Origin of the sequence: Peribacillus alkalitolerans, assembly GCF_010882125.1 — a bacterium.
Classification (GTDB): domain Bacteria; phylum Bacillota; class Bacilli; order Bacillales; family DSM-1321; genus Bacillus_BN; species Bacillus_BN alkalitolerans.
Map to the genome: position 1 here is coordinate 57672 of NZ_JAAGVZ010000011.1, position 57671 is coordinate 115342.

Genomic DNA, 57671 nt, shown 5'->3' on the forward strand with positions numbered 1-57671 from the left:
GAGTTGCTTCATTTTTAATGACTTCCAGAATACCTTCATCTTTTAAAATTATACCTTCTGAAATCATTTTCTGCTTACTAGGTCTAGCTCTTTTATAATCACTTTCAAAAAATACTTTGTAAGAATGTAGATTATGGACGAAGACTTCGATTGGCCAACCAAATTCTATCAAAGCCTCTCTGTATGAAGAGGCTATACTCTTATCAAAAATAATGATATCAAGGTCTGACGTAACAGTCGCTTCTCCTCTTACAACACTTCCGGCTAGCAATGCTCCTTGACAATTAGGGAAATATTTATTGATAAATGCGAGTGCGGCATCCTTCGGCTCCAATTTGATCATATTATCACTCCTAATCCGTAATTTAAGCAGAAACCTGTTTTGGATGTTTTCGTGTAGAAGAGAAACGGAACTGTGGAATGACGATGCCGATTACAATCAAACCAATACCAAACCATTGCAGTGCTGAAACATGCTCATGTAAAAATATCATCGCACAAATGATGGATGCAGGTAGCTCTGCTGATCCAATGATGGATGCATGGCTTGCCTCCACTTTAGGTGCTGCTATAGCAAACAAAGCTACTGGGAAGACTACACCAAAAAGTCCAGTTAAAAAGGAGTATTTCCATAGGCTTGTTTCAAAAAGGGTACCGTCGTATATAAATGCGGGACTAAAAGCAAGGAGGACTAAAATGGTTCCTCCCATAGTCAAGAAAACACTACGTTCTAAACTAGGAATTCTTTTAGCGACTTTTCCGCCTGCAAATAGATACAAAGAAAAACAGACTGCTGATAATAAACCATATATAAGACCGTCAATAGATACATCGCTTATATCTTCTGTGAATAATTGTCCTGCAAATCCTGTTCCTATCAACAAGAAGAGGATCGCAACGACTTTTTCGATCGAAGGGAGCTTTTTTTCTGAAATGGATTCAAGTAAAATCCCAATCCATGAAAATTGGAAAAGCAAAATGATGGATAATGATGCTGAATTTCTTTCCAAACTGAGTGCATACAGGATACCAGTCATGCTTAAAAAAGTTCCCACAAGCATGAGCATACCTAACTCTTTTTTTGTAGGCTTGATTCTCTTGAAAAATGGCAACATGAGTAGGAGCATGATCAGACCAAATAAATATTGATTTCCTGTCACATGTTGAATAGAGAAACCTTCATCTAATGCAAGTTTAACCATGGAAGCATGGACTCCATAGCTCGAGGCACCAAGAAGTAATAAAAATGGGAAAAGCATCTTTTTCATATGTAGGACTCCTTATGTGAATATGCTTCTTTCATTATAGTATAAGACTGTTTCGGATAGCGAAAAAAGTTTGTAAGTCCTAGGATTAAGTTCAGACACCCTTCTTAACAAAATAATCTGAAATTAGATGAAAAAAATTCCAGAATACTGTATAGTACATTTGGGTCAACGTCTTAGGAAGTTCATTTGTCTGGAACAGTGTAATAAGGGGAGATTTTATGGAATATAAAGGATCATCTGTTTATGATAATGAAGAATTTTTCGAAAGTTATTTGGCAAGAAGAAACAGAGAGGAAAGTCCAAATAATATCATTGAGAAGCCTGTTTTATTAGAGCTAATTGGAGATGTGAAAGGGAAAAAGGTGCTTGATTTAGGATGCGGGGAAGCAAGGTTTGGCTTAGAACTATTCGACCTTGGCTGTTCATATTATGAAGGGGTAGAAGGCTCAGATAAGATGGTTGGCAATGCCTTAAAGGTGCTAGAGGGGACACCAAGCAAAATATATCATTCTACCATGGAAACTTGGGTTTATCCAGTTAATCAATATGATCTTGTCGTATCAAGAATGGCACTTCATTATTTAGAGGACTTATCCCCAGTATTTAATCAGGTTTTTAAATCATTAGGTAAGAGCGGCCATTTCATATTTAGCGTTCAACACCCACTCTTAACTTCTTCGTTAGAGAAAGCTACTGATTCGTCAAAAAGAACCAACTGGATAGTTGACGATTACTTCAATTCTGGTGAACGGATAGAACCGTGGATTGATAAAGAAGTTGTTAAATACCATAGAACCATTGAAGACTACTACCGATTATTAAAAAATGCAGGGTTCCAGATAGAAGACCTTAGAGAATGCAGCCCAATTAAAACGCATTTCAAAAGTGAAGATGAATATTTAAGACGCAAAAGAATTCCTTTATTCCTTATTTTCTCATGTAGTAAATAAATCTGTTTGACTTTATAAACAACCGTTAGTAAACTATCGGTTGTTTTTTGCGTTTTTAAGTGAGTTCATTATATATACTAATTATTTAGCTTTTCTATTTTGTAATTAAATAAATGATTCCCTCAATTCCAAAGGAAAGAACGGCGATCCCTCCGCTCCATAAGCCGACTCTTGTCCGAAAATCACGATCATGTTCCGTTTCTGAATTGAAATTGGCACGCTGTTGATCACCCGATGTCCATGCTCCTAAAAAAATAGCTGAAACAACCAAGGCCAATCCTCCTATTGATAATGCATACACCATCCAATTCCTCCTCCCTTAACCCTTAATACGGTTAGGAAAGGGTAAAAGTTTCATTTCACCAAAATTGGGTTTGTGTCATACACATAAAGAGAACATTTGAAGTGAGGTGTATAAAATGCAAGATGATCGACAGATGTTTCCGCCATTTGGAGGAGGGGGTTTCCCATCACAGCCACCATTTGGAGGAGGAGGTTTTCCATCACAGCCACCATTTGGAGGGGGAGGATTCCCGTCTCAACCACCATTCGGAGGGGGAGGGCAAGGGCAAGGTCAAGCACCCCAAGGGCCGCCACCATCGTTCGTTCCAAGCCAAAGTACTGCCATGTCAGGGCCAAGTGCCTTTGCAGTCGATCCTGGGGCAATGAGGCGTTGCCTTTTCCGATTTACGTATGTCTGGCTAAATAACGGAAGCTCATTCTGGTTTTACCCAACCTTTATTGGCAGGAATTCCGTTGCAGGATTTCGTTGGAGAAGAAGGCAAAACAGATGGGTATACTTCGGAATTGATACTAGGCAAATTAGTAGCTTTCAGTGTTTCTGAAACAAAACAAGGAACCCACAAAGCAGGGTTCCTTGTTTTACTTATACCACTCAGGATAGTCTGTAGCGATTCCATCAACATTCATTTTTTGAATGATTTCCTTTATCCTTTTGGATCGCACTGTCCAAACAAAACATTTCATACCGTGTTTATGGATAATCTTAATGAATCCTGGGGTAACGACTGTATATTTTGGATTAAGGTAAGAAATGTGGGTACTGAAATGTTCTACTTCCTTTAAACTTAGCTGTTTTCTAATCAATAACCCTAATTGGATGTTGGACATCATTTTATTGAAATCTCTTAAAAAAGCATCATCGAAGGATTGTACTATTAAAGGGTGATTTCCTTCCTTTGTTTCTAAAAAATTCTGTAAGGTTGTCCTCAATTTCGTTCCTATTCCAGGTTGATCCTGTGGATATTTTACCTCAATTAAAAAACCTATTTTTCCATTGTATCTCTCTAAAACTTCTTGTAAGACAGGTATTTTTTCTTCGGAAAATTTTGCATCAAACCATGCCCCAGCATCTAGTTGCAAGAGTTCATCCCGGGTATAATCAGCAACATTCCCCTGTCCATTCGTTGTGCGATCCAGTAAACGATCGTGTATGACCATTAATTCTCCATCCTTTGAAAGCTGAATGTCGAGCTCTATCATTTCCGCTCCTGCTTCAACAGCTTGATCGAAAGCTGAATAAGTGTTTTCCGGACAAGCCCCACTTGAACCACGATGGGCAATCACTATAGGTGAATTAATTAATGGAACATTTTTATCGGTCCTCTTTTTTGCAAATATATAGAGGACTAGTAATGCAGCTAGTCCAATCAAAAACCAATCCATATAAATTCCATTCCTTCCTTACCATTCTATTTTAACCTTATCTACTGCCTTTTTACCTCTCTATGAAAAAAAGAAACAAATTTTTTCTCTCACGCCCCTTTTTGCCCTTGAAAGTATATAACAAGTGCGAAGGAGGTGATACAAATGGCAACGAAAACAATCGTTTCAAATTCACTACGATTAACGTTTGACGGCGGAGTGGACGGAAAAGGAAATCAAATCTTCAAGAGAAAAAGCTTTTCGAACATTGACGTAACAGCAACACCTGACCAGCTTTATGCAACAGGAAATGCAATAGCTTTACTTCAAGAGTATCCGTTGTTATCCATCGATAGCCAGGAATTACATCAATTAATGGTGTAAGAGGAAAGGCTTATATTCTAGTAGAAAGGAGGAGATATTGAATGGCTAAAACACTAGAATTATTGTTTGTTTCTGAACAAGGTAAAAACCTAACCATTTCTATCGATAACCCGAAGGAACCGATTGATGTTGAAACTGTAAAAAGTTCCATGGATACCATCATCGCACAGCAAGTCTTTACATCGGCAGTAGGTAAACCAGCCTCGAAAAAAGGGGTAAGGGTTGTAGAACGAAATGTGAATGATCTAGAAATGTAATTTGTCAAAAGGTGGTCCAAGTTGTATGACTTGGATCACCTTTTTTAAAAAAGAAAGGAGGGGAAGGGGATGGAGCAGTTATTTCCGTTCATCAGCGAGGTGGGATTTCCTATCGTAGTGACACTTTATTTGCTTCATAGAATTGAAGGAAAGTTAAATGTCCTCATTGAAACGATGCAAATCTTGCCAAGTAAAATGAAAGAAGAACTCTCTAGTCGGGATTCTTGATCGTCCTTTAGTGCTGGTTGAATAAATAATTTTTAATCGGTACCAAAAACTTCTTTTTATCAAAGAACATAATCTTATAACACCAATATTCAATCATTATCGACCAATCGAAGTAATTTAACGAAAAATCATCCCCCGATGGCAACTCGCTATTGGGGTTTATGGTTAATGGAATGTTAAATTTAAAAATCAGAAAAGGATTTTTCGGGCATTGAACTGAATACATATATCGTAATAAAAGAAAGGAAGTGAATTATGGAAATCAGCCCGAAACCCAATAATGCGAAGCCGAGGAATAACCTTGGCCTCTATTTATCATTACCGGTATTATCTTGGGCATTATACGATTTTGCTAATACGATTTTTTCTTCAAACATTAATACCATTTTCTTTCCCTTTTATTTAGAAGAGACGATTGGAAAGAATGAAGTTCTCGATCAAATAGCGAGCACCTTCATATCGTACTCGAATGCATTGGCGAGCTTTTTTCTTGTTCTGTTTTCCCCCTTATTTGGAGTTTTGATTGATCGGACAGGGAAGAAGAACAAATACATTAGGATTTTCACTTTAATCACTGTAGCCTGCACTTTATCGATGGGACTTGTGGCTGCCTCTTCCATGCAAGGAGAGATATTTGGCATACCCATTGTATTGGCATTAGTTATCCTATTATTTGTTATTGCGAAATTCTTTTACCATTCTAGTTTAGTTTTTTATGACACTATGATTTCTGACCTAGCAAACAAAGAAACACTCCCGTTAATCTCAGGATTCGGGGTAGCGGTGGGGTATGTAGGTACTCTAGTAGGATTAACGGTATATCCATTTATAGGGGATCATGGCTCTCATGTAGCTTTTATTCCAACTGCTATATTATTCTTGATTTTTTCTCTTCCACTATTCTTTTTTGTAAAAGAGCCGAAGGTGGTTCCAAAGAAAAAAGAATCGTTCCTATCTGGGTATAAAGAAATTTACGCGACCTTCAAGGAAATGAAGAGTCATCGTAAAGTATTTATTTTTATGATTTCTTATTTTTTTATCAATGATGCCATATCAACTGCGATTGCGATGATGGCCATTTACGCGAAAACAGTTGTTGGTTTTTCAAGCGGCGCATTTATATTGTTATATCTGGTTTCTACTGTTTCAAGTATTATCGGTTCCTTTATTTTCGGCCATGTCACAAAGGCAAAAGGGGCGACGAAGTCATTTTCTTATGTGGGGATCCTATTACTGGTTGCTTTGGCGGTTGCAACCTTTGCCTTCCATCCAGGCTTATTCTGGATTGCGGGAAGCTTATTTGGGGTAGCCCTCGGGTCTATGTGGGTCACTTCTAGAACATTGATTGTCGAATCAACTCCAGAAGACAAAAGAGGACAATTTTTCGGTTTATTTGCTTTTTCTGGTAAGGTCTCTGCAATTATTGGACCATTAGTTTATGGAACAGTAACGTACCTATTCGCAGATTACGGAACCTTGGCAAGTAGAATGGCACTTGGTTCATTGATGATTATGACGATGATCGGATTGATGGTTCATAGAAAAATCAATGTTAAAACGTTTTGATAGTGTTAGTTAGCTCCAGCTTGTCGTGCTGGGGCTTTAACTAATAAAATAGTAATTTATTTCTTTAGCATTCAAAGATCCTACAAGGGGTATATACAAACAAAAAGGTGTTACCGGTAAACGGTAACACCTTGATCATTTGTATGGTTAGAATCGAGAATTAAAGTTTTACCACGTTTTTAGCTTGTGGTCCACGGTTGCCTTCTTCGATTTCGAACTCAACTTCTTGACCTTCGTCAAGAGTTTTGTAGCCTTCACCTTGGATAGCAGAGAAGTGTACGAATACATCGTTGCCACCTGGTACTTCGATGAAACCGAAACCTTTTTCGCCGTTAAACCATTTTACTTTACCTGTAACTGTCATACTGTGAATCCTCCTAAAAGTTAAACAAAAATTAATATGTAATTTATTTCCTACATGGAAAATAAAATTCACACATTATCAAGCATCAGAGTTTTACATATTATCCTTTGGTGATTGATAATATGTGAATTTAAATTAATTAATTTTGTTCTTATATTTTAATATAACTGATTATATCGTACAAATCGAAAAATAACAAGATTCTAAATGAAAATTTTCCAAAATGATGCATAGTTTTTTATATATTGTATAGTGTGAATTTGATGAAAATTTTGTAGGAAAGAATACGGAAAAAAGGTGTAAAAATAAGGAAAATGGACAAACTTCTAACTAGTTGAACTACATAAAAGGAGAATGTCTTTACTATGAAAAAATATATTTTGGCTTTGATGATCCTATCATTAACTAGTGGATGCATGGTAAATGATAGAGAGGTAGAAAAAGAGGCAATTGAAGCCTCACTAACAAGTATGGTCGATGTTCAGGCAACCTTGGCAGAGATATTGACATTGTTAAATCAGTTTGAAAAAGATCTTGAAAAGAAACCCAACAAAGAGACCATCCATGAATATGGGCAACGAATCGAAGACAAGTGGGATACCATTGAGAAAAAAGTCGAATCGAAGTTCCCTGAAGATTATGTAATAGTAGAAAAAAGTCTCTATCCTCTTATTGGAGAGGCAAAATCACCTGTCTATAATCTAGATAAAGTGAAGAGCAATTTAAAAGAATCTCAAACAAAATTAAGTAACCTTCAAAAAAAATGGCAAGCACAATAAAATATCTGGGAAATTTTGAGTCCGTTACCAAGTATTATTACTTGAGCGGGCTTTTTATTTCGTTTAATATAAATCTCGTATTCAAGATAATTAAATTAAAAGTATATCTCTAACATTTTATTTACAAGGAGCGAATCATCATGACAAAGGTTTTATACGTAAAAGCTAATCCGAAAGAAGATCACCAATCATTTTCAGCTCGAGTTGCGAATGATTTTCTTGATGCTTATAAAACAGAACATCCAGAAGACATGGTTGAGGTTTTGGATTTATACAATAGTTTTATTCCATTAATAGATGGAGACGTGTTACAAGCTTGGGGTAAACTTGCAAATGGCCACGAATTAACGGATGATGAAGCATCCAAAGTAAGCCGACTTGGATATTTGGTTGATCAATTTCTTGCTGCAGACAAAGTCGTATTTTCCGCTCCAATGTGGAATTTTGGTTTCCCTCCATTAATGAAGGCTTACTTGGATGCAGTTTGTGTGGCTGGAAAAACGTTCAAGTATACAGCGGAAGGTCCAGTTGGATTAGTCGAAGGTAAAGAGGTTCTTATGATTGAAGCACGTGGTGGAATTTATTCTGAAGGACCAATGAGGCAAGTTGAACACACTGAAAGCTATTTTAAAACGGTTATGAATTTCATCGGAATTTCACAAGTGCAAACAATCATCGTCGAAGGAGTTGCTCTTGACCCGTCAAAGGCTGAGGATATCTATCACGCAGCAGCTTCAAAAGCTAAGGAATTAGCTTCACAATTCTAATATCTTACTTTACTAGGGCCATCTGCGGGGATGGCCTTTTTTATTTAGAAAAAAACCAACTATGGTTTATTCAAAAACTTTCTTGTTCAAATCGTTAATGTATAATACAATTATTGGTAACTGGATTGAACGGAGGAATGTAGTGAAATGGAGAATTAATCTTATCTTATAGAGGCAGAGCATAAGGACCGAATGCAAAAGATAGGATAAGACTGTCCATTTTCATACATTCAAGTATTCTATATGGAATAGGATTATTGCTTTGCCCATTTATCTGAAGATTTAAATGGGGAGGTATTTTCTTGAAAAATACTAAATTAATTATGGTTGAAGGAATTTGGGGGTCAGGTAAAACAATCACGGCTCAAATTATTCAAAAAAAGCTTTTGAATAGAAGGAAGAAACATGAATTATTTCTTGAAGGAAATTTAAAGCACCCAGCTGATTATGATGGGGTCGGGTATTTGAATATAGATGAGTACGAGGAATTAACAAGAAAGTACCAGGATTTTGGGACCATCATACGAAATTACACGGAAGAAAGAGAAGGTAATAGATTGGTTTATTATAAAAGGATGGTACAAGAAAACCATGATGTGCCACCGGAGGTTACTTCTTTCGTCTCCCAATTTGATGTGTATGATGGGAATTTGCCCATAGAGACACATATGAATCTTGTACTTTCAAAATGGAAAGAGTTTGCTGAAATTGCGAAAGAAACGGATAAAATTTGGACTTTTGAGTGTTGCTTCTTGCAAAATCCAATGACTGCCATGTTGGCAAAGTACAATGCAACGGATGAGGTAATAAAAATATATATGCAAGCTTTGGCAGAAATCATTGCGCCTTTGGATCCAGCTTTAATATATCTTTATCAAGATGATATAAAAAAAACTTTTGAAAAAGCCTGCCATGAAAGGCCGATTGAATGGGTCAATGGCGTAACTCATTATGTCACAAGCCAAGGGTATGGAAAAGCAGAAGGATTGGAAGGTTCACTTGGAACCATAGCATGGTTAGAGAAGCGGAAACAGTTGGAATTGGAGGTTCTTTCCATTCTTCCATTTGAATCATTGATCATGGATAATAGCGATCAAAATTGGAATCGGATCAATAAAGAAATTGATCAATTATTAAACTTATAATTAAGTAGAGGATGGGCTCATCTGGCCCATCCTCTTTATTTATATCCTTTTTTCAAAGCATTCGACAACGGTATGCTTGAACGGTTTATCCATGTAATAGTTAAAGCCCAGACGCTCCCAAAATTTTCTTGCAGGAACATTTTCTTTTAGAACCGCCAATCGAAGGATCTCAACCCCTCTTTCCTTCATTTGTTGCTCATAGAGTAGGTATGCACTTGTTCCGTATCCATAGCCTTTGTAGTCTTCGTGAATCATCAATAATCCAAGCCAAGGATACCGATCCTTCTCATTACACATCATGTAATCAATCAGTCCTATATAGGTATCATCTGCTTTGATGAAAAAGGGCTCAGATTTTCCATTAATCAAATCTTCTTTAACCTCTACTGTTGACCTAGTTTCATGTCCATTTTCCATTTTGTTATAGGCTCTGTTAGAATTGACAATTTCCTCGGCAATGTAAATGTTTTCTTCTGTTAGATTTTCAAACGTAACCATGTTAAACTCCTTTCGCTTACTCAAATTCAATTGTACACAGAATCAAAGATAGTGAAAAGCAGTTTTCCTGAAAATTGGAAGATTATACCTGAGTTTGGTAAGGTTTTTAGTAACAATAAAAGGGTATATATATGGTAGACCAAATATAAAGGAAGTGATCGGAATGAAAAGAAGATTGTTAAAAAGAGTTGCGGTCGCAGTCATGCCTTTCGTAATTAAAGGTGCAACGGATTACTGGAGAAAACGAAGGATGACAAAAACTTTAATGAAATAAAAAACGAGCCAATTAATTGGCTCGTTTCAGTTTGTCGAAAAAAGGTATCGAGAGTACGCTCTCTCGATACCTTTTGACATTTTTGATATGCATGGTAGGCGAAAAGGTTGATTTCCGCTCCAGCCGCTTGCTTTCCGGGGGGCGTTCGCCGAGCCTCCTCGTCGCTACCGCTCCTGCGGGGTCTCGCCTGTATCGCTAATCCCCCAGGAGTCAAACGCCTTCCGCTCCAATCAACTTCTCTAGTTCTTAGTTAACTTCTTTCATTGTAAAAGAAAAAAGACTGTAGGCAAAAATGAAAGTGGATGAAGGAGACAAAATTGGGGAGAGGTTTTATGTAGGTACGCCTAACTATGCTATAAAGATTTGAAGCATTAAACGGTTAAAAAACAGAATAAAGGAAATAATTATGGAACAAACAAGTAATGAGGTATCCATACCATGAATGAAAATCATACAGATTCAAATTTAATTAAAGGTTTATTATGGGGAACAGCTTTAAGTATTCCACTTTGGTTGTCCTTTTTCGGATGGATTCAAATATTATTTAATGTTATCAAATAAGGATTCATATTAAACTTTTCAAAAACTATCCTCTTACCTCTAATTCTCCCTCTGTTTTTTTCCATATACTCCATGGACATTGTCATCATTAACAAGGCTCGTTTTTTCTGCTTTATCAAATGTTCTTTTTTATTGATCCAAATTGGCATAGCCCGAACAGGGTTTGTGTGATCGAATACAAGGTTCATTCTCCGTTCTAGTTTGACATTCAGTAGCCAATGCATTAGTGGATGTGATATATTTTTTAAGTTAGTAATGAATCAGAACAACCAGATTACTATTTATTTTATATGATAAAGGATGTTAAGAATGAAGTCTTCTATAAAGGATGAAGTACAATCCAGAAAAACGTTTGCGATCATTTCCCACCCGGATGCAGGGAAAACTACGCTTACAGAAAAACTACTGTTATTCGGTGGGGCCATTCGTGATGCCGGTACAGTAAAAGCCAGAAAAACAGGGAAATACGCAACCTCCGATTGGATGGAAATTGAAAAGCAAAGGGGAATTTCCGTTACATCCTCTGTGATGCAGTTTGATTATGACGGGTTCCGTGTCAATATCTTGGATACCCCAGGTCACCAAGATTTCAGTGAAGACACCTACCGTACGTTGATGGCAGTGGACAGTGCTGTCATGATTGTTGATTCTGCTAAGGGGATTGAGGATCAAACGATTAAACTATTTAAAGTTTGTCGCATGCGTGGCATTCCTATTTTTACATTCATTAATAAAATGGACCGTCAAGGTAGAAATCCTCTTGATATTCTAGCTGAGTTAGAAGAAGTATTAGGAATTGAATCGTATCCAATGAACTGGCCAATCGGTATGGGGAAAGATTTCTTAGGTATTTACGATCGTTTCAACAACAGAATTGAACAATTCAAAGAAGAAGACAATCGTTTTATTCCTTTAAATGAAGAAGGGGAAATCGATGGAGAACATCCGATTAAGCATTCTCAGCTTTATGAGCAAACATTAGAAGAAATTCTATTGTTAAGCGAAGCAGGAAACGAGTTTTCTGAGGAAAGAATTGCTAACGGTTTGTTGACTCCGGTATTTTTCGGGAGCGCATTAACTACCTTTGGTGTTCAGACCTTCCTTGATGCTTACTTGAAATTCGCTCCGTCACCACAACCTAGAAATGCGTCTACTGGAGAAATTGACCCGCTTTCAGAGGATTTCTCTGGATTCATCTTTAAAATTCAAGCAAATATGAATCCAAAGCACCGTGACCGAATCGCGTTCCTCCGAATTTGTTCAGGGAAATTTGAACGTGGAATGACCGTTAACTTGAGCCGTACAGGAAAAACTGTCAATCTATCATCATCCACTCAATTCATGGCTGATGACCGTAATACAGTAAATGAAGCGGTGAGCGGTGATATCATTGGCTTATATGATACTGGGAATTACCAAATTGGAGACACGTTGACCACTAGTAGAGACATGTATCAATTTGAACGTTTGCCTCAGTTCACACCTGAATTATTCGTTAAGGTATCTGCAAAGAACGTATTGAAACAAAAGCACTTCCATAAAGGAATCCACCAACTCGTGCAAGAGGGTGCAATACAGCTGTTTAAGACTGTCACGATGGAAGAGTATTTATTAGGCGCAGTTGGTCAACTTCAATTTGAAGTATTTGAACACCGTATGCGGAACGAATATAACACTGAAGTCATCATGGAACGTGTTGGCTCCAAGATCGCCCGGTGGGTTGAAGATGAAAAGGTCGACGAAAGACTGACAAACTCTAGAAGTATTCTGGTTAAAGATCGTTTTGAACAGTATGTATTCTTGTTTGAAAATGATTTTGCTCTTAGATGGTTCTCTGAGAAGAACCCTGATGTAAAGCTGTATAATCCAATGGATTCAAAATAAGAAGAAATCCCCTCAACAGTTATATAGCTGGAGGGGATTTTTGTTATCATGAATAAATGTTTAGGCTGTTTTCGTATTAGGTGCAAGCATAAATCCATATATGTATAAAGGGACCACTGTTATGATGCTGATACATAATCTTGGATATCCAGTAACTCCATATGTAGTACCGCATTTTTTACATTGGATTGATTTATAAGCTAAAAGTATGGACCGAAAAATATCATCCAATTAAATGGATGATTACACTTTTGCATGCTAAACTTTCCTCCATCGCACTAAAAAATAGAATAAAATCCCTTATCCATCAAACACTATAATGACTTTATCATGGGAGGTTAATTGGATGGATGTTATGCGTGTAAAACAAATTCTATCTTCTTCAGCTGATATCGATGTAAGATATCATGGCACTTCAGTTTGGATCGATCAACTGCATGAAGATGGAAGAACGGCAACCGTACACTTAAGAGGTCCTTTAGAAGAAAGAACCCAAGTAAATATTGCTGAGCTTGAAGAAGCATAATTTTTGTTCCACCCTTATTTCAAGGGTGGATTTATTTTATTTACGGAAGACTATGTTTGTTTAACAGAGACATTCATGTAAAAAAAATTCACAAATTGGCGCATGAAAATACATGTAATGCCTTAATATAGAAGTTGTTTTTAGGCTAAGCCTTTGAATCTATTTCTGATGAGTGGCTTATTTGCTTGATGTTCATTTTCTTCATGTTGAGGGTGTGGGCAATAATTCCAATTATGATAAAAAGTATGCCTAGGTTTGCAAGACCAGATGGTAAAGGACTTGCTAAGAAAGAAGCCTCTCCTGCAATAACGAATAGAATTTGGGTAGATTGAGTAGCCTCCACAGAAGCTAGCTTAGCTTGATGATTCCTCACTCGATTAGTAGCTATAAAGAATAATGTCGTAGCGATTACACCTGAGCAGATTGCCACAACCAAAGATTGAATCACTTGGCTGGAGCTAGGGGCACCTACTTTTATGTAAGCGAAACTACCGATAATCAACCAGAAGGGAAGACTTGCTAAAGTCATACCAAAAACTCGCTGAAACGTATCTAGCCTACCATCGCATAGTTCCATCATTTTTCGATTTCCAAGTGGATATGCAAATGCAGCGATTACAACTGGTAAAATTCCTAATGCAATCTCAGATACGGATAATTTACTTGCATTTTGTTGTTGAATGAACAGAACGCCAATCAAAATAATAGAGGATATTGCAAGAGCTTTTTTTTCTATAGAATGTCTTTGTTTGATTGTTCCTGAAGAAGTTTGAACGACAGTATAAAAAATGGGGGCTACTAATAGGCCTGCTACTATAGTAAATTGCCATGTTCCTGCAATTAACCAGCCTGGTCCATAGGTTGCGGCATAAGTGATCGGTGCGTAAAAAAGGACAAAGCCTACAAAGCTCCATCCTAACCATTCTAATGGAGCTTTTTTTAGCTCTTTAAAAACTTGGCTTCCATTTTTTCTTATTAAAACAATCATTAATAAGAAAGGTAGCATGAAAAGAAATCTTAAGGAGGAGCTCCACATCCAACTCCCTCCTGACAGTTCCATAGATCGGTTTAGTACAAATGTAACTGCAAAAAACATAGATGAAATAATGCCCAGTGTTATTTCTTTCAAAATTAAGCACTCCTTTCTGAAAGTGGGTATACCACCATATAAATAGGTTACAGTATAACAGTTTTAGAAGGAATATTAATATTAATTTCGAAATGTAGTTCCCTTAAATATAATTCAATAATATTGGTTATTTGAAAAAAGAACTTGACCCGCCGTAGGATATCCGTTATATTACTAATATACTTTAACGCTTAAAAGCGTCTAAGTACAAAATAGAATATCCTCTTGTCAGCAGTTTGAAGTAATGATTCTGGAGGCAGCAAAAAGAAACCGGACGGTTGATGCGAGTCCGGGCTACAGATGATTGAAATACACCTGCATGCATTCGAACAAGAATTATAAGAGTGGTTGCTTTATATTTAAGCAGCAATTAGGGTGGTACCGCGAAGCTTCTTCGTCCCTATGTGGAGATGAGGCTTTTTTGTGTTGTAGTTCATACGTGGGGCTAGTAACACATAGCCAATTCGACTTTTCGTAATAAACATATATCTTGGGAAGGTTGGTTAATTATGCAACTAGAAGATGCAAAGGTTAAATTGTCAGCTTTTGAAGCTGGAGTGTTAATTATTTTGATATTAGGAATCATCAGCAGTGGAATTATTTTTCTCGGTGTTGTTCCACATTTGCCTATCATATTGTCTATCATTCTGTTAATGGCGTACGGAAGATGGAAGGGACTTAGCTTTGGGGAGTTAGAAGGTGGATTAATTAAAGGCGCTTCAACTGGGTTAGGAGCGGTTTATATTTTCTTCTTCATAGGAATGTTGATCAGTAGCTGGATGGCGAGTGGAACCATTCCAACATTAATGTACGGTGGATTTAAGTTATTTTCAGGTACACCTATTTATCTTGCGGCATTCATTATATGTTCAGTGCTTGGAATTAGTATTGGCAGTGCTTTTACAACAGCAGCAACACTTGGGGTAGCTTTTCTCGGAATGGCTGCTGCAATGGATGCTTCACTTGCAATTATGGCTGGAGCGGTAGTTTCAGGAGCGTTTTTAGGTGATAAAATGTCTCCGGTATCTGATACTACAAATTTAGCTTCAGGTACTTTTGGGGTTCCTCTCTTCGAACATATAAAAAACATGCTTTGGACAACTGTCCCAGGATTTATTTTATCAGGAATATTATTTTGGATCCTGTCTCCAGGAACCGAAACGAAAACTGGAGAGATTGAGAACTTCATACATGCACTAGAAACCGAAACATCAATTGGATGGACAAGCATGATCCCATTCATTTTAGTGACTGTATTTGCAATTAGAAAAGTTTCTGCTATTCCAACATTATCTGTTAGTATTATTAGCGCAATCATTATTAGTTTTATTAATACTAATGAGATGACTCTATCAAAAATGTCATCGATTCTATTTTCTGGATTTGTTATGGAAAGTAAATTTGAGCAATTGAATGTCATCCTCTCAAGAGGAGGAGTAGAAAGCATGATGTTTTCTATATCACTAGTCATGCTTGCTCTCGGCTTAGGTGGATTATTATTCTTGCTTGGAATTATTCCAACTTTACTTGCATCGATTGAAAGGTTTTTAACAAGTACATTTAAACTCGTATTGTCAACTGTAATGTCTGCTATTTCAATTAATGTATTAATAGGAGAGCAATATTTATCAATATTACTACCTGGTAACACCTTCCAAAGTCATTTTGAGAGAATGAAGCTTTCTAAGAAAACATTATCTAGGGCATTAGAAGACGCTGGTACGGTTATTAATCCTTTAATTCCATGGGGCGTGTCTGGGGTATTTCTATCAGAAGTTTTAGGTGTATCAACACTTCAATATGCACCATTTACATTTTTCTGTTTGCTATGTCCAATCCTGACATTAGTCAGTGCAGCTACGAATATTGGTATTGGTAAACAGGCTAGACACAGTACAATTGCTCAATTAGACTAGACTTAATAATAATTATTTTCAGAGGGTGACCTAAAAGGTCTGACCCTACTAGAACATTAAGTTAACAGATAAATAAAATAAAAATACAAAAAACGAGCCTTTTGAATATTTAAAGGGCTCGTTTTTGTTTTTATTAATGAATTTTAAACAAGAGATAAGGATTAATGAAACAATTTAATAGACTTCTATTAATCTAACCCATGTTATATCGACGGAAAAATAAGTTTATCAGCGAATTCGGGAACACAAAAATATCCAAATCTGACTTCCAAGTCACTGACTACATAAGTTATCTAGTAGTCCTTTTACATTGAAAACAGATGGCAGTTTAGATATAGTGAATCTATATGGTTTTTTTATGGAAAATATGACTATCGGGTCAATACTATCCTTATATATATATATTTACTTAAATTGGTAACAAATTTTTTAAAAAAGCGATTTTTGGGTATCGTAGGTATTTGTGTGTTGAACAGCAGTATTTTTATAAACGCTGTTCATTAATCCTATTATCTAATGTTATTTTGATAAGGCAACAAGAAGAGTGAAGAAATAACGACAATGGTCTCCATCGAAAGTAGTATTTACGGAGGTACGAGAAATTTAAGACATATTCAAACTCCTTAGAAAATAAGGAAATTTGAATAGTCCACTATTTAGGATGTGAAATAAATGAATGATAAAAAAGCATTAATTTTAGATACAGCATTGGAACTGTTTTCAGAAAAAGGATACCATTCTACATCAATGCAGGACATTGCTACCAAATGCCAAATAGCTAAAGGATCCTTGTATACGTATTTCCAATCAAAAGACGAGTTGTTTATGTCCATCATTAAGGAAAGCTATGTTACTTTTACGGCTAAAATGATGGAGGTTGAACGTGAAACAGATTTAACGGTGCAAGAAAAATTCGAAAAACAACTATATTACCAATTGAATAATTTCATGAAGTACCGAGATTTCATTCAAAAGCATATGCAAGATCCATCCGTATTCAAGAATAAAGACATGGGTGCATATATGATGGAAATGAGGACTAAGTCCTTGAAATGGACAGTTGATAGAATCATTAAATTATATGGGAATGAAGCAAGGGAAGTTTCCTTTGATGCGGCTGTCATCTTTAGTGGCATTATGAAGGAATATGTTTTTATCCTATTATTCGATGTTAAGGAACAGGATTTGTATCGACTAGCCCGTTTCTTGATGAGTAAATTAGATGACATTGTGACAGGTTCCCTGAAGAAAAAAGATCATTATTTATCAGAAAGCAATTATTTGCAATTCCTTATGGCTGAAGAGAGACAGGGAATATCTAAACATGAGAAAATGCAGAGTTTAATTAAAGAATTGAAAGAGTTATCCGAAAGTCTGGATCTTGGGAAGGATAAAATGGAATTTGTCCAAACGGCAATCAAAACGATTGAAGAACAAATCGATGCCCAGGGCAAAGAAAAGGAAGTCCTTATTGAAGGGATGTTGCTATATCTAGAAAAATGGAACATTCCTAAAATTCGTAATTGGGTCATATTGTTCCGTGAGCATATATAAGGTATTCTGACAATCCTCTGCAACTAGAGGATTTTTTTCTTTTTATGAAGAATAGATTAGAACAGCACTATTTTTCAGGGGAAGAAGGGTGAACGATGTCTCATGTTTATTTCATGACAGGTTTTCCAGGTTTCATTTCCAATCAGTTGATCAGACAGTTGATTAATTCCGATCATGATTTCCAACAAGCATATATGCTTGTATTGCCTGCATTGGTGGAGAAGGCGGATGAAGAAATTCATACTATTCTGTCTGAATTGAATCTTCCTAAGGGTTCTATCAAAGTCATCAAAGGGGATATCTCAAAGGTAGGCTTGGAATTACATGAAACCTTTAATACTCAGCACATCACCCATGTATTTCACCTTGCAGCAATTTATGACTTGGCAGTCCCTGAAAAAATTGCATACGATATCAATGTCAATGGTACTAAAAACGTCAATGAATGGGTTAAAACCTTGACGTCATTAAAAAGGTATGTGTATTTTAGTACGGCATACGTAGCCGGCTTTAGGGAAGGAAAGCTATATGAACATGAACTTCTTAAGCCATCTGCATTCAAAAATCATTACGAAAAAACAAAATATGAAGCGGAAGTTTTAGTAGATCAACTGAAGTCAGAGCTTCCCGTGACCATTATCCGCCCTGGGATTGTAAAAGGTCATTCGATTACAGGGGCAACGAATAAATTTGATGGTCCTTATTTTATCTTGAACTTTTTGGATTCATTATCCTTCCTTCCGATAAAGCCTTATATAGGAAAAGGAAATGCCAAGATCAATCTTGTCCCGATTGACTTCATAATCCAATCGGTTGCATTCTTGTCATTTTTCGAAGGTGGGGAAGGAAAAACCTATCACTTAACCGATCCAAACCCTTATACGGCGTCCCAGGTGTATGATATGTTCGTTGAGGAATTATTTAAACAACGACCGATTGGCAGGCTCCCACTATCCTTAAGCAAAGCTTTTCTTTCAATTTCAACCGTTCGTAAATGGCTACATGTAGAAAAGGAAGCATTGGATTACTTTACATGGAAAGGCGATTTTGATTGTCAGCAAGCGAAACAGGATTTAGCTACAGCAGGTATCCAGTGTCCTGATTTTAAGGTAGGAGTCCCTTCCATGGTAAAGTTTTATCTGGATAATAAAGAAAATGAACAATACCAAATACAAATTAGGTAAAGGATGTTCTCATGAAACAAGCAGGAATGTTAAAAGTCCAGTCTCCTGTCACAGGTGAATTTATTGCCGAGATGTATGAGACTACAGTAGAAGAAACCACTTTTATGTATGAAAAGTCTAGAATGGCCTTTCCCAAATGGTCATCCTTGACAATCGATGAGAGATTGGGGTATTTCCATAAGCTTCGAAACATCATGGTCGAGCAAATGGATGAAATAGCACATAAGATTTCTTTAGACACAGGGAAGGTAAAGTTAGAAGCCCTCGTGGCAGATATCATGCCCGTTCTGGATTTTTTAAAGACTTTGGATAAAACCGCGAATAAAACCCTAGGTCGTCAGAAGGTTCCTACCCCTTTATTGTTAATGGGGAAAAAATCGTATATCGAATATATGTCAAGGGGGACAGTACTCGTGATCTCACCTTGGAATTATCCTTTCCAGTTGGCGATGGTCCCTATTTTAAGCGCATTAGTGGGTGGCAACTGTGTCATCTCTAAACCTTCGGAAGTCACCCCATACGTTGGGAAAGTGATGGAAGACTTGTTCAAATTGGCTGAGTTTCCAGAAGGAGTCATTTCGTTTGCCCATGGTGGAAAGGAGCTTGGGGCTGCTTTAACAGAACAGGGACCCGATTACATCTTCTTCACTGGTTCTGTCCGAACAGGAAAAGTCATTCAGCAGGTGGCAGCGAAAAAACTAATACCTACCACCCTTGAATTGGGTGGGAAGGACCCGATGATCATCCTTGCCGATGCCCATTTGAGACGTGCAGCAAAAGCGGCTGTATGGGGTGCATTCACGAATAGTGGGCAGGTTTGCATGAGTGTTGAAAGGGTATATGTGGACCGTTCAGTCTATGAGGAATTCTTGCATCTCGTAAAAGAAGAAGTGGCCAATATGAAGCAGGGGCAAAGTACTTCAGATGATGTAGGATCCATGACTTTTCCTGCTCAAATTGACATTGTGAGAACACATATTGAAGACGCATTATCACAAGGCGCTAGGCTCGAGACAGGAATTCCTCCACAACAGTGGAAGGAAGGCGATATGTATTTACCGATGATGGTCCTTTCTAATGTCTATAAAGGAATGAAAATCCTTAAAGAAGAGACGTTTGGTCCAATCATGCCTGTCGTGCCGTTTGATACAGTGGAAGAAGCAATCAAACTAGCTAATGACAGTGAATATGGATTGAATGCTAGCATCTGGTCTAGGGATATTCAAAAAGCCCAGCAAGTTGCCTCACAAATTGTGACTGGGGCGATTGTCATTAATGATGTTATTGTGACAGTCGCAAACCATAACTTACCGTTTGGCGGTGCCAAACAAAGTGGTGTTGGTAATTATCATGGGGAAGTAGGTCTCCGGATTTTTTGTCATGAAAAAGCGGTAATGATTGATCCAGGGCGGAAATCTAGTGAAATACAATGGTATCCTTATCATGGAAAATACGAATTGTTTTTAAGCCTTTTTAAAAGTTACTTTTCTAACCGTGTTAAATGGATTACATTTTTGAATTCTTTCCAGAAATTATTGAAGCTGTCAAAAAATAAATAATTTAGAAAAATTGAGGTGTTTTTGTTGCACAAAAGTTCCTCACTAAATATAATAAAACTGTAATGATATATATCATGTTCCTTTTCAAAGGGGAGTAGCGTTAGGGTTCGCCCTAAAACAAAGTCGTCAATTCATGGAAGTCCTTCCATCGGCTTTGTTGGCATATTTACATGTGCTCAGCAAGACCTTTGCCACTAGCGGCATCGGTCTTTTTTGTTGTTTTCAAAACTATTGGAACCAATCTCCCAAGTTTTGGATTGCAGCTAGTGGGAAAAAAGAAGAACACTAACTACAATTGGAGGTAGATTGAAAAATGGATGCTTCATTACTATTAGAGTATGGATGGGTATTACTCGTATTAGTCGGTTTAGAAGGTATTTTAGCTGCAGATAATGCGGTAGTAATGGCCGTTATGGTAAAACATCTTCCGAAAGAACAACAAAAAAAGGCATTATTCTATGGATTGCTGGGCGCATTCGTGTTTCGATTTGCAAGTTTATTCCTCATTTCCTTTCTAGTGGATGTTTGGCAGGTGCAGGCAGTAGGTGCGGGATATCTATTATTCATTGCAATTCATCACTTATATAAGAAATACACACATAAAGAAAAATTGTATGAAGAAGAAAAAACTGGTAAAGGTTCTGGTTTTTGGATGACCGTTCTCAAAGTAGAGCTGGCTGACATTGCATTTGCAGTTGACTCGATGTTAGCGGCAGTGGCTCTGGCAGTCACCCTTCCAAGAACAGGCTGGTTTGAAATCGGAGGCATTGATGGAGGGCAATTTTCGGTCATGTTCCTTGGAGGTGTCATTGGCCTTGTCATCATGCGGTTTGCAGCCAACGTCTTCGTGAAACTTCTGCATGATAAGCCATCTCTTGAAACAGCAGCATTTTATATTGTTGGATGGGTAGGAGTAAAACTAGCGGTGTTCACATTGGCCCATCCTTCGATTGCTGTCCTTGATGAACACTTCCCAGAATCCAAACCATGGAAACTATTTTTCTGGGGTGTTCTGATTGCAATAGTTATTGCAGGATTCTTACTTTCAGGAAGAAAGAGTGAAGTGAAGGAAGAAGGGTTAATGGAAAAATAAAACATAAAAGCTGACTTAATTATTAGTCAGCTTTTTTCTATAGCGATCAAATATATTTTCTAACCTTATAGACAGTTATTTACAAACAGTAATATACTTAGTATTACGAAATAACAATAATAAGGCTGTGATTAAGAATGTTACGAAATAAAAATATATGGATTTTAATGACCGGAGAGTTCATTGCGAATCTTGGGATGTGGGTAGGGATTATTGGGAACCTGGAATTCTTACAGAAACTTGTTCCTTCCGATTTCCATAAATCTTTAATATTGTTTGTTGGATTGTTTATTGGCGTATTATTCGGTCCGATGGCAGGAAGAATTATTGATCGAACCTCTAAAAAGAAAGTGATGATCTATGCAGGCCTTGCAAGGATATTAGCTGTGATGTTTATGTTTGTTGCTATTTGGACAGAACAAGTGCTGTGGATGAGTGTTTATATGCTGGTCCTTGGAATATCTGCTGCTTTTTATTTCCCTGCTTTACAGGCAGCAATCCCTCTTATTGCAAAAGATGAACAGCTGATGAGTTTAAATGGCTTACATATGAATGTGGGAACCATCGCAAGGATAATAGGAACGGCCTTAGCTGGTATGTTGCTGCTGTATATTTCGTTATTCAATATGTATTTCCTAACACTTTTATCGTACGTACTAATATTCGTTTGTACTTTAATGCTAAATATCAAGGAAGATCTTCCAAAGCAAAGCACAGCCAAGTCATCTAAACAAAAAGGGGGTTTCAAAGAGGTCTGGCCGGTTATCAAGTCCAATCCACCCGTATTATTGGGATTAGTGCTGATGTTAGTCCCGACCATGTTTATCGGAAGTTTTAATTTGATGGTTTTGAAAATCAGTGAAATGCAGCATGACCCTACTATAAAAGGCTGGCTCTATACGACCGAAGGAATCTCCTTTATGATTGGAGCTTTTTTCATTAAGCGTTTCTCACCTGGTCGAGATTCAGTGAAGATTTTAATGATATGCGCAGCAGGCATAGCATTTTCACACTTGTCGTTGTTTTTTGCAGATGACAAAATCCCTTCAATCATTTCATTTGCTATCTTTGGGATTGCCGCAGGATCGTTTTTCCCAGTAGCTGCAACGATGTTCCAAACAATGGTGAACAGAGAATATCACGGTCGCTTTTTCTCATTCCGAGGTATGATGGATCGGATTCTTTTCCAAATTATTCTGGTGAGTGCAGGTTTCTTCTTGGATACGATTGGCTTTAAAAACATGGTCCTATGTTACGGAGGATTATCGATGGCACTTGTCATTGCATTTGCAATTCGACAAAAACGGTCGAAAACCGTAATAGAAAATCAAACAAGTTCAATGTGATAGTGAAAAACCTTTACCAATGGTAAGGGTTTTTTTATGTGCCTATTCAAAATGGTGTTTCTCATATAGAAAGATTATCCCGAATATAAAAAGATTTATTTTCTATATATCTTTTAAAAACTCCTTTATATCAGCGTTTTAGACTGTAGGACAATAGTTTGTTTTATTTTTTCACAAACTTTAACCCCCATAAAAATTTTGTCACATGGCGTATTTGTTTCATGAAATATATTTCATACAAAAATTACAAAATCTTATGAGGTGCTTAAACATGAAAAAAGATCCTGTACGCAACGTGAAAAATTTAAATAAGGTAGCGAAGTCTACATTAGCTTTAGTATTAGCTGGAACATTCACTTTCTCTGGAGCATTCTCCGCTTTAGCTGAAGAAAACACTGAAACGAAAACTGTACAAACTGTAGATTTAAATGAAACAGCTGAAAAAGTAGAAGCACCAGCATTAGTTCCTGGAGATTTCTTATACTTCACAAAAACGCTTATCGAAAAAATTCGTTTAGCTTTGACTGTAAACGATGTAAAGCAAGCAGAGTTACTTTCTAAATTTGCTTCTGAGCGTCTTGCTGAAGCTCAGGCATTATTTGCAGAAGGAAAACAAGAAGAGGCTATTGCAACTCTTAAAAAAGCAATGGGCGACATGGAAGCGGTTGAAGACGCTGTAAAAACTGAAGAACCAAAAACAGAAGAAACAACAGATTCTGTTAAAGAAGAAGAAACAACTTCAGGCGATACTGCTGATAAAGTAGAAGACGAGCAAAAAGAAGATGCTGAAGATACAGATAAAGAAGAAACAGATAAAGAAGAAACAGATAAAGAAGAAACAGATAAAGAAGTAACAGACAAAGAAGAAGGTACGGAAACTACTCCTGCTGAAGAGACAAAAGAAATTGAAGAAATCAAAGACATGATGCGTCAAAACATTATCGCATTAAAAGCAGTTTTGGCAAAAATGGAAGAAAGAAACATCGGAAGTGAAAAGGCTCGTGCTGCTATCGAAAAAAATATTGAAAAATCATATAAGAAGCTAGCTAAAAAGCTTGCAAAAATCGAAAAGAAATATGCTGAAAAAGAAGAAGACACAACTACTACTGAGCCTGTAACAGAAGAAACAACAAAAGAAGAAACTACTACTGATACAACAACAACTACAGAAGATACAACAAAAGAAGAAACTACTGTAGTTCCAGTTGTTAAACCTGTTAAAAAAGAAGTACAAAAACCAGTTAAAGTAAAGCATGAAAACAAGAAAGAAAAAGTTGAAAAAGAGAAAACTGTAAAGCCAGTTAAGCATGAAGTGAAAAAACCTGAAGCTCCAAAAGTGAAACATGAGAACAAAGGTAAAAATGACGATCGTAATCATGGGCAAAAAGGTAAAGAACAAAGAAATGAAAATAGCCAAGGTAATGGCAAATCAAACCAAGACAAGAATGATGATAAGTAAGGTATAATTGGCCTATAAGCAACTGAAAAGATAGTCCATTTGGAACTGTCTTTTCAGTTGTTTACCCTTAAAATGATAATATCGAAACTTTAGATGTTAGAATGAATTGAGGTGAGGCCAATGCTAAGTTTATTATTTTCAGCTTTAAGTAGCAAAAAAAGGAATTTAGAAGAATCCATACTAAAGATACAAGATGGCGATCTTCATTTACGAAATGAAATAATCAAATCATTTAAGCCATTTATCGCGAAAACAGCATCTTCAGTGTGTAGAAGATATATAAGAGAATCAGATGATGAATTTAGCATTGGTCTTATCGCTTTTAATGAAGCACTTGATAAATATGACCGTGAAAAGGGTAGTTCACTCATCTCCTTTGCAGAAACGCTAATCAAGCGAAGGGTCATTGACTATTTACGCAGTCAGTCACGCAAGCAACAAGATTTACTTATCGATATGCAAAGTAGTGATGAAGAGGAGCAAGCGCAAAATTACCTTGAAGCGGAACAGTCAATGCAACAATTTCAGATTGAGCAAGAATCACTAAAAAGAAAAGAAGAGATCTTGCAATATACAAAAAGCTTAAAGGAATTTGATGTTTCATTTTCAGATTTGGTGGACTGCTCACCTAAGCACGCAGACTCTAGACTAAGTGCCATTTATATCGCGAAGACATTGATTAACGATCCAGAAATGCTTCAGGCATTATATGAAAAAAAGAGATTGCCGATCAAGCAGCTGGAAAGCAAGGTTGATGTCAGCAGGAAAACGATTGAGCGTAATAGAAAATATATCATAGCGCTTGCCATCATTTTATGCGGGGATTTTATATATTTAAAGGATTATTTAAAAGGGGTGCAGGATTTATGAGAAAGGGAATTATCATGGAAGTTGACAATCATTTTGTCACTTTGCTTACCCCTGAAGGTGAATTTCTAAAAACCAAAAAAACATATAGAGACCGACCATATATGGTTGGAGAAGAAATTGCTTTTTCACCCATGATGCAAAAAAAAGTGAATAAATGGATACATTATTCAGGACCTAAAACACTAATAGCTGGTATGGTCGCCTGCTTGATACTTTTCTTCTCCCTCTTCCCAGCATTCAACCAAGATGAAGTATATGCTTATATGACCATCGAAGAGAATCCAGGTGTTGAAATGGCACTGGATGAAGACCTTAACGTGATTAAGTTAAGAGCATTGAATAAAGAGGGTAAAAGTATTATCTCAGGAATTGAGGAGTGGGAGGACAAAAGTGCAACGGCAGTCTCCCAATTGATACTTAATTCAATGAAAGACAATGGCTATTTAAAGAATCCTGATCAAGTAATTTTATCTACAGTTGGGCTTAAGGACAAGGAAAAGAAGGAACAGCTTGTTCTGTCCGTACAAAAAAGCTTACCAGTTACAAGTGAAGTCACAGTGGTAGAAGCTACAAAAAAAGAACGTAAAATTGCCAAAAAACAAGGTGTTTCCACTGGGCAGTATGTAAAGTCTAAGACAGTTGAAAAAGCAAAGCAAGTTATTAAAAAAGAACCACAAACAAAATCGGCTCCTTCTACTACAAATAAAGTAGATAAAAACATTCCGGTTAATCAATCTTCCGTTCCTAATCAAAAAGAAAATGTTAAGAAAGATTTGCACCCTGGCAAGCCAGCAACTGGTACAAATCCAAGGTCAAATGATAAAAATCATTCTAACAAGAATGACAAACCTAGAGGTAATGATTCTCATTCTAACGGTAAACAGGAAGAGAAGGGTTCATATGACCATGGTGAAAAAAAAAGTAGTCATGTGAAAACAAAAGGAAAAAGTGACAAAAACGATAAGATGTCCCAAAATCGCTCAAAGAATTACCATCATAATAATGGTAAACAAAATAATAACTACGACCGAGACGATGATGACAAGGATTCTGATCGAGACAAGAAAAAATATTATAATCAGGATTAAACCAATAAAGACCCCGGCACATGTCGGGGTCTTTTGCCATTCTTATTTAATTATTGTCCACGAAGTTGAGATTGTGCTTGTTGTACTAAACGTTTCGTAATTTCTCCACCTACAGATCCATTTGAACGAGAAGCTGTGTCAGAGCCTAATGAAACCCCAAATTCTTGTGCAATTTCATATTTATATTGATCCAATGCTTGCTCAATTCCTGGAACTAGTAGTTTATTTGAACTTCTTGCCATTATGTTTCACTCCTCTATTTTATTGACAGGTATGTAACCTGTATCACTAGTATGAGTTGAAGGAAAAGGGATTATGTTTAATGAAAATCAATGTTTGGTGGAAGGATATCCTTATATTGTGAATGCTGGAACGATTTGATGTAGTTTGGAATCAGGTTTGTTTAGGGTAGATTAATTGCATCATATTACAGGTAGGGGAGAATTATGGATTTAAAAGATGGGAAAGCATTTTGGTCGAATATTAATACCCATAAAAGTCATTTCAGCCCGTTGGAAGAAGATGTCGAATGTGATGTTTGCATTATTGGAACAGGGGTTTCAGGTGCGAATGCTGCCTATTTTTTGGCTGAAACAGGTTTGAAAGTGGTGGTTGTCGATAAACGAGGGATCGGAGAAGGAAGCACTAGTGCAAATACGGGCTTGCTTCAGTATTCCAATGATAAAACATTAACTTCCACCATTCAAAGCTTTGGTGAAGATATCGGTTTTCGGCATTATCAATTATGTTTTGATGCCATTGAATTGTTGAAAAAGTCAGTTGTCCCTAGTTTGGATGAAGATCCTGATTTTATTATAAGAAAAAGTCTTTATTTAGCTTCATCTAAAAAGGATAAGCCTTTACTGGACAAAGAGTTTGAACTATTTAAGAAATTTGGCTTTCCTGTCGAATATTACGATCAAAACATGATTGAAAAGAAGTTTGGCTTTTCTCGTCCTGCAGCTTTGGTTACCGACAATGATGCAGAAGTTAATCCATATCGACTAGTTCACTCATTGTTACAGTACGCCCATAAAAAAGGGACTCGTGTACATCCCTATACCCGTATTAATGGAAAAAAGCTCAGCCAGGATCAATCGGTTCTTTATACGGAAAACGGATATGAGATCAGAACGAAATACGTCATTTTTTCAACTGGATATGAAGCACAGGAAGAAAAACGTGACCCTAATGCCATAATTGTTTCATCCTACGCCATCGCCACTAATTCCTTATCGGAAAGTGATATGTGGTATGAACGGATGATGATTTGGGAAACAGACCGCCCCTATATTTATGCTAGAACAACTAGGGATCATCGAATCATAATGGGTGGATTGGATGAGAAGACTTCATTTGTTGAGAAACGGGAGTCCATGTTGCTTCATAAACGAGATCTACTCCTCGACATGATAGGAAATTACTTCCCGAATGTTGTAGGGAAAATTGAAGCGGAATTTTATTGGGGAGCTTTTTATGGAGAGACACATGATGGTCTACCGACTATCGGAATATATGAAGATTATCCGAATAGCTATTTCATGCTTGGCTACGGAGGAAATGGGACCGTTTATAGTATCATCCTGGCACAGATCATTAGGGATTTAATCACTAAAGGGAAACATAATGATATTAATATTTATTTGAAAGAAAGACCGTCTTCTAAAGGATCTGTTCTTAGTCATGAATAAAAAAAGCGGCTAACACTTAATTTGAATGGTGTTAGCCGCTTTTTTGGATTCAAAATTTTTATTGCTTTATAGCCTCTACTAAGAAATCAACGATATGAAGGGCGCGAACTTGTGGACTCATTCCTTCTCTTTCGATTCCTAGTTTCATTTGTAACAAACAACCTGGATTTGCAGTGATGACTGTATTAGCAATAACCGCTTTCGTTTTCTTCATCTTATCATCCAATATCTTCATCGACATTTCCGATTCTACAATATTATAGATTCCGGCTGATCCACAGCAACGATCTGCATCCTGCATTTCTCGAAACTCAATCCCATGAATCGATTTTAACAATAGCCGAGGTGCAGAGGATGTTTTCATGACATTCCGTAAGTGACAGGAATCCTGGTACGTTACAATTTGATGGGGTAGAGATAAATTATAGTTATGATGAAAATCTAGTTCAATTAAAACTTCGGTAATATCCTTTAATTTAGAAACGAATTCCTTAGCTTTGTCCTTCCACATTGGTTCATCATGCAATAAATGATCGTATTCAATTAGAAAAGCACCACATCCACCAGCATTCGTGATGATATAATCAACTTCCAGCTCATGGAATTCTTGAATATTCCGTTTTGCCAAATCTTTTGCACCAGATTTCTCTCCGCTGTGTCCGTGCAAAGCCCCACAACATGCTTGTGCCTTAGGGATGACTATTTCACAACCTGCCAATTGCAAAAGCTTCATTGTATTATTGTTCGTTTCCATAAACATCGTATCCATTAGACAGCCAGAAAAGAATGCTACTCGTTTTTGTTTGGTAGCGATAGCCTCTAGAAATTCGGGTCGGCCTTTCATTTCTTTCATGGAGGGAACCTTCGGAAGGACTTTTTCCATAGCGGCAAGATGGTCTGGGAACAACTTCATGAACCCAATTTTTCTAACCGCTGACTGAAGCCCAGATTTTTGATAGAAACCTAGCAATCCCGTCATGTTTCTCATCCGCTGTTGATGTGGAAATAAACCATCAAAAGCAACTTTTCGAAGTAATTTTGTTGCAAAAGAGTGCTGTTTGTTTTGTTGTATGATATCTCTGGCTTCCTCAAGCAAGTGTCCGTATTTGACTCCAGATGGGCATACTGGTTCACATGCCCTACACCCAAGACAAAGATCCAATGATCGCTCCACATCTTCATCAGGAGTAATGATGCCATCCACTACAGCTTTCATTAATGCTATACGTCCACGAGGAGAATGCGACTCCTTAAAACCAGATTCAATATAAGTCGGGCAAGACGGGAGACAAAATCCACAACGCATACAGTTTAAAAGTTCATCCTCATCCATTCTTTCCTTAAATTGGTCTTGTATGATTTGTCTTTCCTGAACTGTTGTCAATTCGTTACCACTACTCTTTTACGCGCTTCCTTGGCAAATACCTTACCAGGATTCATAATGTTATTCGGATCAAAACTTGACTTAATCGCACGCATGACTGCCATGCCTTCTGCACCGAGCTTCCATTCTAAATAAGGTGCTTTCATCATTCCCACTCCATGCTCACCAGTAATGGTCCCACCAAGCTTAATAGCCGTTTCAAATATTTCAGCAAAGGCAGCTTCAACTCGTTCCATTTCCTCATGGTCTCTAACATCGGTTGGGCAAGTTGGATGAAGATTTCCATCTCCAGCATGGCCAAACGTACAAATTTTCACCATGTATTTTTCAGCAATTTGATTGATGGCAGTGACCATTTTAGCAATCTCCGACCTAGGGACAGTTGCATCTTCTAAAATAGTAGTTGGCTTAAGTCTAGCCAGGGCAGATAATGCATTTCGTCTTGCTGTGCGAAGTCCTTCAGCTTCCTGTTCAGAACTCGCAACTTTAACAGAAACAGCATTTTGCTCCTTGCAAATTTCAGCCATCCTTTTCATATCTCGTTCCACAACCTCTAATGCCCCATCTTGTTCGATAAGTAAGACTGCTTTGACATCTGTAGGTAATCCAATTTGAGCATGAGCTTCGACTACTTCTAAGGTAGGTTGATCTAAAAATTCAAGCGTGGCTGGAATGATTTTGTTCGCTATGATTTTGGAGACCGTGCGAGCTGCTGCCTCTAAGTCTTGGTAGAGGGCCAGCATGGTTTTTTTCGATTCAGGCATAGGAATTAGTTTTAATGTGGCCTCTGTGACGATTCCTAAAGTACCTTCTGAACCGACCATTAATCGGGTAAGGTCATAGCCTGCTACGTCCTTGGCAAGTTTCCCTCCTGTACGGATGATTTCTCCATTTGGGAGCACTACTTCAAGCGCCAATACATAATCCCTTGTCACTCCGTACTTCAATCCTCGAAGTCCTCCGGAGTTTTCGCTGATGTTTCCAGCTATAGTGGATATTTTCATTGAGCTAGGATCTGGTGGGTAGAACAATCCTTTTGCTTCGACTGAATGAATCATATCCAACGTTATTACCCCTGGCTGTACCGTCACTGTCAAATTTTCTTCATCAATTTCAAGAATTTTATTCATATGCTTGAAAACCAGAACAATGCCCCCTTCTGTGGGAGTAGTACCTGCACACAAGTTCGTCCCAGAACCTCTTGGGACGATAGGAACCTTGTGTTCATTGCAAATCTTTACTATGCTTGCTACCTCTTGGGTGTTACGTGGAAAAACTACCGCATCGGGCATCGCTTGAAAATTAGGAGTGGCATCATAGGAATGAACCAACCTTTCTACCTGTGACGCACTAAAATTATCAAAGCCAACCACTTTTATTAATTGTTCCTTTACATTCAATGTAAGCATACGATTCCTCCGCAATTGCTATTTACCATTGATTATAAAAAAAAGAGATGAAACTAACTATGTAGTTTCATCTAAAAATGGAATCTATAATTAATTATTTTTTGTATCTTTATCTAATAATTGAATGGCGAAATAGAGTGTCGCTAAATCCCTGATTGCTTTGGGGTTCAACTTGCAAATTTCTTCAATTCTTTTTATCCGGTAATGCAGAGTGTTGATATGAATATGGAGGCTGGAAGCTGTTTTTTTCAGAGATAAGTTATGCTGGAAATAACTTCGCAATGTCTCAATTAATTCTTCTTCATCACGAAGAGGGGAGAGGGTCCGTTCCAAAAATTCATTCCTCGTGTTGGGACGTATATCGTCTAATACCATCTCCAATGTTAAATCATCATCAAATACCACAGAATGGTTAATCCTTGCGAAGTTTAAAGCACGTTCCGCTTTTTCGAATGATTGTTTTACTTCTTTTGAATGGACTGTATTACCAATTCCAATCGATATGGAAGCATGCAATTTTTCTTCCAGATAGATTCTAAATGCATTCATTTTAATTTCAACACGGGTTTTGCTTTTGGTAGCGGATGTCAGCAATAAAACGAAACGATCATTGCCCCACCTTACAATGAGGTCGTTCTGTTCTTGCTCAACCCATCGGGAAATCTGTTGCCACAAGTGCCTATCCATAATATCCATTTCATCCATTTTGCAAATCACGACTTGTCGATCGACCTGTAGATCAATTTGTAGTAGTCTTGCTCTATTCAGAAATGAATCATCCCAATCTTTTTGCTGGATCCAATCGAATACAAACGATTCAATGGCACGATTCCTTCCTTCATCCTGTACCATGAGATAGCTTTCTTGAATCATAAGTTCTATCATTTTTTTTACTATTTCCCCATACGAAGCCACTTTATCAGGCATTCCTGTAATACCAAGAACACCTACCACGTCTTGATTTACAACGATGGGTAGGTTAATTCCTGCTTTTACACCACGAAGTTTATTCTCATCTTCTACTGAGATGATCCGCTTTTGCTTGTCACGAGAGACAAGATACGCACCTTCATGGAAAGAACCTACTCGTTGAATGTCTGTGCTGGCTATGATCATTCCATCAGTGCCTACAATAATCAATTCTTCATCCAATAATTTCCTTACATCATTTATGATTTTATTTGCCAGTGATTGGGGTAAAAACATATAAACCTCCAAAAACCATTTTTTTTATTATATATCTGACATCATGACATGGACAAACACTAGTGTCATTCATTACAATGAAGGAGATGTTTTTCGTTCGGAAAGGAAAAATGCTATGTGGAAATTAATAAAGGAAATAATAAATAAATTAACTCCAGCCCAAATGATTGTCATTTATTATTTCCTCGCCGTTACCATATCTACCATCATGCTACGAATTCCGATAGCTTTGAAACCAGGCGTAAAATTAGAATGGATCGATGCATTATTTGTGGCAGTCAGTGCGGTTAGTGTGACAGGATTGTCTACAGTGGACGTATCACAAACCTTTAGTGTGCCAGGAATATTTATTTTAATGTTCGTTTTACAATTTGGTGGCATTGGCATAATGACTCTTGGTACGTTCCTATGGCTCATTTTCGGAAAGAAAATAGGCTTTAAGGAAAGACGTTTAATTATGGCAGATCAAAACCAGCCAACATTTTCAGGTTTGGTCGATCTATTAATCCAGTTAATAAAAATTATCCTACTTATTGAAATCATAGGAGCATTGGTATTAAGTTTTTACTTCTTACGTTATTTTCCTGATTGGAGGGAGGCTTCCCTTCATGGATTATTCGCTTCAGTAAGTGCGACTACAAACGGTGGTTTCGATATTACTGGTGCTTCTTTAATTCCTTATGCAGACGATTATTTCATCCAATTCGTTAATATGGTTTTAATTATTCTAGGGGCCATAGGTTTTCCGGTTTTAATTGAGCTGAAACGATTCTTATTTGAACGGCCTGCTGACTTTAAGTTCCGATTCTCTTTATTTACTAAATTAACCTCAATAACTTTTGCTTTCCTAATCATTGGTGGGACGATTCTAATATTCCTTTTGGAAAAGGAGTATTTCCTTTCCGATAAGTCGTGGCATGCAAGTTTGATCTATTCACTCTTCCAGTCAGTTTCCACTAGGAGTGGTGGTTTAGCCACAATGAATGTATCGGAATTCACAGAGCCTACTTTGCTGTTGTTAAGTGGATTAATGTTCATAGGTGCTTCCCCAAGCTCAGTAGGAGGGGGGATCCGAACAACCACCTTCGCTATTAACTTATTGTTTCTCTATCATTTCGCTCAAGGGAACAAAAGCATAAAAATCTTCAAGAGGGAAATTCATGAGGAAGATATAAGAAAATCTTTGGTCGTATCTATGATGGGATTCATCATTTGTTTTTCATCAATAATGTTATTAAGTATCACGGAGCGATTTACTTTACTAGAAATCATATTTGAAGTATGTTCGGCATTTGGTACGACAGGGATGTCAATGGGGATTACATCGGATCTTACGACCATTGGCAAACTTATAATTATGGGATTAATGTTCATTGGTCGGGTAGGAATCATCTCTTTCCTATTCATGATCGGTGGGAAAGAAAAGAAAATCAGGTATCATTACCCGAAGGAAAGAATCATCATTGGGTAAGGAACCGTTATGCTGGTGCTTATCCATGATGTTGAAGTTATTTTCAGGGTAGCCAAATAAAAAAAGAAGCCCGATTCAAAAAATGAATCGGGCTTTCGTATTAGGGTTCAATTATTTCAGGGACAGTTTTAGGATTTTGTAGATATTCCTTTAATACGATCCGGTTTGTTACAACATCTTCCAGCGTGTAAGAATCTAAAACCTGTAAAAAGGCTTGTTTTGCTTGGTAAAACACCCCTTTTAAATTACAGACTGGAGATATAGCACAATGGTTATGATCCTTTGAAAAACATTCAACGATATGAAAGTCTTCTTCAGTTTGTCTAAGGAGTGCCCCTAAATTAATTTCATTTGGCTCTTTTGCAAGCCGGATTCCACCATTTCTGCCTCGGATTGTCTCTATATACCCCAATTTTCCAAGATTGTAGATAATTTTCATTAAGTGATTCTTTGAAATATCATATACATGGGCAATATCTTTAATATTATTCAATTTTTCATGATGAATAGATAAATAAATTAGTACTCGTACCGAATAATCACTATAACTTGTTAATCGCATAACAATCCCTCGTTCCTAGATTAAGTATATAGTAACATAATCAGGCATTTGTGAAAAATAAGTGAACTCTTGCCTTAAGTCATTGATTAAAAAAGAGATTAGGCCTATACTAAAGATGTATTTAAAATACTACTTTAAATCGTGAGGCGAAAACTTATGTTAACTCAAAAAACTATTGATATTGTTAAATCAACTGCACCTGTATTAGCCGAAAAAGGAACTGAAATTACAACTGTTTTCTATAAAAATATGTTTGCAAGCAATCCAGAATTATTGAATATTTTCAACCATGCAAACCAGAAACAAGGTAGACAACAAACCGCACTTGCAAACACAGTTTATGCTGCGGCGAAATATATTGATCAGCTTCATGTGTTATTACCAGCCGTTAAGCAAATTGCTCATAAACACCGTAGTTTAGTCATAAAGCCAGAGCATTATCCAATTGTGGGAGAAAACTTACTAGGGGCCATAAAAGAAGTACTTGGTGACGCAGCCACTGATGAAATTATTGGAGCATGGGCGGAAGCTTATGGAGTAATTGCTGATGTTTTCATTAGTGTTGAAGAAGAAATGTACCAAGAAGCAGCTAATCAAAATGGCGGATGGAGAGAGTTCAAGGAATTTAAGGTCGTGAAAAAGGAACAAGAAAGCGAAAATATCACTTCCTTCTACTTACAACCAGTAGATGGTTCAACTGTTCCAGATTTCAAGCCAGGTCAATACATTACAGTAAGAGTGCAAATTCCTGGTGAAACCTATTTAATGAATCGCCAATATAGTTTATCTGCAGCTCCTGGAGAAGAATATTTCCGAATCTCAGTAAAAAGAGAGCAAATGGAAGGAACACCAGATGGTAAGGTTTCAAATTACTTACATGATGCCATTGAAGAAGGTAATACATTAGATGTGACTGCACCAGCGGGTGATTTCGTACTTTTAGAAAATGATGCCCCAATCTACTTCTTTGCTGGTGGTGTAGGTATCACACCATTCATGAGCATGCTAAATGATCTTAAGAAGAAAAATCCAAACAAAATTGCGACACTTATTCATTCTGTAAGAAATAAAGATCTTCATGCTTTTGAACAAGAAATTGAAAGCATTGCTGATGGAATGGAAAAGTTAGGCTATACATTCCTGTATGAAATTGCAGAAGGTAACTTAGACAATCCAAATGTACAAGAAGGAAGAGTAACAAAACAAATGCTACAAGGTATGGCATTAAATCAACAAGCACATTACTATGTATGTGGACCTGTAGGATTTATGAAAGCTGTAATTCTGTCCCTAAAAGACCTAGGTATTAAAGATGAAAACATTCACTTCGAATTCTTTGGTCCGTCCATGAATCTTGAAGCTGAAACAGTAAAAGCATAAGACACACAATGGATGCCTCCATTGTACGTAGCACGGTTTTTCGCGGAGATGCATCGTCAATGGCATATTAAATGAGAAGACCAAATCACAAAATGATTTGGTCTTTTTAATTACGTAGTTGTTCAATTTTAGTATCTGAAATTAAATTGCCCTTTATCAAACAAAAGAAATGTGTGACATTAGTTTGTGCCAAACTACTAGTTGTTGTGAAATTATTTCCTAATTTGAAAGAAAGGTTCATTAATTGAAAAAACCTAAACACACCAAAACCGCTAGGATATCTTCCTGCGGTTTTATGGAATAAAGATTATAGACACAATTCAATTATTAATCTACGTTATTACTCGTATCGTGGGTAGGGTGCATAAAAGGAGCAGCTTGTGGTTTACGCTTTTCTTCAAGCAGTTCTCTATTTTCATCAGTATTCCATCCAATGTCGTTTGTTGGATGAATCCACTGTTCACCAGCCATAATCTCGGGATCGGTATTAACTGTCCAATTTTCTAATGGGGAATTTTCTGATGCGTATAAGCTGTCCCCAATGACCACATTATGAATGTTTGTGAAAGGTGCTTCCATTTTGATCCCTGTTCCTTTAAAACTTGGTGCATTGATTTGATGAGGCAATGTGTCATCTATAAATGGAACTTCCAAATTTTCGTCTTTATCTTTCATCTGCTATTCCTCCTAATAGTGCTAAGCAAGAATTTCTCCTTTGGCAAGACCTCGTAGGAACAATTCGCATTTAGATTGTTCCGAGGGCGTTTCCGCTTTTCTTGATGTCTAGCTACGAGCGCCATCGGCTCGAGGTCATAAGCCAATCCGTCCGGAAGGTAAAAACCAACCTTCCAGCCGGCTAGTCTTATGCTGGTCGCCGATAAGCAGGCGCTCTCCGCATTTCTTTTAGCTTTTGTTATTTTTCAAAAATTATCCTTTCATTCGCATGAATAAAGAAGCCCCTAAATAACTCAACCTAAGAATCCATTCTTCAAAAATTAGGAGGCACTTTCATGAAAAGAAAAGCCCAATTTAACGCAGCTGAAAAAACGGCAAAAACTCCAAAGAAGAACTTAGCTGAAGCTGAATTTTCAACAGAATATACAGTCGGTGAGGACCCAATGAAGGGGGCAAACCGTAACTCAAAGCAAGGCAGAAAAGGTAGGGCATAATGGACAACAATCGTGACAATCAACAAGGAAACGAAGTTTTGTCAAATGTAAGGGAAGAATTCGGAACAGAATTGGTAGGCGGAATGAACGCTGCAAAGATGTATGAATTGTTCCAAATAACAGGGAAGTCCAAAAAAGAGAAGGAAAATAAGCAAAAACGGTAAAATAAAATGGCTCTCTTCTTCTCGCTGCAATTACCCACTCCATTGTAAAATAGCAACAAAGTTTACGAAAATAGCCTATAAAAAAGAGGATGCGATTTAATTCTAATCGCATCCTCTAAATGTTTGGTTAAATTTCTATTAAATGATTTTTTGGAGACGCAAAAACTTTTGCTCCATTACCATTTGGATCAAAGAATACAAGCATCCATGATGATTCCTGAATCGTATCCCCATTTTCCAAGTAGGCTCTCATATTAATGGATGTTTCATCTAAGACTGTGTGTTTATATAAATCTTTTTCGTGTAAACCTAATTTCACAAATTCACTGCCAAGCATGTCAGGCTTCCCTAGAATCGCTTGATAAATAACAGAGCGATCTTGTTTTTCCATGTCTTGATTCCACCATGGCTTCCTTGGCTTGTAACGGTGGTTCGTGAAGTAATCAAGCTTCATTAAATCAAAAACAGTATCAAGCTGATTGAAGCCATTTTCCTGTAGGAATTGGTAAAGACGTCTGAACAAATCTTCAAGTTGATGCCCGATTCGTGACCAGCCTTTTTCTTCCCAGAAGGACCCAAACGATTGGAAGAAATCAAATGGTGATGGAAAACCGACAGTTGTTAAATACTCTATAGTATGGTCCATTCGATGATCATTCCAATACTTCTCAAGCACATCCTCAACTTGTTTGATTCGGACGATATCATCAAAAGATAAAACATTGTTTCCGAGAATTTCATAAGGAGCATGATCAGAGTAGATATAGCCATGATCCCCGGCACGCAAGCGAAGGCCAGTTCCTCTAAGCATTTTTAAGAAACCAAGCTGTAGTTCTTCTGGACGTAGTTCAAAAACATCATTAAAGGTTTTCTTGAACGTATTGTAATCCTCTAAAGGTAAACCTGCGATTAAATCCAGATGCTGGTCGATTTTGCCTCCATCTTTCACAAGAGTGACAGTTCTTGTTAGCTTTGAAAAATTTTGCTTCCTCATGACAAGTTCGTTCGTTGGATCGTTCGTAGATTGAACTCCAATCTCGAATCGGAATAATCCAGCAGGTGCATTATCATTCAAAAATTCAATAACCTCGGGGCGCATGATATCTGCTGTAATCTCAAATTGGAATACAGTTCCTGGGCGATGTTCGTTAATTAGGAATTGGAACATCTCCATTGCATAGCTACGGCTGATGTTGAAGGTACGGTCGACGAACTTAATCGTTTTTGCACCATTGTCCATCAAATAGCGGATGTCAGCTTTTACCTTTTCTCTATCAAAGTATCTTACACCGACTTCAATAGATGATAGACAGAATTGGCAGCTGAATGGACATCCGCGGCTCGTCTCAATATAGACAACGCGTTTTGCAAGCTCAGAGCGATCTTCTTCGAAACGATAAGGAGTTGGGATATCCTTTAAGTTCAATTTATCAGATTGTGGCTGTATGACCGGCTTGCCATCCTTCAAATAGGCAATCCCAGATACTTCCTTAAGCTCTCCATGACCTGACAAATACGTTAACAGCTGTTTGAAAGTGAGCTCGCCCTCACCAATGACAATATAGTCTACATCATCTAGCTTTTGAATCCATTCACCCACATCGTATGTTACTTCAGGTCCACCTAATACAATCGTCAAATTAGGATTGATTTTCTTCAACATCCCTACGACTTTCAGTGTTTCTTCAATATTCCAGATGTAACAGCTAAAACCAATTACATCGGGTTTCTTTGAAAAAAGATCACTAACGATATTCATAACAGGATCTTTGATTGTATATTCAGCTAAATCCACTTGGAATTCTGGTGAGGCATATGCCTTTAAATATCGAATGGATAAACTGGTGTGTATATATTTAGCATTTAAAGTTGCAGCAATTATTTTCATAGTTGAATCTGCTTATCTCCTCTCGATTCACTAATAAAATCTAACAAATTATTTTACCATAACTGAAGGTAATTAAAAAGTAGCGTAATCAAAACTGAATTTTCCTAGAAATGGAAGAAAAATTATCATACAATTACGTCATCTAAGGAAAAAGGGAGAGGTGGCCTATTTGGCGGTGGCACTGAAGAAAATTGATAACGGAAACTGGGAATACGCGATTGGCTTAACTGTCAAAGACGAACAGAAATCATTTATGGTATCCAATCTTTATTCGATTGCAGAAGTGCAATTCTTGGACAACTTTCAGGCAATGGGAGTATATGACAATGAAGAAATGATAGGATTTTGCATGTTTGGGATTGATTCGGATGATGGCAACTATTGGATTTATCGTTTAATGATAGATGAGAAATTTCAGGGACAAGGGTTTGGTGTCAAAGCAGTGAAAAAAATCATTGAACAGATTAAAGTTATTAACGATACTCATATCCCATATATCATGATTGGTTATCACCCCGAGAATATAGGAGCTCAAATCGCATACAAAAAAGCTGGATTTGTCGAAACTGAAGTGGCTTCTTGGGGAGAGCAGCTAGCAGCCTATCATTTAGTGTAGTAGTGTAGAGAGGTGAATTTTACCTCTCTACTTTTATCGAAGTGATTTTTTCAATTTTGTCCATTCTAGAAGGTAAGGGTGAAAATGCCTCAGCGATATGTATCGGATTTTCCGTTTATCTCTTCAACAAGACCTTTAGAAACTATCCAGTTATCCACAGTAATAAAAGCGAGGTTCAAGCCTCTTAAAAATAAAAACCTCTGTAGAGAGTCAATGTAGCTCTGAACAGAGGTTTTTATTTAATACCTTTTTACTTCATTTCTACGTGCAAAATAGTTAGAGTACAAAGCAAACTTATTCATTAAATGTTTCCAACCGCTAGTACGAAGTTCAATGATTGGTTGGGCAAGATTGGCTACAACTTGACTAGAAAGCAAGATCGTAAGAAGAAGTGAAATCCCAGCCAATAAGATGAAATTTTCCAAACTGGTAAAGTAATCACTAACATCACTTTCGCGGAAGAAACGAACGAAAAAACCGTGTAACAAGTATACATAAAGTGTTTGTTTACCCCAATTAGTAAAGAAATAATACCCTTTTGGGACAAAAGATAAGAAACAGGTCACCATCAATAAACTCAGACCATAGAAACCTAAACGCTTAAACATGGCAAGGATGTTCACGGTATCTAGCTCAGCATAAGGTTTTGATCCTAATAGCCATTTGTAGTTAACGTCGGGTAATAGGAAAAATCCGATAAGGACAATCGCAAACACCACTAATGAAGCAATTCTAACAGGAGTAGTCGTGAGTTTATTGATTGATTCTCGATTTACGTGATAACCTAACAGGAACATCGGGAAAAACACGAGTGTACGAGATAAACTTAAATAATTGGATACCCAATCTACGTAGCCAATGAATAGAGCCAGTAGGAAAGCGATGGTGATTCCGATAGCAGGCTTGAATCTTGAAAAGCCAAGGACCATGATATTCCAAAAAAATAAACTAATCAAAAACCATAATGACCAGTGAGGATTTAATGGATCAATGGTAAATGAATGTTTATGATATAAGAAAAAGTAAAAAATCGAGTAAACTAGCTGAAAAATTAAATAAGGAAGTATTAATTTTTTTGCAATTTTTCCAATATAACCTTTTTGGTAGATTCCTTTAGCAAAGAAACCAGATACGAATATAAAGGCAGGCATATGGAACGTATAAATGGTTTTATATAATGCTAAAATACCTTCATGATCACTGATAAAGTCTTTTAATAGGTGACCAAACACAACAAAAAACATCAATATGAATTTTGCATTATCAAAGAAATAGTCACGTTTTTTCATTTTTTGTCCTCCAAGGTTTGTATCCACATTTTTTCACCTCAATGGATAGCTCCTTACATAACTCAAAATTAATATTCAAGAATAGAATTCTTGTGCATTTCTCTTTACCCCGAATTCACATTATAAAACGAAATATTGATCAATTTCTCTAAAACCTCCAATTTTTAAGAGGAATGAAACGATTGTAATAGATTTGTTAATTAATAGTAGATTGTTAATATTAAGATAATAAAGTGAAACTTATGTAGGATTTTTGTGTTGGAATATAGGATTTTTTGTTGGTTATGTAGAATAAAAGTGGGAGGTAGTAATCGGAGGTGGGCTAGACGATGTTTACGGACCAGACAAAGGATCATCAACGTGTATTGGATACTAATATTTCAAAACTACAGAGTGAATTGCTTTTATATAGAAAAATCCTCGACACATCCATGGAAGCCATTATCCTGGTGGATAAGCAAAAAAAAATACTTAGTGCCAACACAGTGGCATGTAATTTGTTGCGGGTTACAGCAAATGAAGTCGAAGGGTTATCATTTCTCGAGTTCTTGTCGATGGTTCCAAATCAAATCTTGGCTTATCAAGATGAACAGTTAGCGGTTCATCTTGAATTTCAAGATGAATGGCTTATTTGTTTAAATGACGGGACGGTTAAGCATGTAGAATATCATGCATTTCTTGAACAAGAAAATGTACTTTACAAGCTAAAAGATATCACTATTCAAAAGCAGGCTGAACGTGAACGTGACATTTCTTTTCATTTGTTTAAAGATGTCTTCCATCAAGCGGTTGATGGAATTGTCATTTACAATCAAAAAGGAGTGATCATTGACGCCAATCCTTCCTTTTTGAAGCTTGTAAATCGTGAAAGAGAAAACGTAGTAGATGAAACCATTCACAATTTCATTGCGGAACATTCTAAGAGGGAATGGAACGAAAAATGGAAGGAGCTCCTTTCAAAGGGAACATCTCAGGGCGAGGTGACTTTAAAAGTAAGTGACCAATATAGATATGTGGAATTTACAACAAGTTCGAATGTATATAACGGACATTTTATGTCAATTTTTCGAGATGTGACTGAAAGGAAATTAATGGAGCAACAACTGAATAAAAGCGAAGAGTTATTTTCAGTTCTTTTTGAACAGGCGATTGATGGAATTGTCCTTACGGATGGAGCAGGAAATATTATAAAAGCTAATAATTCAGCTTGTAAAATATTTGAATCTGCCCTAGAGAAATTAATTGGAACGAATGTCCAGGATTATATCATGAACCCGGATCGACGCTTCCAAAGATTGCTTCAATCATTTAGGGAGACAGGGGCAATCCGTGATGAGCTTTTCTATTTAATGCCCAATGGACAAAAGAAGCTTCTCGAATTCACTTCTAAAATGCTTCAAGAAGGCCATATTACTCTAACGATTTACCGTAATGTAAGTGAACGGTGGGATATGGAGATGAAGTTAAGGAAGAGTGAAAATAAGTTCCGTAAAATTTTCGAAGGTTCAATGGACGGGTTGATCCTATGGAATGAGAAGGGTCTAGCTAATATTAACGAAGCTGGCTCAGCCATTTTTGAAATGTCCAAAGAAACGCTTTTAAGCAAACCAATGGATGAGTTAATTAATTTCATACCTGAAAACAAGGAAGAAATTCAAAAAGTCATTAAAAGAGTACAAAAACAAAATAAGCTAAACACTACAGCTGTTTTACATTTCAAAGACGGTCGGAAGAAGTATATTGAGTATTCTACGAAGTTAAACTTAATATCTGGGATGCACTTAACTGCCTTCAAGGATGTAACCGAAAAATTAGAAATGCAAGAACAGCTAAGAAAATCAGATACTCTAAATGTCGTAGGTGAGCTGGCAGCAGGTATTGCACACGAAATCCGAAATCCAATGACTGCACTAAAAGGGTTCATCCAACTGCTTCAGGGAAGTGTAAAAGAAGACTTCACTACGTATTTTAGTGTCATCAATTCAGAGTTGAATAGGATTGAATCGATCATTACTGAATTTTTAATCCTTGCTAAACCTCAGGCAATCCAATATTTACAAAAAGATATAAATTTGATAATCCAAGAGACTGTTGAGTTACTAAGGGCTCAGGCTTTATTGCAAAATGTCGTACTGAAACCTGTTATTAAGAAACCGATATTTTTGTATTGTGAGGGGAATCAATTAAAGCAAGTCTTGATCAATATCATAAAAAATGCTTTGGAGGCCATGCCAATCGGTGGGAATATAGCCATTGAATCGACGCTTTGGAAAGAGGAATTCGTAAAGATTTCTATTCAGGATGAGGGCTGTGGGATTTCAGAGGAGAAAATAAAAAAACTAGGTGAACCTTTTTATACAACAAAAGATCGAGGCACTGGACTTGGTTTAATGGTAAGTTATAAAATCATTGAAGAACATCATGGTTGGATCGAGGTTGAAAGTGAGATCAATCAAGGCACAACTTTCCATATTCACTTGCCTTTGAATCTACTCCAGGAGGAAGAAGGATGACAACCAAGATATTCTATGATACTTTCTACCACCCTATAATCGGTGACCTATGGTTGATTGCCGATGAAAAGGAATTATTGAGGATCGTTTTCGAAAAAGAAGAGATGGAAAAAGTATTTGGGTTTAAGCTAACGGAATGGAAAGAACATCCGATTTTTATCCAATTAACAAAAGAATTAACAGCCTATTTACAAGGGAAGAACATTCAGTTTTCTGTCCCTTTTTCTGTAAAAGGAACGGATTTTCAAAAGGATGTTTGGAATGTGATGAGTACGATTCCTTTCGGAGAGACGAAATCGTATAAAGAGGTTGCGGATATCATCAATCGCCCACTTGCGGTCCGTGCAGTAGGACAAGCATGCAAGGGAAATCGCTTTCCATTTATCATCCCTTGCCACCGAATCATAGGTAAATCCGGTGCACTTACAGGATATGCGGGGGATAAAACCAGCATTAAAGAAAAGCTTCTGAAGTTGGAAGGACTACTTAATTAAGAAATTAATTTTGATCATGTAGAGAAAAATAGTAAACGAGTATAAATCCGCAAGGGTTTTATACTCGTTTTTTAATAGAAGGGTTTTTTATTTAATGCAAAAAAGTTAATAACTAGGTTGATTGGAGTGGAAGGTGCGAGACGCCTCGAAAATGCATTCGCATTTCCTTCGTGAGGTATTAATTCGAGGATGCATTTTCAATGTCCTGCGGGAGCAGCGGGACAAGTGAGACCCCACAGGCGTAAAACGCCAAGGATGCTCACCGCCAGCCCCACGGAAAGCGAGCATCCTCTCGCTGAAATCAACATTGTAAAATATCAACAAAGTTTACTAAAACAGCCTTTTATTACATCTTGTAGATTCAGTATTAATTAACAGAATTCATCCCAGAGGACTCCCATTCAATCTGGATTTTAATCGCTTCATGAAACAGGTTAGTACGCGCTTCATTGGCAGATTTGCACTTGCTGATGCATAGTGACATACGTTTTAATACCTGTTGAATGAGAGGGGAATTTGAACTGGATCCATTAAAAAAATGGCATGTGTTTAATACTTGGTCTTTTACTTCCTCCAAAGATGGTTTCTCATATTGGTAGACAAATAACACGATGCCATATGCTGTCAAAATTGCCGCTTTGCCTTGCTTTTGCTCCTGATAATGGTAGACGTACTCTCCAACATCTGCTAAAGAATACAATTGAATGGCCTCTATAGAATCTGCCATCATGCTTATATGGTTATCCTTCCATTCAATCAGACTGTCTGCTACATTCATTTTACGACCTCCTTCATTGGTAATGAAGGGCGAAGAATTTTTTCGGGAATAAAAAACCTCCTTCCATAGGAAAGAGGTTTGAAGTCTATCTTCGCACCTCTCATCTTCCGAATTAATCCATTCGGTGGAATTAGCACCGTGCCTTAATAGGATCTAGAATCCTGGCGCATTACATAGCGCCCCATTTCACAATGGAATTACGGTCGGTTGCTGGGCTTCATAGGGCCATTCTCCCTCAGCCTGCTCTTGATAAGAGTGTAATGATTCAATTTTTTACTTGAATTGAATATTACCAAGTAGTGGTATGAACTGTCAATAATAAAATTCAGTTTTTCGATCTTGGAAAACAGGAATTTGTTTGCGAATAGCGGAAGTCTCCCCGATGGATATATCGACTAGAAGCAATTCTTCTTCCTCACCTGCTTCAGCAATCACATTCCCCCAAGGGTCAATAACCATGGAATGACCTGCGAAAACATTGTTTGGATCTTGACCTGAACGATTGCAAGCAATAACGAATGCCTGATTTTCAATTGCACGGCTGATCAGCAATGCCCTCCAATGAGCTAAACGAGGCAATGGCCATTCTGCACTTACAAATAAAACCTCCGCGCCATTTGCGGTATGCTTACGGATCCATTCAGGAAAGCGGATATCGTAACAGATAAAAGCAGCACATGAAATATCATGTAGCGGGAAATGACCATCTGTTTTTCCAGGCTTAAGAAATTTATGTTCATCCATCAACTGGAACAAATGAAGTTTATCGTACTGCTTGATGACATTTCCGTTAAAATCAATAGCTAAAAAAGTGTTGTACACTCCATCCTTCTTTTGGTTGGCTACAGAACCCCCGAGGATCGTGACTCTATGCTCTCTTGCACAATCAGCGAGGAACTCTATAGAATTTTGAGCATCTCGATCTGCGATATCGTCAAGGCGGGTAAGGTCATATCCAGTCGTCCATAACTCTGGGAGTAAGATGATTTCCGCTCCAAAATTAGCAGCTTGATCGATCTGTTCTTTTGCCACCGAGAAATTTTTTTGAACATCCCCGAATGCAATATCCATCTGTATACACGCTATTTTCCACTTTGTCACGTAAACGCACCACCTATATTTTTATCTTTACATTTTGTCTATAACAATATAATAATTGTGACTAGAATTTCAAGAAATTTCAGAGAAGGTGTAATTCATGGTGCAATTTGAACAATCCGAACTATTAAAAAGCTTACCTAAACAGTTTTTTGCTTCCCTAGTACAAAAAGTGGGGAAAATGACATCTCAGGGTCATGACGTGATTAACCTCGGTCAAGGAAACCCAGACCAACCAACGCCAAAACATATTGTACAAAAGCTACAAGAAGCTGCAGAGAATCCTATAAATCATAAATATTCCCCTTTCCGTGGGTATCAGTATTTTAAACAAGCTGCAGCGGAATTTTATAAACGAGAATATGGTGTCGAGATCAATCCGGAAGAAGAAGTGGCTGTCCTTTTTGGAGGGAAAGCGGGCTTGGTGGAGCTTCCACAATGCTTATTGAATCCTGATGATATTGCCTTAGTCCCGGACCCAGGATACCCAGATTATTGGTCAGGGATGGCACTGGCAAAAGCGGAAATGGCCTATATGCCCTTGCTTGAAGAGAACGATTTCCTCCCAGATTACGCAATGATACCAGCGGATACCTTAGAACGTGCTAAGCTCATGTTCTTGAATTATCCAAACAATCCAACAGGAGCGACTGCCTCGAAGGAGTTTTTTGAAGAAACGATTTCCTTGGCAAAGGAAAATAATATTTGTGTCGTCCATGACTTTGCGTATGGCGCGATCGGTTTTGATGGAAAAAAACCTATTAGCTTCCTGCAGTGTGAGGGGGCGAAGGATATTGGAATAGAAATATATACCCTCTCAAAAACATATAATATGGCAGGCTGGAGAGTGGGCTTTGCTGTAGGGAACAAGAGTGTCATCTCAGCTTTGGAACTGATGCAGGATCATTTGTATGTAAGCTTGTTCCCGGCAGTTCAAGAGGCTGCAACAGAAGCTTTGTTAGTGTCCCAAAAGTGTGTGGATGATTTGGTTCAAACTTATGAGTCACGTCGTAAGGTGCTCATTGACGGTTTGAAAGAAATCGGTTGGGAGGTCAAAGCACCAGACGGTTCTTTTTTTGCTTGGCTAAAAATCCCGAGTGGATTTACTTCTGAAGCCTTTTCCGATTACCTTTTAGAACATGCCCGTGTGGTGGTAGCTCCAGGCGTCGGATTTGGAAAGAACGGCGAAGGATATGTGCGTGTCGGATTATTAAGTGATGAGGCTAGATTGAAAGAAGCAGTCGAACGAATTAATAAATTGCAATTATTTTAATAATATGTATTGACATATAGATTAATTGCTGTAATAATTCAAATTACTTTGAAAAACTGATTTTCGCAAATTTTGAAAAAATTATATATTATCATTTTCTTATCAAGAGTAGGTGGAGGGAATTAGCCCGATGAAGCCCGGCAACCGACTATAATACCATTGCGAAATGGGGCGCGAATATGCGCCGGATGTTAAACATCCACAAGGCACGGTGCTAAATCTAACAGCGTTTTTGCTGATAGATGAGAAGATGGCTTATTACCTAGGCCACTTCTCTTTGAAGAGGCCTTTTTATTTTGTTTTTGGAGGTTATACTAGCATGAGTGAAATCAGAGCGACTTATTTAATACATGATGCCGCACATAATCCTGAGAAAAAAGCAGAGGAGATTGCACTAGGGTTAACAGTCGGAACTTGGACGAATCTTCCTGAACTTGAACAAGAGCAGTTAAAGAAGCATAAAGGACGTGTCCTTTCAGTTGAGCATTTAGAGCAAGATGAAAAAATCAATCATTTCTTTGGAAAGTCCCTCACTAGGGCAAAAATCGAAATCGCATATCCCGCGGCTAATTTTTCAGCCGATTTACCAGCCATATTAACAACCGTATTCGGAAAACTTTCCCTAGATGGGGAAATCAAATTATTGGATTTAGATTTTGTTGGGGACTTAGCTTCTCATTTTCCAGGACCAAGATATGGGATTGAAGGAATTCGTAATCTTTTAGGCGTTCATCATCGACCGCTCGTCATGAGTATCTTTAAAGGAGTCTTAGGTAAGGATCTCGACTTTCTTTCGGAACAATTAAAACAACAAGCATTAGGCGGAGTCGATATAGTCAAGGATGACGAAATCTTATTCGAACAGGATTTAACCCCTTTTGAACAACGGATTTTAAAAGGAAAAGAAGTATTAACGGAAGTCTATCAAGAAACTGGACATCGCACCTTGTATGCAGTGAACTTGTCTGGAAAGACGTTTGACTTAGTGGATAAAGCAAGAAAGGCCGAGGAATTAGGAGCAGATACATTATTGTTCAACGTGTTCTCCTACGGATTGGATGTCCTTCAGGCAATACGAGAATCAGGAGTCCAATTGCCAATCATGGCTCATCCTTCCTTCAGTGGTGCGATTTCATCTTCAAAAACTTACGGAGTCTCTTTTGGTTTGTTGTTAGGTAAATTAGTTAGAGCTGCCGGTGCAGACTTCTCCTTGTTCCCGTCACCATACGGAAGTGTAGCAATCCCTAAAGGAGATGCATGGAGCATTGCTAAAAGTTTAACTGATCACTCGGTTGATTGGAAATCCGCATTTCCAGTTCCATCAGCAGGTATACATCCTGGCTTGGTTGCTCAGCTCATTGAAGATTTTGGCCTTGATTGTGTCATCAATGCCGGAGGAGGAGTCCATGGTCATCCAGATGGAGCCATTGGCGGAGGCCGCGCTTTCAGGCAAGCAGTTGATGCAAAATTGAAAGGAGAAGGACTAGAAGGGAAACAAGAATTGGAAAAAGCGTTGCAATTGTGGGGAGGGGCAGTATTAAACAAATGAGACCAGTCATTTTTTGCGACTTCGATGGCACCATCACGAATAGTGACAACATCGTAGCAATCATGAAACAATTTTCAAATGATTCGACTGCTCCCATTAAGGATGCTGTCTTAAATAAGGATATATCCATCCGTGAAGGTGTCGGCAGGATGTTCGCCCACTTAGAAAGCGGTTTACGGGAACAAATCATTGAGTTTGTCTTAGAAAAAGCAGTAATTCGAACAGGATTTGCCGATTTCGTGGATTATACCAAACAAGAAAGAATTCCTTTTTATGTTGTAAGTGGAGGAATTGACTTTTTCGTAAAACCCATGATTGATGGAATCGTAGATCCTGAACTCCTATTTTGTAACAGTGCAGACTTTAGTAGGGACCACATTGAAATCTTGTGGCCCCACAGTTGTGATCGTCATTGCTCAAACGACTGCGGCTGTTGTAAGCCAAGTGTGATTCGAAAACTTGCGCATGAAGGAGATTTCAAAATCGTCATCGGGGATTCCATAACAGATGTAGAAGCAGCGAAAATGGCCGATTTGGTGCTAGCTAGAGATTATTTGATAGACATTTGTGATAAGGAAGGCATCCAATACCGCCCATTTGAAAACTTCGATGATTGTATAAACATCATTAAAAAGGAATTGGAGGTGATAGTATGACAAACTATCAAAATCAATGGGATGAGTTAGCTGATATTAAGGATGAACTATCAGGTAGAGATTGGTTTTTTGGTACGAGCGGAAACCTTTCTATCAGGGTTGGAGATCATCCAATTTCTTTTCTAGTGACGGCAAGCGGAAAGGATAAGCGTAAAAGGACAAATGAGGATTTTTTACTTGTGGACGGTTCAGGCATTCCATTGGAAGAAACTCCTTTGAAGCCATCCGCAGAAACTTTGTTGCACTCAAGCTTATACTCTAAAACAAACGCAGGATGTTGCCTTCATGTCCATACAGTTGAAAATAATGTCATTTCTGAAGTGTTTGGCGATCAAGGTAAGATTGTTTTTAAACAGCAAGAATTAATAAAAGCCTTCGGAAAATGGGAAGAGGATGCGACACTTGAGATACCCATCATCCATAATTATGCACATATCCCAACATTGGCTGAAGAATTTACAAAGCATGTCCAAGGCGATCAAGGTGCTGTCCTCATTCGAAATCATGGCATCACTGCTTGGGGACGCAATGGTTTTGAAGCTAAAAAGGTTTTGGAAGCTTGTGAGTTTTTATTCCGCTATGAATTGGTTCTGTATCAAACAAGGGCATTATTGAATTCAAATAATAGTAGTTATCGCGTAAGTGTATAAAGGTAACTTTTAGGAGGAAAAAAGGATGGCATATTTAACTTTTCATAATCAAACAAAGGAAATTAGAGATCAACAAGAGGTACTAGACTTTTTAGATGGTGTAGGAGTTATTTACGAGCAATGGGATATTACTAAACTGCCAGAGAGATTACAAGATAAATTTAATTTAAGCGATGAAGAGAAAAATGAGATTTTGGACGTGTTTAAAGAAGAAATTGCAGATTTATCCGCTAGACGTGGCTATCATGCCCAAGATATTGTGTCCTTATCTGATTTGACACCAAATCTTGACCAACTATTAGAGAATTTCAAGCGCGAGCATCATCACACGGATGATGAAGTTCGATTCATCGTTAGCGGTCACGGGATTTTCGCAATCGAAGGAGAAATTGGAGATTGGTTCGACGTCCACCTGACACCTGGTGATTTAATTTCAGTACCAGTTAATGTTCGCCATTACTTTGAATTGGAAGCTGACCGTAAAGTAGTAGCTGTCCGTATTTTCGTGACGACAGAAGGTTGGGTTCCAATTTACGAAAAAGAAGAAATTGAAGCTTAATTATATAATGAAAAAGAGGATGGCCAAATGGTCATCCTTTTTCTATCATACATATTATGAAGCCTTATTAGTCATTTGTTTAGTGAATGAAAACGCGGGCTTTGTGGTAAAGAAATAAACCCCCACAATTACAATCAACGCCCCGAAAATTTGGCCAATCCCCATCGTCTCCCCAAGTAGAAAATAAGCTAAAATTGCTGTGAATATTGGATTGAAATTTAAGAACATCCCTGATTTTGTACTTCCGACTTTTTGAACGCCAATGTTCCAGAAAACCATCCCTAACACAGTAGCGCCAATTCCCGTATAAAGGGATGCAATCCAAAATGAAGGACCTATATCCGTAAATTGCATACCATCCAATAGGAATGGAAGGACTAATATATTCCCAAAGATACCTGCCCAAAAAGTAGTCACTAAAGGAGACAGTTCTGCCATTACTTTTTTTCCTAGAACAGAATACAATCCCCAGCTCACAACAGCTAATAACATGTATATATCACCGATATTTCCTTCAAGTGACACCAACTTTTCAAGATCTCCATGTGTTAATACAACAAGGATGCCAAAGAATGAAACTATCATCGCTGTAACTTGTCTTGGTGATAATCGATCCCTCATGATAAAAAAGCTGAAAATCGCAATCGATATAGGGTTTAAAGTAGAAATGAGACCCACGTTATCCGCAGAAGTATACTGCAAGGCAAGAAACATGAAGAAATTGAACAAAGCGATTCCTGTAGCTCCCATTCCCACTAAGAGCCAAAAATGTTTCCTCTGGAATCTAATCGTTTTTTCTTTCCATAATAAAAAGGGTAACAGTACGATTACCGCAATCCCCCAACGAATGATAATCAATGTGACATGGTCCGTATGTCCAACCAGAAACTTCCCAGCCACAAAATTTCCTGCCCATAGCATGCTTGTTAATAATAGAAGTAAGTAGTACAAACCATCACCGCATCTCCATAGAAGTTAACCTTAACTATACTCCGATTATTTATTTTTGCAATCGAAATAATTGCTAAAGAAAACATGGGGATGGGATTGTGATAAAGAGTAGATTCGTTAGAAAACTTGGCTAGCGCCGGGCTTTAAACTAGGTCCATTACTGTCGCAACATATTAATAGTGTAATAAAAAAATACAGCCAACCGGCCGTATTAATTTTCAACTGTCTCGCTAAAAATGGGAGCATTGATTGTATTGCTGGTCTTACTTTTCCACTCCGAAAATTTAACAAGATCTTTATCCACTTGTTTAACAATGAAAGCGATCACAGCAGCATCATCCAATAATCCTAGTCCCATTAAAAAATCTGGGACAATATCAATAGGAGATACAAAGTACACGAGTCCAGCAAACATCATCACTAATGTCCGATACGGAATCTCTTTATATTCACCCTTTGTCCAAGATTTCAGCAGTTGGAAAAGGAGTTGAAGCTTTGACCAAAATCCCTTTAAGGAAAGCTGATTTTTTTCTGCCTTGTTCGCTGCTTTTGTTAACAACCCCTGTGCTTCATCTTTATTATTACTATATTTTTCTGCCTCGTTTTTGAACATGGAGAAGGCTAGCTTTGTGAAAAAAAGCCGATTTAACATTTCCATCACCTCTGGCCTTTCGATTTTCCTGTAGTTTACCCTAAACTTACCCATTCAAACTATTGAAAATTGGATTTTCATGATTTGAATTCAAACTATGAACATGTCATGATAAGAAAATATAGATAAAGAACGGAGGAGAAATTGTGTTACAAGTGGCAGAAGAGTACTTAAAGAAGTATTTTGGATATTCAAAGTTTCGTAAGGGTCAGAAAGAGGCCATTCTAAATGTTCTGGAGAAAAAGCAGTCTTCAGCATGCATCATGCCGACCGGTGGAGGCAAATCTATCTGTTATCAAATTCCCGCCCTTATGCTAGAAGGGACGACACTTGTTATTTCACCATTGATCTCATTGATGAAGGATCAAGTGGATGCATTGAATATGAACGGAATTCCCGCTTCGTATATTAATAGTTCTTTATCCAACCACGACATCCGTGAAAGGCTTGAAGAGGCGAAGCAAGGAAGATATAAGCTGTTATATATTGCTCCAGAGAGACTACAATCCTATGAATTTATGAGTGAGATAAAGAACCTGGAAATACCACTTGTCGCAGTAGATGAAGCACACTGTATTTCTCAATGGGGTCATGATTTCCGGCCAAGCTACATGCATATCAATGAGATGATCCAGAAATTACAGGGAACTCCCATTGTCCTCGCTTTAACTGCGACAGCAACACCTGTCGTGAAGGATGATATTTGTCGCCTGCTACAGATTGATGATGGGAATGTAGTTCTAACAGGTTTTGGAAGAGAGAATCTATCTTTTCACCTTGTAAAAGGGGAAGACAAGATGACCTATGTCGAAAATTACGTTGGAAAAAATAAAACAGAGTCTGGTATCATCTATGCTTCCACTCGAAAAGAAGTGGATCGTATATCCGGGCACTTTCGTAAAAAAGGGTTAAAGATCGGCAGATACCATGCTGGGATGAGTGATGAGGATAGAGGCAATGAACAAGAGGCTTTCCTCCAGGATCGATTAGATATCATTGTCGCTACTTCTGCGTTTGGGATGGGGATTAACAAAACCAACATTCGATTTGTAATCCACTATCAAATGCCAAAGGATATGGAAAGTTATTATCAGGAAGCAGGTAGAGCGGGTCGTGATGGTGAACCGAGCGAATGCATTCTTCTTTATTCAGCCCAGGATGTACAAATTCAGCGTTTTTTAATCGAGCAAAATACATTCGACCGTGAACGTCAAGTTCAACAGATGGAGAAGCTTAGGCAGATGATGGATTACTGTCACACTGAAAATTGTCTTCAATCTTATATCCTTCGTTATTTTGGAGAAGCCAATCCGATTGATTGTGGTAGGTGTAGCAACTGTACAGATACTCGTGAACTAGTAGACGTTACAAGAGAAGCACAAATTGTCCTATCTTGTTTGATCCGTATGGGAGAAAAATTTGGCAAGACTATGGTCGCCCAAGTTTTGACAGCTTCAAAAAATAAAAAACTATTGGACAATAACCTTCATTCTTTATCTACCTATGGAATGTTGAAGGACAAGTCCATTCAGGAAGTAAATGAATTCATAGAGTTTTTAACTTCCGAATTATATATAGGAGTAACAACGGGACAATTCCCTACTTTATATGTAACCGAAATAGGAAAAGAAGTTTTGTTAAGTAGAAAGAACGTACTTCGCAAAACAAGAATGCATACAAGACAAGTCGTTCAGGATGATGAACTATTTAATCACTTGAGAGAGATTAGAAGGTCCATTGCTTCTAATGAAAATGTCCCACCGTTCGTAATCTTCTCTGATGTTTCACTTCGAGACATGTGCAATAAGCTTCCTTATACCTTGGATGAATTTATAAAGGTAAAGGGTGTAGGCGAACAGAAAATGCAAAAATACGGCGAAACCTTCATTTCTAAAATTCGAGATTTTTGTGAAAAGAACCCTGATAGGAAACGTCAAAACATTGAAGAAGAGGAACCTATTAAAGCGAAAACCAAGGCTCCTAAAGATTCACATTTAGAAACCTATAAAATGTTCCAATCAGGAATGGAAACGACTGAAATTGCTACAATCCGTAACATCACAGAAGACACCGTTGGTAGCCATCTGCTCCGCTGTGTTGAAGAAGGTTATGAACTCGATTGGGAACGTCTCGTTTCAAATGAAACAGAAGAAATCATTAGAGAAACTGTCCAAAAAGTGGGTAAGGATAAGTTGAAACCTATTAAGGAAGAAGTCCCAAAGGAAATATCGTACAGTACCATAAAAATCGTGTTAGGGAAATGGCGATTAGAAACAAGTAGTTAAACCTTGTTCCACATGGAGACTCGGAACTGAAAATGTATGATCAATTAAATGTGTAACTGGTGTTAAAGGATATTTAGACTAATTAAAATTTGTTTACGGAAGAAGAAGTGCTGTGGAACTTTTCCACGGTGCTTTTTTAATTAAGTTTAATAGACAAAATCGACATGGCAAACTAAGTGACCAAAAATAGGGTATTATTACAAAAAATTCCAAAATAAATTTTTCTTTTCGAAAGAATTTTGTCGAATAACCATATAAATACAGACGTGTTTTAGGGGTTTTTAGTTCTTTTTGTCTACTTTTGCGATTCTATTTACATCATGTTATAAATTTGTGATAATCCTTAAGTAACTATAGAAAGTACAGTTTAATTGAGAGGAAGTAGTGCAAAATCATGAGCGATAAATCCATTGATATGATGGAAATGGAGATTCAAAAGTTGAGACAACGAATGATAACACATGCGAATGAATTTGGGTACACTGACGAGAAAACAATAACTTTCAGCCAAGAATTGGACAAGCTCCTTAATGAATATCAGGTACGATCTGAGGAAAAAAAGGAAGAGCGAGAAATAAGGATTGGCCTCAAAAAAATGACTATTATCCTAAAAAAATCTTTTTTTAGGTTAGAGGTTCAATCTATGTAAGTGTCTTTGATATAATAATATCCAGATATGGAAAAGGCAGGTACCAATATGGATGAAATATGGGTTATATCAAATGAAGAAATCATACCTGCAGCTCTTTTCTTTATTGAAGGAGAGCTAATGAATGTAATCATTAAACAACCTGAATTATTTGAGCCAGGTGAAATCATTACCTTCTTGATTGATCGAAAACGAATCCATGCAAAATTAATCAAAAAACAAGGCTATAATTTATATTTATACATTTCTTTATCTGAAGCAATGCTTGATATTCAAAGGCGAAAAGCGGTAAGAAGTCAAATCAAAGTGAGTGGGACATTGACCGACTACTTACACTCTTGGGAAGTTGAAGTCCTTGATATCAGTATGAAAGGTTTGGCCTTTACAACAAAAGCTGAACTTCAAGATGGAAGTTATACGATAGCCTTTACAATAGAAAATCAACCAGTGACAATGATGGTTACCATTAGAAACCTTACATTCATGCAAAATTCGAATCGATATGGGTGTACAATTGAAGGAATGAAGCAGCAGAACCAATTTGCAATAAGAAGGTATATTTTAATGGATCAACTACAAAGGTTGGATACTGCCGTAAGACAATAATATCCGTTGCAAACGATTGTACATATCTTTGATGAATAAAAGGACTGAGCTAAATGTCATAAATTATGACATTTAGCTCAGTCCCTTTCTTTGCTTTCTGATAAGTCGATACGTGCCAGCAGGATATCTGCTATTTATTAAGGTGTGTCAAAAATTTTATATTCCCAATAAAAGAATCATAAACAATAACCCTATGATGAAGGAGTAAGTAGAGGATCGTTCGTTTCCGTCTCCATGGCTTTCTGGAATCAATTCCTTGTAAATGATAAAAAGCATAGCACCTGCCGCAAAAGCAAGACCATAAGGTACAAGGTTTTGGACAAAGGATGTTAATGAATATCCCAATAAGGAAGTTACAATCTCAATGGCACCAGTCAAAGTGGAAATAACAAATGCTTTGAATTTATTTATTTTTTGATTGACTAAGAAAAGTGCAACTAACAAACCTTCAGGAGCATTTTGCAATCCGATGGCAAATGCAATCAAGTTCCCTGTGTCTCCTGAGGCTGAAGCATAGCTTACACCAACTGACAATCCCTCAGGAATGTTGTGAAGTGTAATGGCAGAGATGATGAGCAGCGCTTTTGCATCAAACTCAATTCCTTGCCTAGAATGTTCCAAATCAATGTGAGGAATGTTTTTTTCCAAAACCGTCAAGGTCAATACACCGAGAAAGACCCCGACACAAAGGGGAACAAAGCCGCCAAGGGCAAGCGCCTCTGGAATGAGTCCCATCAAAGATGCTGCCATCATGATTCCTGCTGTAAATGCAAGTATCGTATCTCTCCATCTATGCGTAATCGTCCCAGAGATAAATAATATGACGGCTGCCCCTAACCCAGTAGACATGGCAGACAGGATACTGCCTACTAGTACATCTCTCATAATCTTCTCCTTAACCTACTTAATGATTTTGATAAAAACTGTTTTCCATCTATCTTAAAAAATCATCGAATACTACTGAATATTGATTAGAGTATAATGAAGATTTTTCCTATCTTAAAGTATTTTTTCTCCTATCCTCAAGTTCTATGAATTGTAATCATTCATATCTTCACATTTCCATGTCCATGTATAACCCATATGAGCTCATCCTTTAGCCCATTAATGTGACTTGTTCCTTGAATAATTTCAAAAACATAGAAGAAATAAGTCATGCGTCTAAATTAGTTTGGATTGGAATATAAGTTAATGATAGTACATAAAATTCAAGCTAACATAATTCCTCCCTATTAATTGGTCGATAGCAACTTAATTTCCGTTAGGAGTGAGAATTTTACATGCATATAGTGGTTTGTGTGAAACAAGTTCCCGATACGAAAATCATTAAAATCAATCCGAAAACGAACACGTTGGACCGGAGAAGTGCACCAGCTATATTGAACCCATATGATGGCCATGCGGTCCAGGAGGCTGTGAAGCTAAAAGCCATTCATGGTGGTGAGGTTTCTGTCGTTTCTATGGGCCCGCCACAGGCAGTAGATATTATTAAGAAAAGTGTCGAGATTGGTGCGGATCAAGGATACCTCATCACGGATCGAGCCTTTGCTGGAGCCGATACACTCGCTACTAGCTATGCCTTGTCAAAAGCTCTTGAAAGAATAGCTAAGGAGAAGCCCATCGATTTAATCATTTGTGGAAAACATGCTATTGATGGTGACACAGGACAAGTGGGACCAGGTATTGCAAGAAGGTTAGATATCCCTCCAGTGACCAATGTCATTGAGGTTTGTGAGATGAATAAAGATGAAAAAACCGTCGTTATTAAAAGAAAAATATCTAATGGTTATGAGCTGATTCAATCCCAAACACCTTGTCTATTAACAGTAGAAAAAGAGATTAATGAAATTGAATATTCACCTATGCCCAATATGATAAAAGCTGCACGCTACCAACCAGTCATATGGAGTGTAAATGACTTAGAAAACGTGGACAAACTGCAACTCGGGTTAAAAGGTTCTCCAACCATAGTAGGAAAAATGTTTTCTCCTCCAAAACTTGAGGGAGGAAAGCGAATTGAAGGAAATGCAACCAGTCAAGTGAAAAAGCTAGTGACCTTGTTATTGGAGAAGAAGGAGCTCTTTAAGTAAAGTGATAGATTCGGAGGTTGAAACATGTTTAAGGATCATAGAGGGGTTTGGGTTTTTATAGAACAAAATGAAGGGGTAATAGAAGGGGTTTCCCTGGAGTTGCTTGGCGCAGGAAAAAAACTGGCTGAAAAGCTTGAAGTTCCATTGGCAGGAATACTCCTTGGCCATCAAGTATCAACATTAGCGAATGAAGTCATTTACCATGGTGCGGATAAAGTATATGTCATTGATCATCCTGTGCTCGAAACATATCGAACGGAATCGTTTATGAAAGGTGTCAATGACTTGGCAAGAAAATATAAACCTGAAATATTCCTTTATGGGG

58 protein-coding genes and 2 riboswitches (2 of these 60 cut by a window edge) are annotated in these 57671 nt (G+C 37.5%); of the genes, 38 read left to right on the plus strand and 20 right to left on the minus strand.

Annotated elements, in window-relative coordinates:
* Positions 1–343, minus strand: partial view of a nucleotidyltransferase domain-containing protein gene (locus tag G3O09_RS14030; protein WP_163102115.1) — the beginning only. Its footprint begins 371 nt before the window's first position; only the first 343 of its 714 coding nucleotides appear in the window; it begins with the start codon at positions 341–343; its stop codon lies beyond the left edge, outside the window.
* A 22-nt stretch (positions 344–365) separates the two neighbouring features.
* Positions 366–1268 carry an EamA family transporter gene (locus G3O09_RS14035; protein WP_163102116.1) on the minus strand — a complete coding sequence of 301 codons (903 nt, stop codon included), beginning with the start codon at positions 1266–1268 and terminating at the stop codon, positions 366–368.
* 218 nt (positions 1269–1486) lie between these two features.
* Between G3O09_RS14035 and G3O09_RS14040 the strand changes: the two genes are divergently transcribed.
* On the plus strand, positions 1487–2218 hold the full coding sequence (locus G3O09_RS14040; protein ID WP_163102117.1) for a class I SAM-dependent DNA methyltransferase: 732 nt from the start codon (positions 1487–1489) through the stop codon (positions 2216–2218).
* Between the two features lie 94 nt (positions 2219–2312).
* On the opposite strand, the gene G3O09_RS14045 is transcribed toward G3O09_RS14040, so the two are convergent.
* Complete coding sequence (locus tag G3O09_RS14045) at positions 2313–2522, minus strand: DUF5316 family protein (RefSeq protein WP_163102118.1); 210 nt, start codon at positions 2520–2522, stop codon at positions 2313–2315.
* 115 nt (positions 2523–2637) lie between these two features.
* Between G3O09_RS14045 and G3O09_RS14050 the strand changes: the two genes are divergently transcribed.
* Positions 2638–3063 (plus strand): transporter, encoded by a 426-nt coding sequence (locus G3O09_RS14050; RefSeq protein ID WP_163102119.1) that lies wholly within the window; start codon positions 2638–2640, stop codon positions 3061–3063.
* 37 nt (positions 3064–3100) lie between these two features.
* Here the strand turns inward: G3O09_RS14050 and G3O09_RS14055 are convergent, their stop codons facing one another.
* The gene (locus G3O09_RS14055) at positions 3101–3904 is read right to left on the minus strand and encodes a glycerophosphodiester phosphodiesterase (protein ID WP_163102120.1); all 804 of its coding nucleotides are present in this window, start codon (positions 3902–3904) and stop codon (positions 3101–3103) included.
* A gap of 144 nt (positions 3905–4048) precedes the next feature.
* Between G3O09_RS14055 and G3O09_RS14060 the strand changes: the two genes are divergently transcribed.
* From G3O09_RS14060 to G3O09_RS14075, 4 genes are all read left to right on the plus strand, one after another.
* Entirely contained in the window at positions 4049–4267 is a 219-nt protein-coding gene (locus tag G3O09_RS14060) for a DUF1659 domain-containing protein (RefSeq protein WP_163102121.1), read from the plus strand.
* Between the two features lie 41 nt (positions 4268–4308).
* Positions 4309–4524, plus strand: a complete 216-nt coding sequence (locus G3O09_RS14065; RefSeq protein ID WP_163102122.1) for a DUF2922 domain-containing protein — start codon at positions 4309–4311, stop codon at positions 4522–4524.
* A 69-nt stretch (positions 4525–4593) separates the two neighbouring features.
* Positions 4594–4752, plus strand: a complete 159-nt coding sequence (locus G3O09_RS14070) for a YvrJ family protein (RefSeq protein WP_163102123.1) — start codon at positions 4594–4596, stop codon at positions 4750–4752.
* A gap of 255 nt (positions 4753–5007) precedes the next feature.
* A complete protein-coding gene (locus G3O09_RS14075; protein ID WP_163102124.1) occupies positions 5008–6318 on the plus strand; it encodes an MFS transporter in 1311 nt (436 codons plus the stop codon).
* Between the two features lie 160 nt (positions 6319–6478).
* Here the strand turns inward: G3O09_RS14075 and cspD are convergent, their stop codons facing one another.
* Complete coding sequence (gene cspD / locus G3O09_RS14080) at positions 6479–6682, minus strand: cold-shock protein CspD (RefSeq protein ID WP_108670222.1); 204 nt, start codon at positions 6680–6682, stop codon at positions 6479–6481.
* Between the two features lie 365 nt (positions 6683–7047).
* Here cspD and G3O09_RS14085 point away from each other — a divergent pair, with 365 nt between their 5' ends.
* From G3O09_RS14085 to G3O09_RS14095, 3 genes are all read left to right on the plus strand, one after another.
* Entirely contained in the window at positions 7048–7461 is a 414-nt protein-coding gene (locus G3O09_RS14085) for a hypothetical protein (protein ID WP_163102125.1), read from the plus strand.
* Between the two features lie 140 nt (positions 7462–7601).
* Positions 7602–8228, plus strand: coding sequence for an FMN-dependent NADH-azoreductase (locus G3O09_RS14090; RefSeq protein WP_163102126.1), 627 nt, complete (start codon positions 7602–7604; stop codon positions 8226–8228).
* Positions 8229–8530: 302 nt separating this feature from the next.
* Complete coding sequence (locus G3O09_RS14095) at positions 8531–9373, plus strand: P-loop NTPase family protein (RefSeq protein ID WP_163102127.1); 843 nt, start codon at positions 8531–8533, stop codon at positions 9371–9373.
* A gap of 39 nt (positions 9374–9412) precedes the next feature.
* On the opposite strand, the gene G3O09_RS14100 is transcribed toward G3O09_RS14095, so the two are convergent.
* A complete protein-coding gene (locus G3O09_RS14100; protein ID WP_163102128.1) occupies positions 9413–9871 on the minus strand; it encodes a GNAT family N-acetyltransferase in 459 nt (152 codons plus the stop codon).
* Positions 9872–11015: 1144 nt separating this feature from the next.
* On the opposite strand from G3O09_RS14100, the gene G3O09_RS14105 reads away from it, so the two are divergent.
* Positions 11016–12590: a peptide chain release factor 3 gene (locus G3O09_RS14105; RefSeq protein ID WP_163102129.1), complete on the plus strand. Its 1575-nt coding sequence runs from the start codon at positions 11016–11018 to the stop codon at positions 12588–12590.
* A gap of 346 nt (positions 12591–12936) precedes the next feature.
* Positions 12937–13116, plus strand: a complete 180-nt coding sequence (locus G3O09_RS14110) for an H-type small acid-soluble spore protein (RefSeq protein ID WP_163102130.1) — start codon at positions 12937–12939, stop codon at positions 13114–13116.
* Between the two features lie 145 nt (positions 13117–13261).
* Here the strand turns inward: G3O09_RS14110 and G3O09_RS14115 are convergent, their stop codons facing one another.
* Entirely contained in the window at positions 13262–14245 is a 984-nt protein-coding gene (locus G3O09_RS14115; RefSeq protein ID WP_163102131.1) for a DMT family transporter, read from the minus strand.
* Between the two features lie 509 nt (positions 14246–14754).
* Here G3O09_RS14115 and nhaC point away from each other — a divergent pair.
* The 9 genes from nhaC to G3O09_RS14160 all read left to right on the plus strand — a co-directional run bounded on the left by nhaC (position 14755) and on the right by G3O09_RS14160 (position 26314).
* Positions 14755–16161, plus strand: a complete 1407-nt coding sequence (nhaC, locus tag G3O09_RS14120) for a Na+/H+ antiporter NhaC (RefSeq protein WP_163102132.1) — start codon at positions 14755–14757, stop codon at positions 16159–16161.
* Positions 16162–16833: 672 nt separating this feature from the next.
* Positions 16834–17715: a TetR/AcrR family transcriptional regulator gene (locus G3O09_RS14125; protein WP_163102133.1), complete on the plus strand. Its 882-nt coding sequence runs from the start codon at positions 16834–16836 to the stop codon at positions 17713–17715.
* A gap of 95 nt (positions 17716–17810) precedes the next feature.
* A complete protein-coding gene (locus G3O09_RS14130) occupies positions 17811–18899 on the plus strand; it encodes an SDR family oxidoreductase (protein ID WP_163102134.1) in 1089 nt (362 codons plus the stop codon).
* A gap of 11 nt (positions 18900–18910) precedes the next feature.
* A complete protein-coding gene (locus G3O09_RS14135) occupies positions 18911–20458 on the plus strand; it encodes an aldehyde dehydrogenase family protein (protein WP_163102135.1) in 1548 nt (515 codons plus the stop codon).
* Between the two features lie 313 nt (positions 20459–20771).
* On the plus strand, positions 20772–21551 hold the full coding sequence (locus tag G3O09_RS14140; RefSeq protein WP_163102136.1) for a TerC family protein: 780 nt from the start codon (positions 20772–20774) through the stop codon (positions 21549–21551).
* 137 nt (positions 21552–21688) lie between these two features.
* Positions 21689–22897, plus strand: coding sequence for an MFS transporter (locus tag G3O09_RS14145; protein ID WP_163102137.1), 1209 nt, complete (start codon positions 21689–21691; stop codon positions 22895–22897).
* A gap of 271 nt (positions 22898–23168) precedes the next feature.
* Positions 23169–24356, plus strand: coding sequence for a DUF5667 domain-containing protein (locus G3O09_RS14150; RefSeq protein ID WP_163102138.1), 1188 nt, complete (start codon positions 23169–23171; stop codon positions 24354–24356).
* A gap of 111 nt (positions 24357–24467) precedes the next feature.
* Positions 24468–25226 (plus strand): RNA polymerase sigma factor SigI, encoded by a 759-nt coding sequence (sigI, locus tag G3O09_RS14155; RefSeq protein ID WP_240338440.1) that lies wholly within the window; start codon positions 24468–24470, stop codon positions 25224–25226.
* Positions 25223–26314 carry an anti-sigma factor domain-containing protein gene (locus G3O09_RS14160; protein WP_163102140.1) on the plus strand — a complete coding sequence of 364 codons (1092 nt, stop codon included), beginning with the start codon at positions 25223–25225 and terminating at the stop codon, positions 26312–26314. The genes sigI and G3O09_RS14160 overlap by 4 nt, the downstream gene beginning before the upstream one ends.
* A gap of 50 nt (positions 26315–26364) precedes the next feature.
* On the opposite strand, the gene G3O09_RS14165 is transcribed toward G3O09_RS14160, so the two are convergent.
* Complete coding sequence (locus tag G3O09_RS14165) at positions 26365–26556, minus strand: alpha/beta-type small acid-soluble spore protein (protein ID WP_163102141.1); 192 nt, start codon at positions 26554–26556, stop codon at positions 26365–26367.
* Positions 26557–26760: 204 nt separating this feature from the next.
* Here G3O09_RS14165 and G3O09_RS14170 point away from each other — a divergent pair, with 204 nt between their 5' ends.
* A complete protein-coding gene (locus G3O09_RS14170; protein ID WP_163102142.1) occupies positions 26761–28005 on the plus strand; it encodes an NAD(P)/FAD-dependent oxidoreductase in 1245 nt (414 codons plus the stop codon).
* A gap of 58 nt (positions 28006–28063) precedes the next feature.
* On the opposite strand, the gene G3O09_RS14175 is transcribed toward G3O09_RS14170, so the two are convergent.
* The 3 genes from G3O09_RS14175 to G3O09_RS14185 all read right to left on the minus strand — a co-directional run bounded on the left by G3O09_RS14175 (position 28064) and on the right by G3O09_RS14185 (position 32004).
* Positions 28064–29338 (minus strand): (Fe-S)-binding protein, encoded by a 1275-nt coding sequence (locus tag G3O09_RS14175; RefSeq protein WP_163102179.1) that lies wholly within the window; start codon positions 29336–29338, stop codon positions 28064–28066.
* A 47-nt stretch (positions 29339–29385) separates the two neighbouring features.
* Positions 29386–30798 carry a glycolate oxidase subunit GlcD gene (glcD, locus tag G3O09_RS14180; protein ID WP_163102143.1) on the minus strand — a complete coding sequence of 471 codons (1413 nt, stop codon included), beginning with the start codon at positions 30796–30798 and terminating at the stop codon, positions 29386–29388.
* A 90-nt stretch (positions 30799–30888) separates the two neighbouring features.
* Positions 30889–32004, minus strand: a complete 1116-nt coding sequence (locus tag G3O09_RS14185; protein WP_163102144.1) for a CdaR family transcriptional regulator — start codon at positions 32002–32004, stop codon at positions 30889–30891.
* A gap of 115 nt (positions 32005–32119) precedes the next feature.
* On the opposite strand from G3O09_RS14185, the gene G3O09_RS14190 reads away from it, so the two are divergent.
* The gene (locus G3O09_RS14190; RefSeq protein WP_163102145.1) at positions 32120–33475 is read left to right on the plus strand and encodes a TrkH family potassium uptake protein; all 1356 of its coding nucleotides are present in this window, start codon (positions 32120–32122) and stop codon (positions 33473–33475) included.
* Between the two features lie 100 nt (positions 33476–33575).
* Here G3O09_RS14190 and G3O09_RS14195 read toward each other — a convergent pair whose 3' ends face one another.
* Positions 33576–34037 (minus strand): Rrf2 family transcriptional regulator, encoded by a 462-nt coding sequence (locus G3O09_RS14195; RefSeq protein ID WP_163102146.1) that lies wholly within the window; start codon positions 34035–34037, stop codon positions 33576–33578.
* A gap of 156 nt (positions 34038–34193) precedes the next feature.
* On the opposite strand from G3O09_RS14195, the gene hmpA reads away from it, so the two are divergent.
* Positions 34194–35417 carry an NO-inducible flavohemoprotein gene (hmpA, locus tag G3O09_RS14200; protein ID WP_163102147.1) on the plus strand — a complete coding sequence of 408 codons (1224 nt, stop codon included), beginning with the start codon at positions 34194–34196 and terminating at the stop codon, positions 35415–35417.
* Between the two features lie 327 nt (positions 35418–35744).
* Here hmpA and G3O09_RS14205 read toward each other — a convergent pair whose 3' ends face one another.
* Positions 35745–36092 (minus strand): DUF3905 domain-containing protein, encoded by a 348-nt coding sequence (locus G3O09_RS14205; RefSeq protein ID WP_163102148.1) that lies wholly within the window; start codon positions 36090–36092, stop codon positions 35745–35747.
* 335 nt (positions 36093–36427) lie between these two features.
* Between G3O09_RS14205 and G3O09_RS22210 the strand changes: the two genes are divergently transcribed.
* Both G3O09_RS22210 and G3O09_RS14210 read left to right on the plus strand, forming a co-directional pair.
* Positions 36428–36586, plus strand: a complete 159-nt coding sequence (locus tag G3O09_RS22210) for a hypothetical protein (protein ID WP_205439663.1) — start codon at positions 36428–36430, stop codon at positions 36584–36586.
* On the plus strand, positions 36586–36750 hold the full coding sequence (locus G3O09_RS14210; protein WP_163102149.1) for a hypothetical protein: 165 nt from the start codon (positions 36586–36588) through the stop codon (positions 36748–36750). Before G3O09_RS22210 ends, G3O09_RS14210 begins: the two co-directional genes overlap by 1 nt.
* A gap of 127 nt (positions 36751–36877) precedes the next feature.
* Here the strand turns inward: G3O09_RS14210 and G3O09_RS14215 are convergent, their stop codons facing one another.
* Positions 36878–38638, minus strand: coding sequence for a B12-binding domain-containing radical SAM protein (locus tag G3O09_RS14215; protein ID WP_163102150.1), 1761 nt, complete (start codon positions 38636–38638; stop codon positions 36878–36880).
* Positions 38639–38807: 169 nt separating this feature from the next.
* On the opposite strand from G3O09_RS14215, the gene G3O09_RS14220 reads away from it, so the two are divergent.
* On the plus strand, positions 38808–39254 hold the full coding sequence (locus G3O09_RS14220) for a GNAT family N-acetyltransferase (protein WP_240338441.1): 447 nt from the start codon (positions 38808–38810) through the stop codon (positions 39252–39254).
* A gap of 239 nt (positions 39255–39493) precedes the next feature.
* On the opposite strand, the gene G3O09_RS14225 is transcribed toward G3O09_RS14220, so the two are convergent.
* Positions 39494–40543, minus strand: coding sequence for an acyltransferase family protein (locus G3O09_RS14225; RefSeq protein WP_163102151.1), 1050 nt, complete (start codon positions 40541–40543; stop codon positions 39494–39496).
* A 329-nt stretch (positions 40544–40872) separates the two neighbouring features.
* Here G3O09_RS14225 and G3O09_RS14230 point away from each other — a divergent pair, with 329 nt between their 5' ends.
* Together G3O09_RS14230 and G3O09_RS14235 are read left to right on the plus strand one after the other, a co-directional pair.
* Positions 40873–43056: a PAS domain-containing sensor histidine kinase gene (locus G3O09_RS14230; protein WP_163102152.1), complete on the plus strand. Its 2184-nt coding sequence runs from the start codon at positions 40873–40875 to the stop codon at positions 43054–43056.
* Entirely contained in the window at positions 43053–43550 is a 498-nt protein-coding gene (locus tag G3O09_RS14235) for a methylated-DNA--[protein]-cysteine S-methyltransferase (RefSeq protein ID WP_163102153.1), read from the plus strand. The genes G3O09_RS14230 and G3O09_RS14235 overlap by 4 nt, the downstream gene beginning before the upstream one ends.
* 367 nt (positions 43551–43917) lie before the next feature.
* Here the strand turns inward: G3O09_RS14235 and G3O09_RS14240 are convergent, their stop codons facing one another.
* Together G3O09_RS14240 and G3O09_RS14245 are read right to left on the minus strand one after the other, a co-directional pair.
* Complete coding sequence (locus G3O09_RS14240; RefSeq protein WP_163102154.1) at positions 43918–44328, minus strand: hypothetical protein; 411 nt, start codon at positions 44326–44328, stop codon at positions 43918–43920.
* Positions 44329–44425: 97 nt separating this feature from the next.
* A riboswitch (SAM riboswitch) is annotated at positions 44426–44584 on the minus strand.
* A 56-nt stretch (positions 44585–44640) separates the two neighbouring features.
* Positions 44641–45399, minus strand: a complete 759-nt coding sequence (locus G3O09_RS14245) for a carbon-nitrogen family hydrolase (RefSeq protein WP_163102181.1) — start codon at positions 45397–45399, stop codon at positions 44641–44643.
* Positions 45400–45526: 127 nt separating this feature from the next.
* On the opposite strand from G3O09_RS14245, the gene G3O09_RS14250 reads away from it, so the two are divergent.
* The 5 genes from G3O09_RS14250 to G3O09_RS14270 all read left to right on the plus strand — a co-directional run bounded on the left by G3O09_RS14250 (position 45527) and on the right by G3O09_RS14270 (position 50113).
* Complete coding sequence (locus G3O09_RS14250) at positions 45527–46699, plus strand: pyridoxal phosphate-dependent aminotransferase (RefSeq protein ID WP_163102155.1); 1173 nt, start codon at positions 45527–45529, stop codon at positions 46697–46699.
* A gap of 96 nt (positions 46700–46795) precedes the next feature.
* A riboswitch (SAM riboswitch) is annotated at positions 46796–46948 on the plus strand.
* 70 nt (positions 46949–47018) lie between these two features.
* Positions 47019–48248 (plus strand): 2,3-diketo-5-methylthiopentyl-1-phosphate enolase, encoded by a 1230-nt coding sequence (gene mtnW, locus G3O09_RS14255; RefSeq protein ID WP_163102156.1) that lies wholly within the window; start codon positions 47019–47021, stop codon positions 48246–48248.
* The gene (locus tag G3O09_RS14260; protein ID WP_163102157.1) at positions 48245–48904 is read left to right on the plus strand and encodes a 2-hydroxy-3-keto-5-methylthiopentenyl-1-phosphate phosphatase; all 660 of its coding nucleotides are present in this window, start codon (positions 48245–48247) and stop codon (positions 48902–48904) included. The genes mtnW and G3O09_RS14260 overlap by 4 nt, the downstream gene beginning before the upstream one ends.
* Positions 48901–49554, plus strand: a complete 654-nt coding sequence (locus tag G3O09_RS14265; RefSeq protein ID WP_163102158.1) for a methylthioribulose 1-phosphate dehydratase — start codon at positions 48901–48903, stop codon at positions 49552–49554. The genes G3O09_RS14260 and G3O09_RS14265 overlap by 4 nt, the downstream gene beginning before the upstream one ends.
* A gap of 25 nt (positions 49555–49579) precedes the next feature.
* A complete protein-coding gene (locus tag G3O09_RS14270) occupies positions 49580–50113 on the plus strand; it encodes a cupin domain-containing protein (protein WP_163102159.1) in 534 nt (177 codons plus the stop codon).
* Between the two features lie 54 nt (positions 50114–50167).
* On the opposite strand, the gene G3O09_RS14275 is transcribed toward G3O09_RS14270, so the two are convergent.
* Together G3O09_RS14275 and G3O09_RS14280 are read right to left on the minus strand one after the other, a co-directional pair.
* Positions 50168–51064, minus strand: a complete 897-nt coding sequence (locus G3O09_RS14275; protein ID WP_275898317.1) for a DMT family transporter — start codon at positions 51062–51064, stop codon at positions 50168–50170.
* Positions 51065–51275: 211 nt separating this feature from the next.
* Complete coding sequence (locus G3O09_RS14280; RefSeq protein WP_163102160.1) at positions 51276–51716, minus strand: YkvA family protein; 441 nt, start codon at positions 51714–51716, stop codon at positions 51276–51278.
* 146 nt (positions 51717–51862) lie between these two features.
* Between G3O09_RS14280 and recQ the strand changes: the two genes are divergently transcribed.
* From recQ to G3O09_RS14295, 3 genes are all read left to right on the plus strand, one after another.
* The gene (gene recQ, locus G3O09_RS14285) at positions 51863–54001 is read left to right on the plus strand and encodes a DNA helicase RecQ (protein ID WP_163102161.1); all 2139 of its coding nucleotides are present in this window, start codon (positions 51863–51865) and stop codon (positions 53999–54001) included.
* Positions 54002–54395: 394 nt separating this feature from the next.
* Positions 54396–54650 (plus strand): aspartyl-phosphate phosphatase Spo0E family protein, encoded by a 255-nt coding sequence (locus G3O09_RS14290; protein ID WP_163102162.1) that lies wholly within the window; start codon positions 54396–54398, stop codon positions 54648–54650.
* Between the two features lie 48 nt (positions 54651–54698).
* Complete coding sequence (locus G3O09_RS14295; protein WP_163102163.1) at positions 54699–55256, plus strand: PilZ domain-containing protein; 558 nt, start codon at positions 54699–54701, stop codon at positions 55254–55256.
* Between the two features lie 156 nt (positions 55257–55412).
* On the opposite strand, the gene G3O09_RS14300 is transcribed toward G3O09_RS14295, so the two are convergent.
* Entirely contained in the window at positions 55413–56141 is a 729-nt protein-coding gene (locus tag G3O09_RS14300) for a ZIP family metal transporter (RefSeq protein WP_163102164.1), read from the minus strand.
* A gap of 395 nt (positions 56142–56536) precedes the next feature.
* On the opposite strand from G3O09_RS14300, the gene G3O09_RS14305 reads away from it, so the two are divergent.
* Both G3O09_RS14305 and G3O09_RS14310 read left to right on the plus strand, forming a co-directional pair.
* Entirely contained in the window at positions 56537–57346 is an 810-nt protein-coding gene (locus G3O09_RS14305; protein ID WP_163102165.1) for an electron transfer flavoprotein subunit beta/FixA family protein, read from the plus strand.
* A 24-nt stretch (positions 57347–57370) separates the two neighbouring features.
* Positions 57371–57671, plus strand: the 5' end (the start) of a protein-coding gene (locus G3O09_RS14310; RefSeq protein WP_163102166.1) for an electron transfer flavoprotein subunit alpha/FixB family protein. 737 nt of this gene lie beyond the right edge of the window; the window shows 301 of its 1038 coding nt (coding positions 1–301); the start codon lies at positions 57371–57373; the stop codon falls past the right edge of the window.

Excerpts from the sequence above, each read along its gene's own strand:
- G3O09_RS14280 (WP_163102160.1), bottom strand. The coding sequence starts at position 51,716 with ATGTTAAATCGGCTTTTTTTCACAAAGCTAGCCTTCTCCATGTTCAAA.
- G3O09_RS14190 (WP_163102145.1), top strand. The coding sequence starts at position 32,120 with ATGTGGAAATTAATAAAGGAAATAATAAATAAATTAACTCCAGCCCAA.
- G3O09_RS14110 (WP_163102130.1), top strand. The coding sequence starts at position 12,937 with ATGGATGTTATGCGTGTAAAACAAATTCTATCTTCTTCAGCTGATATC.
- G3O09_RS14045 (WP_163102118.1), bottom strand. The coding sequence starts at position 2,522 with ATGGTGTATGCATTATCAATAGGAGGATTGGCCTTGGTTGTTTCAGCT.
- G3O09_RS14065 (WP_163102122.1), top strand. The coding sequence starts at position 4,309 with ATGGCTAAAACACTAGAATTATTGTTTGTTTCTGAACAAGGTAAAAAC.
- G3O09_RS14260 (WP_163102157.1), top strand. The coding sequence starts at position 48,245 with ATGAGACCAGTCATTTTTTGCGACTTCGATGGCACCATCACGAATAGT.
- G3O09_RS14055 (WP_163102120.1), bottom strand. The coding sequence starts at position 3,904 with ATGGATTGGTTTTTGATTGGACTAGCTGCATTACTAGTCCTCTATATA.
- G3O09_RS14235 (WP_163102153.1), top strand. The coding sequence starts at position 43,053 with ATGACAACCAAGATATTCTATGATACTTTCTACCACCCTATAATCGGT.
- G3O09_RS14075 (WP_163102124.1), top strand. The coding sequence starts at position 5,008 with ATGGAAATCAGCCCGAAACCCAATAATGCGAAGCCGAGGAATAACCTT.
- G3O09_RS14165 (WP_163102141.1), bottom strand. The coding sequence starts at position 26,556 with ATGGCAAGAAGTTCAAATAAACTACTAGTTCCAGGAATTGAGCAAGCA.
- G3O09_RS14225 (WP_163102151.1), bottom strand. The coding sequence starts at position 40,543 with ATGAAAAAACGTGACTATTTCTTTGATAATGCAAAATTCATATTGATG.
- G3O09_RS14170 (WP_163102142.1), top strand. The coding sequence starts at position 26,761 with ATGGATTTAAAAGATGGGAAAGCATTTTGGTCGAATATTAATACCCAT.
- G3O09_RS14185 (WP_163102144.1), bottom strand. The coding sequence starts at position 32,004 with ATGTTTTTACCCCAATCACTGGCAAATAAAATCATAAATGATGTAAGG.
- mtnW (WP_163102156.1), top strand. The coding sequence starts at position 47,019 with ATGAGTGAAATCAGAGCGACTTATTTAATACATGATGCCGCACATAAT.
- G3O09_RS14145 (WP_163102137.1), top strand. The coding sequence starts at position 21,689 with ATGTTACGAAATAAAAATATATGGATTTTAATGACCGGAGAGTTCATT.
- G3O09_RS14050 (WP_163102119.1), top strand. The coding sequence starts at position 2,638 with ATGCAAGATGATCGACAGATGTTTCCGCCATTTGGAGGAGGGGGTTTC.
- G3O09_RS14270 (WP_163102159.1), top strand. The coding sequence starts at position 49,580 with ATGGCATATTTAACTTTTCATAATCAAACAAAGGAAATTAGAGATCAA.
- G3O09_RS14105 (WP_163102129.1), top strand. The coding sequence starts at position 11,016 with ATGAAGTCTTCTATAAAGGATGAAGTACAATCCAGAAAAACGTTTGCG.
- G3O09_RS14040 (WP_163102117.1), top strand. The coding sequence starts at position 1,487 with ATGGAATATAAAGGATCATCTGTTTATGATAATGAAGAATTTTTCGAA.
- G3O09_RS14240 (WP_163102154.1), bottom strand. The coding sequence starts at position 44,328 with ATGAATGTAGCAGACAGTCTGATTGAATGGAAGGATAACCATATAAGC.
- G3O09_RS14135 (WP_163102135.1), top strand. The coding sequence starts at position 18,911 with ATGAAACAAGCAGGAATGTTAAAAGTCCAGTCTCCTGTCACAGGTGAA.
- G3O09_RS14130 (WP_163102134.1), top strand. The coding sequence starts at position 17,811 with ATGTCTCATGTTTATTTCATGACAGGTTTTCCAGGTTTCATTTCCAAT.
- G3O09_RS14295 (WP_163102163.1), top strand. The coding sequence starts at position 54,699 with ATGGATGAAATATGGGTTATATCAAATGAAGAAATCATACCTGCAGCT.
- G3O09_RS14210 (WP_163102149.1), top strand. The coding sequence starts at position 36,586 with ATGGACAACAATCGTGACAATCAACAAGGAAACGAAGTTTTGTCAAAT.
- G3O09_RS14215 (WP_163102150.1), bottom strand. The coding sequence starts at position 38,638 with ATGAAAATAATTGCTGCAACTTTAAATGCTAAATATATACACACCAGT.
- G3O09_RS14300 (WP_163102164.1), bottom strand. The coding sequence starts at position 56,141 with ATGAGAGATGTACTAGTAGGCAGTATCCTGTCTGCCATGTCTACTGGG.
- G3O09_RS14245 (WP_163102181.1), bottom strand. The coding sequence starts at position 45,399 with ATGGATATTGCATTCGGGGATGTTCAAAAAAATTTCTCGGTGGCAAAA.
- hmpA (WP_163102147.1), top strand. The coding sequence starts at position 34,194 with ATGTTAACTCAAAAAACTATTGATATTGTTAAATCAACTGCACCTGTA.
- G3O09_RS14060 (WP_163102121.1), top strand. The coding sequence starts at position 4,049 with ATGGCAACGAAAACAATCGTTTCAAATTCACTACGATTAACGTTTGAC.
- G3O09_RS14090 (WP_163102126.1), top strand. The coding sequence starts at position 7,602 with ATGACAAAGGTTTTATACGTAAAAGCTAATCCGAAAGAAGATCACCAA.
- G3O09_RS14205 (WP_163102148.1), bottom strand. The coding sequence starts at position 36,092 with ATGAAAGATAAAGACGAAAATTTGGAAGTTCCATTTATAGATGACACA.
- G3O09_RS14195 (WP_163102146.1), bottom strand. The coding sequence starts at position 34,037 with ATGCGATTAACAAGTTATAGTGATTATTCGGTACGAGTACTAATTTAT.
- G3O09_RS14175 (WP_163102179.1), bottom strand. The coding sequence starts at position 29,338 with ATGGATGAGGATGAACTTTTAAACTGTATGCGTTGTGGATTTTGTCTC.
- G3O09_RS14085 (WP_163102125.1), top strand. The coding sequence starts at position 7,048 with ATGAAAAAATATATTTTGGCTTTGATGATCCTATCATTAACTAGTGGA.
- G3O09_RS22210 (WP_205439663.1), top strand. The coding sequence starts at position 36,428 with ATGAAAAGAAAAGCCCAATTTAACGCAGCTGAAAAAACGGCAAAAACT.
- G3O09_RS14230 (WP_163102152.1), top strand. The coding sequence starts at position 40,873 with ATGTTTACGGACCAGACAAAGGATCATCAACGTGTATTGGATACTAAT.
- G3O09_RS14070 (WP_163102123.1), top strand. The coding sequence starts at position 4,594 with ATGGAGCAGTTATTTCCGTTCATCAGCGAGGTGGGATTTCCTATCGTA.
- glcD (WP_163102143.1), bottom strand. The coding sequence starts at position 30,798 with ATGCTTACATTGAATGTAAAGGAACAATTAATAAAAGTGGTTGGCTTT.
- G3O09_RS14160 (WP_163102140.1), top strand. The coding sequence starts at position 25,223 with ATGAGAAAGGGAATTATCATGGAAGTTGACAATCATTTTGTCACTTTG.
- G3O09_RS14125 (WP_163102133.1), top strand. The coding sequence starts at position 16,834 with ATGAATGATAAAAAAGCATTAATTTTAGATACAGCATTGGAACTGTTT.
- G3O09_RS14100 (WP_163102128.1), bottom strand. The coding sequence starts at position 9,871 with ATGGTTACGTTTGAAAATCTAACAGAAGAAAACATTTACATTGCCGAG.
- G3O09_RS14305 (WP_163102165.1), top strand. The coding sequence starts at position 56,537 with ATGCATATAGTGGTTTGTGTGAAACAAGTTCCCGATACGAAAATCATT.
- G3O09_RS14035 (WP_163102116.1), bottom strand. The coding sequence starts at position 1,268 with ATGAAAAAGATGCTTTTCCCATTTTTATTACTTCTTGGTGCCTCGAGC.
- G3O09_RS14265 (WP_163102158.1), top strand. The coding sequence starts at position 48,901 with ATGACAAACTATCAAAATCAATGGGATGAGTTAGCTGATATTAAGGAT.
- cspD (WP_108670222.1), bottom strand. The coding sequence starts at position 6,682 with ATGACAGTTACAGGTAAAGTAAAATGGTTTAACGGCGAAAAAGGTTTC.
- nhaC (WP_163102132.1), top strand. The coding sequence starts at position 14,755 with ATGCAACTAGAAGATGCAAAGGTTAAATTGTCAGCTTTTGAAGCTGGA.
- G3O09_RS14290 (WP_163102162.1), top strand. The coding sequence starts at position 54,396 with ATGAGCGATAAATCCATTGATATGATGGAAATGGAGATTCAAAAGTTG.
- G3O09_RS14250 (WP_163102155.1), top strand. The coding sequence starts at position 45,527 with ATGGTGCAATTTGAACAATCCGAACTATTAAAAAGCTTACCTAAACAG.
- G3O09_RS14150 (WP_163102138.1), top strand. The coding sequence starts at position 23,169 with ATGAAAAAAGATCCTGTACGCAACGTGAAAAATTTAAATAAGGTAGCG.
- G3O09_RS14140 (WP_163102136.1), top strand. The coding sequence starts at position 20,772 with ATGGATGCTTCATTACTATTAGAGTATGGATGGGTATTACTCGTATTA.